The sequence below is a fragment of the Mesorhizobium sp. P2_E10 genome, from assembly GCF_056404235.1.
In genome coordinates this window covers 115,344-171,113 of record NZ_JBFUEK010000009.1, presented here as the reverse complement: position 1 = coordinate 171,113, position 55,770 = coordinate 115,344, and the positions used below count along the sequence as shown (strand labels likewise).

The window sequence follows — 55,770 nt, the reverse complement described above, 5'->3', positions numbered from 1 at the left end:
CAGCGTCAGCAGCACCTACCTCGTGCCGCACAAAAACTAAAAAGCCCGCCACCGTTGAGGCAGCGGGCGTAAAGTGTGACGAGGGGTTTGAATTCTCGTCGGAAGAAAGCATTAGCCGAAGCTCAAATTGCAGACAACTACCCCTTCCGGCCTATGCGACGTTATAGGGACACCAGCACTTCCTGAGACTTCATGTCGTCAGGCCACATGACCGTTTCGCCGTAGTCCTCCGGGCAATACCCCTTCGCGTCGTGTTGCTCTTCCAGGTCGCAATCATCTTGCTCGCGGTCATCTGTGCCGAGACGCGGAGGAGTCGGCCAAGCTTTCCTTCAAAGCCGAGTATTTGCATGTCGACCTGGGCAACCCCAGCTTCGATTCGGTAGATATTCCGTCTACCGATCGCATCCACTTCGCGCCGCTGCTTTGGCGTCACGGCATAGTCATGCTCGCAGCAAGGCGGATGGCAAGGGAGCACACACATTCGGCCTGCGCATGCACAAGGATCTCGCTTGGTCATAAGACGCGGAATAACGACGGCGGTTGGCCCTGTGTTGACCGCATCATCCCAGTGAAAAATCGGAATCGATTTTCGTTGGGATCATGCGCAAAATCAAAGGCCATGGCGTTTTGTGCACCCCCACGGGCGAACGGTGCTGTAGACGGATCAAACGATGCGCATATTGCTCGCTGAGGACAATCGCGAATTGTCGACATGGGTTGCCCGCCTGCTGCGGCGCGACAACTATGTGATCGATTGCGTCTTTCGCGGTGATGATGCCGATGCGGCGCTGGCCAGCCAGGACTACGCTTTGGTGATCCTCGATCTGGCGTTGCCGCATCTTGACGGCATCGAGGTGCTGCGCCGGTTGCGCGGCCGCGGCAGCACGACGCCGGTCATCATCCTCACCGCCAACGATGCCGTATCGAGCCGTGTCCGTGGCCTCGACAGCGGTGCCGACGACTATCTGGTCAAACCCTTCAACGTCGATGAATTCGAAGCGCGCGTCCGTGCGCAGCTCAGGCGCGGGCGGGCGAATTTCGATCCGATGGTGCGGTTCGGCAGGCTCGCCTTCGACACCCAAGGACGGACCTTCGTGCTCGGTGAAACACCACTACATCTGACGGCCAGGGAACACGCCGTGCTTGAAACGCTGATCATGCGCGCCGGCCGGCCCGTGCAGAAGACCGTGTTGGCCGAGAACATCTTCGGTTTCGACGACGAGACGAACCCGAATGCCCTGGAAATTTGCATCCACCGCGTCAGGAAGAAGCTCGAGGGCAGCGGCATGGCCATCACCACGCTTCGCGGTCTCGGCTACGCCCTCAGAATCGACGATGGCCAATAGACGATGGCCAACAGAAGCCTCCAGCGTGAACTGCTCGGCTGGCTGGTCGTGCCGCTGACTGCAGTCGTCTCGTTCAACGTGTGGACAACTTACAAAAACGCGGCGGAAACCGCCAATCTGATCACAGATCGAACCCTTCTGGCGTCGGCCCGGGTGATCGCGGAAAACATTCGCGAGAATGACGGTGTGCTGGAAGCGCCGATCCCACCGGCGGCGCTGGAAATGTTCGCCTCCGATCAACCCGACCGCGTCGTCTACCGCGTGACGACGCCGCGCGGCCAGGTCATTGCCGGCTATCCCGACGTCATCGCACCGCCAGGGGCGCCCGTTGATCTCAACCCGGTCTATTTCGAAACAACTTTTCGCGACCAGCCTGTCCACGCGGTCGCCATTGCCCAGCCTATCGTCAGCACGCTGAATCCGGGCAATGCGATGGTGGCTGTCGGTCAGACGCTGAGGGCGCACGACAAGCTCATGACCAGCCTATGGCTGAAGGCGCTGCGCGACCAGGTGCTGCTGGTCGCGGCTGCCGGTCTGCTCGGCGTTTTCGGGCTGCGCCGTGGCCTCGCGCCGATCCTGCGGCTTCGCAACGATGTGATGGAGCGCGATCCGACGGAGCTGAAGCCTTTCGCCGCCGACACCGTGCAAAGCGAATTGCGGCCGTTGGTCGAGGCTCTGAACGAGGCTTTCGACCGCATCCAGCGCCAGATGGCCACGCAGAGACGCTTTGTCGCCAACGCTGCGCACCAGCTGCGGACGCCGCTGGCGCTGTTGAAGACGCAAGTTGGTGTCGGCCTGCGCGAACGCGATATCGGTACCAAGGATGAAGTTCTGGCCGCGGTCGACAGGTCGGTCGATGGCATGGCGCGGCTGTCGAACCAGCTTCTTTCACTTGCCCGCGCCGAACAGGGCAGTGCGTCGCTGATGAAATCCGAAGTCGATTTCGGCGCCGTGGCCAGAGATGCCCTCGAGGGGCTGGCGCAGGCGGCATTGGCGCGCAACATCGATCTCGGCTTCGAGTCCGGGGAAGGTAGCCTGGTTGTGTGGGGACATCCGACCTTGCTGCGCGAGCTGGTCGTCAACCTGGTCGACAACGCCCTGCGCTACACGCCGCAAGGCGGCTCGGTCACGGTGGGGACTGGCTACGAAGCGGGCTGGGTCTTACTGCAGGTGGAGGACACCGGGCCCGGCATTGCTGGCGGCGACCGGGAAAAGGTGTTCGAGCGCTTTTTCCGCGGCTCCGAGGCCGGCAGTGAAGGCACCGGTCTGGGTCTTGCCATCGTGCGCGAAATCGTCTCCTCTCATGACGGCCAGATCGAACTCGCCAATCGCCGGCCGCCGCCCGGATTGAGTGCGCAGGTCAGGCTGCCAGCCCACCCGCCAGCTGAGACTTGATGCAGCTTACTGCGTCTCGTGCAAAGGCTGCGGCCGCCACTTCGCCAGCCGGTCCTCGACCAGCGTCATCAGATATTCCGCGCCGAGCGCCACCACCATGACGATGACAATGGCCGCATACATGCCGGCGGCGTCGAAGGATCCTTTGGCGATGTTGATCAGCAGGCCGATGCCGTAGCGCGAGCCGACGAATTCGCCGACGATGGCGCCGATGATGGCGAAGCCGAAGCTGACATGCAGGCTGGCGAAGATCCAGCTCATCGCCGACGGTACGATCACCGAACGGGTCAATTGCCAGTTGGAGGCACCAAGGATGCGGGCATTGGCGATCATCGCCCGGTCGGCTTCCCGCACACCCTGGAAGGCGTTGTGGAAGACGACGAAGAAAACCATGACGAAGGCCAGCGCCACTTTCGAAGCCAGGCCGAGACCCAGGATCATGATGAAGATCGGCGCCAGCACCACGCGAGGAATGGAGTTGATGACCTTGATGTAGATGGAGAAGATGTCGGCGGCCATGCGGTTGCGGCCGAGCGCCACGCCGATGATGATGCCGGCGACCGACCCGGTGACGAAGCCGATCGTGGCTTCCTCCATCGTGACGTAGAGATGGTACCAGAGCGGTCCTTCGGACGTCCCCTCCGTCGTCCATTCGTAGAGCCTTTCGGCGATCGTGCTGGGCATGGCGTAGAAGAACGGGTCGATCCAGGCGAGGCGGGCGGCGATCTCCCACAAGGCGAGGAAGACGACGAGGATGGCGACCCGCCAGAAGATTACCGTGCGGCGCCGGTGCGTCGCCGCCTTGGCGGCGGCGGCTTCGATTTCGGCATCCGAGGTTCCCGGCCTAAAGCTTCCGGTGCTGATGTCGATGGCTGCATCAGTCATAATGTTCTCCCTCAGGCAGCGGCACGTGCATAGCTGGTCTCGACCTCTTCCTTGAGGTCGGCCCAGATCGTGCGCGAATAATCGATGAAGCTCTGCTCGTAGCGGATATCGGCGACGATGCGCGGCCGCGGCAGATCGATGGTGTAGACCGACTTCACCGTCGCGGGACCGGCGGTCAGCACATAGACCTTGTCGGCCAGCGCGATCGCCTCCTCCAGATCGTGGGTGACGAAGACAACAGAGGCCTTGGCCTCGGACCAGAGGCGCAACAGCTCTTCATGCATGAGCACGCGCGTCTGCACGTCAAGGGCCGAAAACGGCTCGTCCATGAGAAGAATCTCGGGGCCGTTGATGAAGGTCTGGGCGAGCGCCACGCGCTTGCGCATGCCGCCCGAAAGCTGGTGCGGATAATGCTGCTCGAACCGCGACAGGCCGACGCGCGCCAACCAGTCGCGCGCCGCGGCTATGGCTGCCGATTTCGCCTTGCCGCGAAACAGCGGACCCGCCATGACGTTCTCGATCACCGTGCGCCAGGGAAACAGCGCGTCGCTCTGAAATACGAAGCCCATGCGCGGGTCTATTCCCTTGACGGTGGCGCCCATGACGCGAACCTCGCCGGCACTAGGACTTGCCAGTCCGGTGATCAGGTTGAGGGTCGTGGACTTTCCGCAACCTGTCGGGCCGACGACGGCTACGAACTCGCCACGCTCGACCGTTATGGTGAAGTCACGCAGTGCCGTCAGCGACTTGCCGGTGGGGGAGAGGAAGCGGCGGCTGACATTGATCAGCTCAATCGCCGGAACGTTTTTTTCGATAGCCATGGTCAAACACACTCCAAGGTCGGGCGACCGCCTGTAGCCAGGCGTCGCCAGACGTGAAAACGGACGGTGCTGGCGCGATCAATTCGCGCCGGCCAATCAGCTATTTGGCGTTTTTGACGAATTCCGTCGTGTACGTTTTGGAGAGGTCGATCTGCTTGCCCTGCAGTTCCTTCTTGAAGGCTGAAAGAACCGTCAGCACAGTCTCCGGACCGCCCTCGGGCATTATCCCGTCGGCAGTGAACATCGCCTTGCCGGCGTCCAGCGCCTTCACATAGCCGTCCTTGTCGCCGACATAGTAGTCCTTCGGCATCTTGTCGGCGATTTCGGCACCGCTATGGGTGTTGATGAACTTCAGTGTCTTGACGAAGGCATTGGCCAGTTCCTGCACCGTCTCCTTGTGCGCGTCGACCCAGTCCGTCTGCATATAGAGGGAGGCGGCCGGGTAGGTGCCGCCAAGCGCGGCTTTTGTGCCTTCCATGGTGCGCATGTCGACGAGAACGGCAGCTTCGCCGGTCTTCAGAAGCCGGGTGATTGTCGGTTCGGTGGTCATGCCTGCTTGGATCTTGTCCTGCTGCATGGCAGCGATGAAGGTGTTGCCGGCCCCAACCGGAACCGAGGTGAATTCGCCGAGCTTCAAGCCGTTCTTGACGGCAAGATATTCCGTCAGGAAGTTTGTCGAGGAGCCCAGACCGGTCACGCCCAGGCTCATGCCTTTGAAATCGGCAGGCGACTTGATCTCGGGATGCTTGGTCGAAACAAGCTCGACTTCGCCAGGCGCCTGGCTGAACTGGACGACGGATTCGACGAATTTGCCTTTCGCCTGCAGGTCGATGCTGTGGTCATAGAAACCGACCACACCTTGCACGGCCCCGGCCAGCATCTCGTTCTCCGCATCGACACCGGCTGGCTCGTTCAGCAGCTCGACATCGAGACCTTCGTCCTTGAAGTATCCGAGCGCTTCCGCCAATTTGGCGGGTAGGTAGATCTGCTTTTCGTAGCCGCCAACCATGATCGAGATCTTGTCATCGGCGCGAGCTGACGGCGCTGACAGGGCCATGGTGGCAAGGAGTCCGATTGTAGCGGCTGAATCAAGCAGTGTTCGCGTAAGCGACATGGCCTCTTCCCTTCGTTCGTTTCCCTCGTCCTCTCTTCTCTCGCTGCTTTGCAGTGATGCGGGGACGCCTGCCAATGTCTATGGCAGCAACCTTTCATCAACCTTTCAAGTCGACCCGGACCAGCTAGACTGAGAGCATGATCGCCGACTGGTGTAGTCAATGCGAATCCTTTGGGCCGGGCTTTGGATTTGCTGGCGTTGAGCCTGACAGGCGCTGCGGGCCTCGTTAATGCATGCTCAGCAGACGCCGCTATTCCGGTGGCTACGGATCTCGCGCGTGATGCCGATGTGCCTGCCTTTCCTTGTCGGCCTCGGCTGGGCGGCAGCGCTGCGCAGCGTGACTGTGACCGGCCGCATCGACGGCCATCTCGTCAAGCTCGACTTCGCCGATGGCCATGATGCATGCCGGCGACCTCCTGCAGGCCGCTCTTCCGCAAGACCCAGGCCACCCAGTCGCGAGAGGACGTGTCGCTTGGAAACGCCATGCTCGATCTTGCCCGAGCGAAGAGGCTCACCGCCAATGGGGCCCGTCGACGCAGGTGCTGGACAAGCAAGGCATATTCAACGCCTTTGCAGGAATCACGCTTACCGATTTGTAAGAACCCGGCAAATCCCCGGTATAGTTGACAAGGCAAAGTTGTCCCCGAACCGCTGCGGCTGATTATCCCCTCTAAACCGAAAGCCTGCTGTGTTCGAGAGAGGTGGCTTTTGCAGATGCTGCGTCGCAGTGATCCCCTTCGATCAAGCCGATGGATATGGATCGCCACGTCACTGGTGCTTCTCACCATTGTCTGTCTCGTGGCCGTCATGGCCGGACATGAGCCGGCTCCCGATGAGCGGTCGTATCTACTTTGGGTCTGGTGACAGCTTCGGCTTAGACGCCTTCTATCGCGTGCGCGCCAGCCGCACGCCCACCACAAGCCCGCCAGACGGAGTTTCTGAATGTTCCAAATCGATGCCGCCGTGACCGCCTGGATCAACACATGGGCCGGGCAGGCCCCCGGGCTCGACCTAGTCATGATCTGGGTTTCGACAGCAGGCGTGCCGCTTCTCGTGCTGGCTGTTGCCGTTCAGTGGTGGGTGCCGCGGGCGGATCGGGCGACACGTCACATTGTGGTGACAGCCGGCCTGTCCTTCCTTCTCGGTCTGGTCATCAATCAGCTCATTTTACTGTTTGTGCAAAGGGCCCGTCCCTACGATGCCCATGTCACCCATCTGATCATCGGCCCGACCGTCGATTTCTCGTTCCCGTCCGACCATTCCACGGCAAGCTTTGCCATCGCGGCGGTCTTTTTGATGTACGGTCTGCGTTGGCGCGGGGTCTTGTTTATGACGGCGGCGATGCTGATAGCGCTGTCGCGCATTTATCTCGGAACCCATTATGTCAGCGATGTCCTGGGTGGCGCGGCGACCGGCTTTCTGGCCGCGATCCTGATGCGCGCGGCCTATCGGGAAAACACCCGGCTCGACCGCTTGATCACCGGAGTGCTGTGAGGACCTGCAGGCAGGGCGCCTGCATGGTGTGCAGCGCTCGTCGGCAGGCATGAGCTACGTTGCCTGCCGACAAGTCCTCCACGTCCGGCCTTACTTGGCCGGCTGGACGCTCGACGCCGCCAGCTTGCCGGCCTTGGTCGAGTAAGTGACGACAACCTTTTCGCCGACCTTGAGCGTCTCGGCCTCGATTCCTTCCGGCAAGACGAACGTCTTGCCGTCGGAAAGCGTGATCGAGTCGCCACTCTTGTCGACACTGGCGATCGTGCCGGTGGCTGCCTTGGCGAAGCACCGGTCGAGGTTCCGAGGGCCAGTACCATTGCGGTAGCGATGACTGATTTCTTCATGTTCGTTTTCCCGTTTGGTTTCGTTGCCATGCCGAAAGGGGCCGTTGGGTCCGGAGCGGCAACGGTGACGATCCGGAGCGTCAGGCTTGTCGGATCATTTCTCTCATTCGAGAGAAGATGGGATCGAGTCTAGGCGGCAGAGTTTGCGACAGGATTGCCGCTACTTTACAAATAGGTAAGCCCGCCGCTGCGCACCCTGAGGTCAAGCCCGAGCGCAGACTTTTGGGTGACATCCCTTAGAAATCCCGCAAGTGCTCGGCGTCCTGTCCGGACGAAGGCCTGGCCGACAGGACCGCGGCGACGACCGAAGCGGCGACAAGGCCGAGCACGACACCAAGGTAGGCCCAGGGGATCGACAGCGCCTCGGGCGGCGGGTCGAACACGCCGGTCAGCAGCTTCACCAGCATCCACGCCGTCAGCAAGCCCGACAGAAGACCGAATGTGAAGCCACCGACGAGGATGAGGAGGCCTTCGCCCCACAGGAAGGCTGCCAATTGCCGGGGCTTGGCTCCGATGGCGCTCAGTATGGCGAAGGTCCTGCGGCGCTCGATGAACCCCAATGCCAGCATCAGGCCGGCGGCGGCAGCCGCCATGACGACAGAAAATCCCAGCTCGATCGTCGTCAATCCGCCGAGGTCGACCGCCGTCAGGCTCGAGCCGATTAGATGGGCGGCCTGGCCGATGTCGGCGATCTTCAGCGACGGATCGAAGGAGAGCGCCGAAGCGGCCTGTCGCGCGAGTACTGTCGGATCGGCCTTTGCCCGCATCAGCACATACTCGGACGTTTCCGATCCGGTCATGCGGGCGACATAGGCGGCGTTGGCGACCAGGAAGGAGTCCTTCGGCGCGGTCGGAAACTCACGCGCGACGCCGATGAACTTGAAGGCGATGGGATGATACTGATGGTCCGTTGCATCCATGAGCCGAAGATTGATCGTGTCGCCCTGCTGGAGCTGGAAGTCCTGCACGGTCTCTTCCGACACCAGAACACCGTCGGGTGTCAGGGTGAGCTGGTCGAGCATGCCGGCCGCGCCGGCGCCGCTGAAATAGGCGTCGGAAAGGCTGGTGGCGCGTTCGATGCGCCTGGGGTCGATGCCATAGAGATCCTGCAGATCGGCACCGACATAGGCGAAACGGTGCTGCATGGGTTCTGCCGCGGCTGCCTCTGGCAGTGAGGCCAGCGCCGCCAGATATGTCCCGGCCGGTCTGTCCGATGTGCCGAAGACGGTAACGTCGGAGCCGTTTGTCAACTCCGCATCGATGCGCGCCTGTGCGTTGTAGGTGGTGTTGAAGATCGCGGTCGACGTGGCGAAGGAGATCGCCAGCGCGGTCATCGCGATGCCGATGGTCAGGCGCCCCGATTGCCTCGACAGCGCGGCCGATACGACAGAAGCGAGGGGTCCGGCGGCCGGTGCAATGATTGCCCGAAGACCCCTGCCGTTGCGGGCGATGATGGCGCCTGACAGCCGCACGGTCAGCAGCGCCATGCCCAGCCAGAACAGCGCCGGCGCGATGAAAGCCTTGTAGTCCACAGCGGTTGCGGCGACGCCTTCCGGCGCAAGCACGATCTGGTATCCGGTGCTTGCCGACTGCCAGAAGAAGAGCCCGGCTGCCGCGAGCAAAAGGATGTCCAGCCACAGGCGCTGCCAGAGTGGCGTCGCCGTCCGGCTGACGGTGCGCCGCGCGGTACTGACAGTCGCCCAGCGCGCGTCACGCCAGGCGGGAAACAGAAAGGCGGCGAAACCGACGAGCAGCCCGAACAAGGCGACGAGAAGCAGTGTCGGACCACTCGTGCCCGCCGTTGCATGCTGGCCCGCGGCGATGCGGCCGAAGAGCAACGCCGCTGCAATGCCGAGCGCGGTACCGCCGACAGCGGCAATCGCGGCCTCGGCAGCCGACAGCGACAGGATCGTCTTTGTCGTGGCGCCGCGGACGCGCAACAGCGCCTGCTCCATGCGCCGGCGTTCCGCACCGGACGAAGTGACGGCAAATGTGAGCGCAATGGCCAGCGCAATGCCGGGCAGCCCGAGAAACAGGAACAGGACGGAGGCGTAAAGTGCGTCCTCGCGGACTGCTCCGAGGCGGGAGCCTAGATTATCGGCGACCAGAGCCTGTCCGACGACCCGGGCCTCGAGATTGCGCTGCGCACCGGTGACGACCGTATAGGCCGTGACCGGGTTGGGTGGCAGCGCCTCATGGGCAAGCCTGACATGCCATTGCAGCCTGGTGGTGTCGGGACGCATTTTCTGCTGCGGGTCGAACAATTGCTGCCAGTCCTGCTGCGGCAGCACGAGCACATTGTCGGGCGGCGCCTGCGGAGCAGCCTGAGGCGGCAGGCCCACCGCCTGGAACAGCGAATCGGCGTCGGGAAGGTCGATGACGCCGGCAACTTTCACCTCTGCCGGCGGCAGGCCGATCCGCTTGATCGATACCGTATCGCCTGGGCCGACATGAAGGTTGGCCGCCGTCTGCTGGGCAATGAGAACGCCGTCGGTGTTGCCGGAAAGCGGTCGGACTTCCGCCGGAAAGTCTTTCGCATAGAAGCTGTCGAAGGCGATGACCTGGCCCGGTCCGGTGGTCTGCGTCGTGCCGCCGGTCTGCGCTTCGAAACCGGCGACATTGGCGTAGCGGACCTGATGAACGGCCTTGACCGGCGCGGCTTCGGTCAGCGCCTTGCCGATCAGGTCGGGGTTGGCAGCGGAAATGACCTGAACCTGCCAGTCGATCGGCACGGCCGATATGGCGCGCGCCGTCATCAAGGTGCCGGCGTTGGCAAGAAAAAGCGCCATCGCCGCCAGCAGCGCCACGGTTAGCGCGACAGCTGCTGTGGCACCGGCGACGCGCAACAGTCGGCGGGTGAGAGCGCCGCGCATCCATAAGACCAGCATCATGCCGCCCCGCTTCTCGGTCGCCCCGCGATCAGCCGGCCGTGGTCCATCGTCCACCGCGTCGCCATCCGGGCGGCCACGGCTTCATCATGCGTCGCCACGACCAGGGCGATGTCCGTTCCCTCCAGTCGGTCCAGCACGGTATCGAAGAACAATTGCGCCGTAATGCTGTCGAGCTGCCCGGTCGGCTCGTCGGCTAGAACGAGTTTCGGTCCGATGGCCAGCGCCCGGGCCATCGCAATGCGCTGCGACTGGCCGCCGGACAATTCCTCCGGCAGTTTGTCGCCAAGCTCGCCGAGACCGAACGAACCCAGCAGCGCTGCCGCGGTTTCGTCCGCGGCGGCGCTTTCGCCGGCCAGCACCATGGGCAGGCCGACATTCTGGGCCGCCGTCAGGGCGGGAAACAGGCTGGGCGACTGGAACACAAATCCGATCTGACGCGGCCGCAGTTCCTCGAACGGGCCGAGCCCCGGCCATTCGATGGTGCCGCTCGTTGCCCTGTCCAGCCCGCCAAGAATATGCAGCAGCGTTGTCTTGCCGCTGCCGGAGGGCCCCACCAGGGCAATGCGCGCGCCCACCGCAATCTCGCAGTCGACATCGCGCAGAACGGTGATCCGGCCGCCGTTCCGGTCAGGAAAGTCGCGGCCAAGAGCTTTGCCGGCAACGAGCGTCCTATTCAACCGTCGATCCTCCCGTCTCTCAGACGGATGATCCGGTCTGCTCTTTGCGCCAGCGCTTTGCTGTGGGTTGCGAGCAGCGTCGCCAATCCGGCTTCGCGTCTGGCCTCGAACTGCTCGATCATCCGGGATTCGGTGTCGCGGTCGACCTCCGCGGTCGGCTCATCGGCAACCAGGATGGGCGGGTCGGCGGCCAGCGCCACGGCAAGACCGGCGCGCGCCGTCTCGCCACCCGAAAGCTCGGTTGGAAATGCATTTGCGCGATGCGAGAGGCTGACGCTTTCCAGCAGGGCGCCAATTCGTTTCTCGTCCGGCTTTCCCGCCAGCAGCATCTGCAAACGGACGTTCTGTTCGACACTCAGATGGCCAAACAAATTGCCGGACTGCAGGAGGATGCCGAAATTGGCGGCGCGAATGCGCGTTCGCTCGGCCTCCGATCGCCGGGTCAGGCGCTGGCCGGCCACCTCGACATGGCCGCCATCCGGCTCGTCCAGCCCGGTTACGCAGGCCAACAAAGTGGATTTGCCGCTGCCGGACGGCCCGGTCAGGGCGACGATCTCGCCGGCCGACAGCTGAAAACTTACACCGCGCAGTGCCGCCGTCTCGTCGTCGCCGATGTGATAAAACCGATAGAGTTCGTGCGCGTCCAGCGCGTGCATCTCACTTCCACCGCAACGAGCTGGACATCAACTGCCACTGGTCGACATTGTCGGCGCCCTTTGGCGCATAGAGTTCGAGCGTGACGAGCTTGCCGTCCTTGAAATAGAGGTAGCGCTCGTTCTCCAGGCGGACCTGCTTGTTGGTCACCGCATTAGGTTCGGAGTTGGACGTGTAGACGATGCGGATTGCCGGCCCCGCCGGCAGCTTGACTTGCTTGACCGCGGTAACCCGGATGGCTCGACCAGTGGATTGCAGCTTCGGAACATAGTCCGCCTTGGTGCCGTCGACGGTCGGCGCGGCGTCCGCCTTCGCCGCGGAGACAACCACACCGTCAAGCTTGTCGACGAAGCTGGCGCCGTCGGCACGATCCGACCGCGCCCAGCCCTCCGGTACCTTCATGGTGAAGCCCTGCGGCGAGGCATAGTCGATGAAGACCTGGGTATCGGGAATGTCGCCGGGGGGGTTCTTTTCCGCGGGAACGGCAGTTTCGGCAGCAACCGCCGGGAGGCTTGCGAAACCGGGAGCGAGTGCGCCAGCGGCGCCCAGACATGCGGCGACAGTAAGGATTCGGCTGATTTTTCGATGAGCTGACATCATTTGAGCGGCCTTTCGAGCTGAACGGCGAATGCTCCCACTATGACGCGTCAAGCTTACAGGCATGTCGCCTCATTCATACGGATCGGTAAACTTCTCATCGCCGTCGATGGCGCCGTCATGTCCCCGAAATGAGACCTGGGCGACCTTACGTTTCCGTAAGGTGACAAGGCGCATGACGCACGTTAGGTAGAATCCTTTGCCTCAGGACATGAAGACAACAATGCCACGCGTTGTGCAGTCTATTGGGTATGCGAGCCTGTTTTGGTGCTGGCTGCAATTGCCGTCCGCGGCCTCAGAGTTGCCGGCCCCGCTTGAGCTCGAAAACCTGACATGGACGGAGTTGCGCGACCGGATTGCCGCTGGAACGACCACCATCCTGATCCCAATTGGCGGCACGGAACAGAACGGCCCGGCGATGACCTTGGGCAAACACAATGTCCGAGTGCGATTTTTGGCCGAGAAAATTGCCGCGCAGCTCGGAAACGCCCTTGTTGCGCCGGTTGTGGCATATGTGCCGGAAGGCCGTATTGATCCTCCCTCCGGCCATATGAAATTCCCTGGAACGATCACGATTACCGACAAGGCATTCCAGACCTTGCTCGAGCAAGCAGCGCGCAGCTTCAAGCATCATGGCTTCAAGACCATCGTTCTACTCGGCGATCACGGCGGCTATCAGGCCTCAGAGGCCGCGGTTGCCAGGCGGTTGAACAGAGAATGGAAGGACAAGCCGGCGCGAGTTTTTGCGGATCTGGGCTTTTATAGAATTACCCAGGAAACCTACATTGAGAAATTGCTGAATGCGGGAGTGAACAAATCGGATATCGGCAGGCATGCCGGGCTCGCCGACACTTCGCTCGCTCTTGCCATTGATCCTTCGATGGTCCGACAAGAGCGTCTTGGCGGCAGCGCCAAATTCGGGCCGGTGGACGGAGTCTATGGAGGGGATCCAAGCCGCTCGTCTGCGGCGCTCGGCCAGCTTGGCGTCGATGCCATCGTCGAAGGGACCACTACTGCAATCCAGGCATTCGTCGCAAAGCTAAAATCCAGACGCGGTTGATCGAATGCATGGGCTGTCGTGGACCTTGCCAAGAAATTCTGGAAACGCCCGACGTCCGCATATGTACAGCGACTTGGTCAAGCCAAAATCGTCGAGCTTTCGACATCCGGCGCTTGTCCGGCCACACCACGCCCGGCACCCTGATGGTATCATGTCGCCTGGTTCATACGGAGCAGTAAGCTTGAAGGGCGATGCCTAGCCAGCCGACGATTTGGCAGCCGGAAAACCGACGACGACCGCCAGGCCGGGATGGCGGTCTTCCAGCGCAATGGATGCGCCGTGCAGATCGGCTATGGCGCGGACCAGGCTCAGGCCAAGGCCGCTGCCGGGCGTCGTGCGGCTGTTGTCCAGCCGGTAGAGCCGCTGGAACACCTTTTCGCGCTCCTCGGTGGGAATTCCGGGGCCGTCGTCGCCGACTTTCGCGAGAATGCGGTCATCCCCCGATGTCACCGACAATTCGATTTCCGTGCCCGCCGGGCAATGCCGCAAGGCATTTTCCACCAAATTGGCGAACATCTGCGTCAGCAATTCGCGATCGCCGTGGATTTGGCTGCCGTGCTCCAGCACCATCTTTACCGAAAGCGACTTGCCGTCATCCTCGGCGACGCCGGCATAGATTTCGGCAATGGTTTCGACGACGCCGCCGAGGTCCAGGTCGATGAAGCGCGCCTTGCGCGCCCCGGCCTCGATCTGGGCGATGCGCAGCAAGGCGTCGAACGTCTCGTTGATCTGAAGACCTTCCGCCCGCGCGTCCGCCAGTTCATCGGATACGGCCTCGCCCGAAGCGGTCTTGTCGGCGGCGCTTTCCAGAATCATCTGCAGGCGGTTGAGCGGCGTCTTCAGGTCATGGGCAATGTTGGCGCTGACCTGCTTCATGCCTTCGACCAGCGCCGACAACCGGTCGAGGGCTGCGTTGACCTGCGCGGAGACCCCGTCGATATCGTCGCCATTGCCAACCAGGGGGATGCGAGCCTCAAGCCGCCCATGCGAGACGTCGACCATGGTGGCGGCGATGCCGTCGAGGCGGCGCTGGACACGCGACGCCAGCAAGGCGCCGCCGGCCACCGCCAGACCGGCGATGATCAGGGTCGCCCAGCCGAAACTCATCAGGATGATGCTTTCCAGCTCCTCGGTTTCGGACAGGCTGAAGGCGACGGTCAGACTGTTTGCGCCAACCGAACCGGACCAGGCACGGTAGAGGGTGTCGGCTGGCACGCCCGGCAGCGTGGCGTCAAACATCGAGAAGCCGTCGGGAAGGTCTGCCGCGGTAAAGTTGCCGGCCAGATGGTTGCCGGTGGGACCGGTCAGCGAAAACAGCTGCTCCTTCTTGGTCGAGAGCGCGGCATGGCTGTCGACCGTGGCAACCAGGTCCTCCAGGTCGTTTTCGGCGTAAGTCGCCGCGACCACGGAATAGGTCTCCTTGATGGATTCATCGAGCCGTTCGGCAAGATCGGCGCTCATCAGCCGGTAGACGATGGCGCCCGACAGGACAAAGGCAAGCACGAACAGGAAGGCGAAGGTCAGGGCAAGCCGGAAAGGCGTGCTGCGCAGCAGGTTAAAGCGGCGCATGCAGGCTGTAGCCGGTGTTGCGGACGGTGTGAATGAGCTGGGTCTCGAAGGGCTTGTCGATCTTGGCCCTTAGCCGGCTGATATGGGTCTCGACGACGCTGGTCTTGGGATCGAAATGGAAGTCCCAGACGCGCTCCAGCAACATGGTGCGGGTGATGACCCGTCCTTCGCCGCGCATCAAGACCTCGAGCAGGCTGAATTCCCGCGGCTGCAGGTCGATCACATTCCCCTGCCTGGTGACACGGCGCATGATCAGGTCCATTTCGAGATCGGCGACCCGCAAGGCGGTCTTCTGCTCCTGCGCCGCCGGCCGGCGGCCAAGCGCGTTGATGCGGGCAAGCAGCTCGGAAAAGGCGAATGGCTTGACGAGATAATCGTCGCCGCCGGCCTCGAGGCCTTCGACCCGGTCGTCGACGCCGCCAACCGAGGTCAGGAAGATGGCCGGCGTGCGCACGCCGGCGGCGCGCACCGCCTTGATCATCGACAGGCCGTCGAGGCCAGGGATCATGCGATCGGCAATGATCACGTCATAGGCGTCGCGCGTGGCGGCAAACAGCGCGTCATGGCCGTTGCGCAGCAGGTCGCAAACATGCCCGGCTTCGCTCAATCCCTTGACGACATAGTCGGCCGTCCGCGGGTCGTCCTCAACAAGGAGAAGGCGCATCTCTGTTCCGGTCTGTTGCCGACATTTCGAGGTAGCAGGCTATCACCGGCAGCGACCCGTTCCTAGAATGGCGGCAGCCGCCGTGTCCTCTCCGCCACGCTCAGCCGACTTGCACCACGGCTGGCGCTCATTCCAACTCTTGCAGAATTGGGTCCGTCTCGTCGACGTCCCTCTTCAGCGTCATGTAGAGAACAAGGGCGGCGATGCAGCCAAGGAAGAGGAGGCTGGTGAAGGTGGTGCCGAAGCCGAGGCCGCCATATTCGACCGGTTGCGACAGCAGGTCGCCGAACGAGGCGCCAAGCGGCCGGGTCAGGATATAGGCGAGCCAGAAGGCAAGGATGCCGTCCAGCCTGAGGACATAATAGGCGAAGGCGATGAGCGCGATGACGCCGCCAAACAACAGGCCCGTGGTGAGGTAGCCGATGTCGAAACTTTCCGCCACCAGGTCGCCGGCCGCGGTGCCGAGCGAAAAAGTGAACAGGATCGCCAGCCAGTAGAAGATCTCGCGCCGGGTGGTGAAGATGGTGTGGATCGACAGCGTTCTTTCGCTGGCGTACCAAACCGAAAATGTCGCGGCGAGCGCGATGCTGAAGGCGATGGTCGTCGTTTCAAGCCGCACGCCGAAATTGTCGACGAGGTTGTCGGTGACCAGCGTGCCGACGATGCTGATCAGCACCACCGCCAGCCAGTAAGCCCACGGCACGTAGCGCTTCTGCGCGAACTGCAGGACGAGGGCGACAACCAGGATGCCGGCCATGATCAGCGATGTGACGGTGAGCCCGAGGCCGAGATTGACGGCGAGATAGTCGGCCGCCGTCTCGCCCATGGTCACCGCCATCAGCTTGATCAGCCAGAAATCGACGGTGACATCGGGAACCCGGTTGAGAGCAGGCGCGGCAGTTTGGGTGGCTGGCGGCAGCATGGCGGTGTCCCGTCGTTGCGGGCTTACTTGCCCAGGATTTTCATGGCCTGGGCGAAGAAGTCGTCGGCGCGCTTGTCGTCGTCGGCATTGCAGCGCTCGATGCCCTTGGTCTCCAACTCGGAAAGCTTCGCCTTGTCCGTATCGCTGAGTTTGGCGTCGGCTTCCGCGGCGCGCAGGGTTTTGAGCGTCTCTTCGCAAGGCGCCGGTGCGGCGGAGGCGGATGCAATAGGGGTGGCGATGGCAAGGGCTGCGAAGGCGAGAACCAGTCTGTTCATGGGGGTTTTCCTGTTGGGGCCGGTCCTCCGGCGATCAAGCGCCGGCCAGGCCGGCCGGCAACAGCGACCATAGGGACTCGACTTCACCGGCAGCTGTCTGGCAGCTTACATTTTCGTAAGAATGAAAGAACGTCTGAACCATCACCAGCCGCGGGCGGCATTAGATGATTGGGGAACCTGGTTCATACGAAGCCGTTGTGGACGGTAGATTGAGGTCCTGCGCTTTGAGCGAACCAGTCCCCGATACGGAGCGCCGGCGCCTTTGGGGGGCACCGAGCTCACCTGCCAGGTCGAACCAGCGATCCGTCCGCGCAAGCAGAAACAGACTTCTTGCGGGGGTACTTGTTGCATGCCTGGTTTTAGGCTTCGGGGTGCTTGCCGACGAAGTCCGGGAAGGCGAAACGACCAAATTTGACTTGACCATCATGTCGGCTCTTCGCGCAGCCGATCCGGCCTTCCCGATCGGTCCGCCATGGCTTCAGGAAGCGGCCAGGGATGTAACCTCGGTTGGCAGTGTGGTGTTTCTCGGCTTCGTGTTGCTGGCCGGGGTTGCCTATCTTCTTCTGATCCGCAAGCGGGGTCTCGCCGTCTGGATGGCGGTGGCGGTGATTGGCGGCGAACTGCTCGGCACGATACTCAAGCTGAGCTTCAACCGGCCCAGGCCAGAGATCCCCCATGTCACGCGAGTATTCACGGCAAGCTTCCCGAGTGGACATGCAATGCTTTCAGCGATTGCGTTCCTGACCGTGGGTGCACTTCTTTCGCATGCAAATCAGGAGCTGCGGCTCAAAGCGTATTTCATGTCGATCGCCGTGTTTCTGACGCTGGCCGTTGGGATAAGCCGGGTCTATCTCGCGGTCCATTATCCCACAGATGTCTTGGCCGGATGGTGCATTGGTTCTGGCTGGGCGATCCTGTGTTGGACAGTCGCGCTATGGTTTGAGGAACGGCCGAAACGGGGGCGGGAAACTTGAAGGTTCTGGCCCTCATCAACAAAAAAGCCGGCGCTGCGGCGCGTAAGAGCGACATAGAGAGCGCCGTACGCGATGGGTTCGCCGAACGTGGCGTTGAGGCGGATGTGCGATTAGTGGACGGGCGAGAGGTTGGAGAACTCGCTCAGCGCTTCGTTGACGAAAACAAGTCGAGGTCCGGCCGTGGATCAATATTGGTGGTCGGCGGTGGCGACGGCACCCTCAGCAGCGCGGCCTCGGCGCTGGCGGGGACTGATCTGGTGCTCGGTATCCTTCCACTGGGCACATTAAACCATTTTGCCAAGGATTTGGGTGTGCCGCTCGACCTCACAGCGGCGATCGATACAATCGCGACAGGCAAGCCTGTGGCAGTCGATGTCGCCGAGGTCAATGGCCGCGTCTTTCTCAACAACTCATCGATTGGGATCTATCCCTTTTTTGTTGCAAAGCGTTCAGCTGAGCAGCGGCGCCGCGGGTTCGGCAAGCTTGACGCCATCGGACCCGCTCTCATGAGAACGTTGAGATCCGCCTCGTGGCAGGCTGTCCACGTCGCTGCTCAGGGCACCCGCGAAAGACTGCGGACGCCCTGTGTGTTTGTTGGCAACAATTTCTACGACATCGCCGATCTTGGCCGCCGCCGCAGCCTGTCGTCAGAAGAGCTGTGCGTTTACGTCGTCAAGCAGCAGTCCTGGCTTGGCCTTGCATTGCTTCCGTTCAAAATCGCGTTCGGCATGATCGACTCAACCCGAGATCTTGAAACCTATCGAGCTAGGTCACTCCAAATCACATCGCATCGCCACGCCATGCTGGTTTCTTTGGACGGCGAAGCCATCAGTATGGATATGCCCCTGAACTTTCAGATTCGACCGGCGGCCTTGCAGGTCCTTGCACCTGCCGGGATGACCAGTACCGATGGTCGCGGCTGAAAGTGGAGAACGGCTGTGAGAACCCTCGTCCACCTTTCGGATTTGCACTTCGGAAGAACAGAAAGCCAGCTGGTGGAAGCGATTGCGACCGAGGTTCGCGCGGTCGACCCCGATTTGCTCGTCGTATCGGGGGATCTGACGCAGCGCGCCCGGAAAGACGAATTCCTGCAGGCGCGGGCCTTCCTGGATTCCCTTCCTGGCCCTCGCATCGTGGTGCCTGGCAATCATGATGTGCCGCTCTGGAATGTCCTCGCACGCGCATGGAAGCCTCTGTCGCGTTACAGGCGCTACATCGAGGCAAACACCGAGCCGTTCTATGCTGACAGCGAAGTTGCTGTCGTCGGGATCAACACGGCACGATCCCTGACCATCAAGGATGGCAGGATCAATGTCCGCCAACTCGAGGCTGCGACAGAGAAATTCTCCCATATGTCCGATGACATCACCCGGGTGGTGGTCACTCATCATCCCTTTGAAGGGCTCGATCTGGAAAGCGACGAAGGGATTGTTGGCCGCGCGGATATGGCGATGGACGCCTTCTCGCGCAGCGGCGTAGACATCGTATTGTCTGGCCACCAGCACCTTCACCGCACCGGTTCGAGCGCGCGGCGTTACGTTATCGACGGCTATGCGGCGCTGCTCATTCAAGCGGGAACGGCGGTTTCATCGCGGCTTCGCCACGCTGCAAATTCGTTTAACATCATTCGTATCGAGCGCCCTAGAATCTCCGTCGAATGTCGAGCCTGGCAGCCGTCGCGGCCCGGCTTCGAAATCTCAGCCAGTTATTCCTTTCGGCAGGGTCCAGCCGGGTGGGAAGCTGCTTGAAGTGATCAGGAACCGCGTCTTACCCGTCCGCAACGAAAATACCGGTTAATGTCGCCCCCCAACCCTAGGGTGGCGCGAACTTAAATCGGCGTCTGGTTGGTCAGACGCAGACATGGGCGATTTCGCTCCCGTCCCAGATCTAGGGCATCCCCGAAACGTGCCATGCTGCGCCTGGTTTGTAGCGTCGACAGAAGCCTCGAATGAAAGATTGGCCGCTATGGCTGCTGCCAGTGTTCCAACAGGGTCAATCCGTTACGCAAGCTGCCCAGAAAGGCGGCTCCGAGCAAGGTACCTACAATCGAGCCCTTGCCGCCCATGAGCGAGGCGCCACCGATAGCTGCAGCTGCGAATCGCTTCCCCCAAGAATTGTAATTGTTACGCTTTTGCAGCATCGCAGAGCCCGTCGGTCCAGCCCCCGGCTCGGTTTTTCGACCGAGACCCCCTACCCCTTGGGGTGTCACGCTGCTTCGAGGTAGCCGCTCAGCACATACTCATCCGCGATGTCGATGGCGGAGAGGATGGCGGCCCCGAATTGCTTTGCGAACCTCAACGTCTCTCGGGCCATGAACGCCCAGGCCCTCGATGAACGCAACCTGGCCAGCGCCGTCAGCCGCGGCTAGTATTTCTTGTCGGGTCATGATCATCGGGTGGTCATCCCAGATCGAGAAATCGGCCAGGCCGGTAATGCCGCCCGCAAAGCGCGGAGCGGAAATCAAATATGTAAGGGGATGCTTGGGGCGCGAGTCCGGTTCCGGCCTGGCCGGTCTTCATCGGCGCCAAAGCGGCGACGGTCTTACTGCCACACATATAGGCGCGAGGGGCACAAGACGCAGGTCTTTGATTTCCGAGAAATGCCCGTCTACTAAGTGTGCGGTACTCTTTGGGCGTCGTGCAACAGTCGCTCTAGCCTAACAATCGTATCGCGAACTAGATCATGAGCGCGGCTGCTCTCACCAAGGCACATGGCCGCCTCGCATTCGCTTAGCACGGCGACGGCCTGCTGAATCTCGCGCTTTAGATCATCAGTCTTTTCGCTCATCGGCGATCATAACCCCTCCCGGTCGTGGCAGCAAACTGTTCCGCGATTGCAATACCCGCTCGTTGTCATTATCGGCTTGAGATCCGGCCGCAGTTTCCAGAGCGACTGCCACGAGATCCGGCGCTTGGTGACTGTCTCTGCGCCGACTGTAATGGTGCGGGCTGTGATCACCGGCGTCTCCCATATGGTTAGGCACCAGGCCGTCGGTTCTTGACTTGATCCACGAGATCGACGCGCGTGCCGTTTATGTCGTGGATGAGGACAATCATCTTAGGGCCAAACGAACTTGATAGATCGATGCCGACGACTTTGCAGGTTTGCCGCTGTCGGGATGAATGCCATCGATTGGATTGGTAAGCGGAATCATTTCAATTTCCATGGGTGAGTCTCCTCGTTGAAAAGTGCGGCACCACGTAAATCTGCGGCACCTTTGATTTTCTACACACAGCAGCGTGCGGCACTGTACCCACAAGGGTTACAGGTGCCGCGCCGCAGTGTTTTGCGGCACTTGCGGCACCTATTTGCGGCACCGCATTTTCAAAGTGCCGCAGTCGGTTTTATGTGCGGTTTTGGATGCCGATATTGGTCAAGGATTTCGACCACTTCCAACTCGCCAGCATCGATCCACGCGGCAAGCATTTCCTTAACCTGCGCTTTGCCGTCCTTGGTCTTGATGTCGATACCGAGGATTTCCGCAACGAGCTTCCCGGCCCAGGTGTCAGCCTGAGCGCTGGCCTTGTAGTCGCTGTTTTCCAGCCGCACCTTGATACCGGCGAGCACGTCGGCAGGAACGTCCGCAACCAGTGCGACGCGGGCCGCCTCCGCCTTCTCTGCGATGGAATTCGCAGAAGGCCACCGCCATGGGCCGACAACGCCGATGCTGTCGCCCTCGCTTCTAAACTTACCGCCGTTGCCCAGGCTAACGGACTCGAAGCGACGCCACTGGCTGCGCGTCGACTTGGTCATGTTGACCTTACCGAGATCGACACGGAAGTACTCGCGTCGATCGTCGACGCCCGCCTTGATGGCCTCCGCATGAGTCATACCGTTGATCGTTCGAACGGAACGGGCCTTATCCTTTAGCGCGCCACCACCGCGGCCGGAGTCTGCGGTCACCTCATCAGCGCCTTTGACGACGTGGTGGATTACCTCGACGCAACAATCGCCTCGCTCTGCAACAAGCTGCCAGGCCTTCGCAACGCGCTGAATGGCGCTATTATCGTTCTCTGGAACCTCGTGCGTTGAGACGAACGGATCCACTATTACTACGTCAATCTGATTGGCTTTGATCTCGGCGACCATTGCGTTTACGAGCGGTGCGCAGACCTTAAAGTCGCGACCAACCTGGCGCATTATGACGAACTCATGGTCGCGCCCGGAATCGGTGAACAACCGTCCGTCGATCTGCTCGTTGCTGATTCCGAAGTGCTTGGCTGCGGCGGAGAAGCGGCGCTCGATCTCGTCGCGCGGATCTTCGACGTTAATATACCAAGAGCGAAGTTTCTTACCCAACGGACCATCCGGGTCAAGCAGTGGGCGGCCGGTCACCATGGCAAGAGTCTCGGAGACGGCATGAGCGGACTTTCCGCCACCACCAGCCCCAACGGTCGACGTCAGGTATTTGCGGATGTAGTGGTGCCCGAATAGCCATTGGCGTTCGGGTATGAGCGAGGGCTCGCGGAGTAGAAACGGGCTAGCCTTGATAGGCTTCGGCGCTTCGTTGTCGTTGTCCGCCTTGAGTGGATCCTTCGGCTTCGCCGCTTGCAGCACCCTTAACGGCTCGTCATCAATGATGGCGTCCATGACTAGATCAAGCGCCGCGCCGCACGGCTCTCCGTCTATCTGTCGAATAATTGGGGTGCCTTCGCGCCAAAGCGTGACCACGGATACGCCTTCAACATCGCCCAAAAATCGAGCGAAGCTATCCGTCAGAATGCCAAGCCGCGGAACGTCTTCCGGCTTCAGTTCTGTCCAATGGCCCGAAAACTTTTCGATAGTGTCGCGAGTGGTATTCTTCCAATCCGGCTCGCAGTCCGCAAACGGCACCAGCACCTTGTCGCCGTATAGCATGTCGGCATAGTCGGTCAGACAGTCCAAGGCGTGCTCTCGCGGATCAACGCCAATAAAGTCTATGGCAGGCTCGGCCTGGTCGCCGAAACCAGCCGGCAGTTCGAAGGGCGCAATTTCAGGAAGGGACATTGGCGACGACGCCTCCAAACTGGTCAAAGGCGGCATCCGCCATTTGGCGCGCGTACGCGCCTGTGAACCTGGCGAAGCGCTGTCCATGCTTCTGTGGGGCGAATACGAAGCGCCTGCCTTCCGGCGTTAGCGCCAACTTGAGGCCGAGCACCTCAAAGCCTTCAACAATCTCGGCATCGAAAATCGCGACGTCGCGATACCGCCCGCCGCCATGATGGACAGCAGGCCTACAGTTCTTGACTATCAAGGTGAGTGTTCCTGTTTTTTAGCAGTGGCCGCGGTTGGTTCCGCAGTGGTTTTTTATGCTGCCCTGACGGCAGATATGCGAGCCTGAATCCATTCGGTGATTTCGCTTCGTATGAACGCGATCCTGCGGTCACCAAGCGGAATGGCCGAAGGGAAGCGACCTTCAGCGCGGTATCGATTGACCATGGTTCGGCTAAGGCTGGTCATGCGGGCGGCATCGTTGAGCGATACCAAGGTGAGTGAATTGTCGTTTGCGGGTGTCATGTGTCCTCCTCGCGAACGGCCGAAATCCGAACGCGGTTCAAGTGTTGATTTGAAATCTGGGAGGTTATGTCACCGTCCGCTCTGGGATCGGCGGGATGCTGGTCTGGCCATCCTGCAGGCGGACTAAAAGGTCCACGCACACAGCGAAGGTTGCTGATAGCGCGTATATAAGTTTTTGCGGCCAAATCGGCAACGGTGGCACAGTTACTTGGTGCCGCTGGTACAATAGGCGGCCCAATCCTCCATGAGCGCACGCCGCTTTTCCAACGCATCGCCGCGCGCGTACGCTCGCTCGACCGCATCGCCGACAGCGTGAGCTAATGCCATCTCGGCAAGCTCGCGCGGATGGTCAGAGGCTTCTGTGGCCCAGTCCTTAAACGTCGAGCGCATGCCATGCGTGGTTACAACCTTTGGCTTTCCGTCAGCGCCAAGTTGTTTAGGGTCGACCCACCCTGCCCGTCCGGCTTCAAGCTCCAAAGCATGCATTCGCTTGATTGCAGCGGCCAAAGTCATGTCAGATAGTTTCCCGCCGCGCACGGCCGGAAAGACAAGATCAGTACCCTCAAATCGTGGCGTCGCCTTGAGCAATCTCACTGCGGCCTTTGATAGCGCAACGCGATGCTCTTTGCCCTCCTTCATGCGTTTGGCTGGAATGATCCAGAGCGCTCGCTCCAGATCTATTTCTGGCCACGAGGCGCCACGCGTCTCTCCGCTTCTGGCGGCAGTCAGCATTGTGAACTCGAGCGCTCTCGCGCCCATGCCATCGACGCCACGCAGTTTCTTGACGAACGAAGCAACGCCACTGTACGGCAGCGCAGGATGATTGTTGGTGTTGGTCAGAGCATCCGGCTTGTGAAGGACATGCTCCAGATTGCCCTTCCATGCAGCTGGGTTCTCCCCCGCGCGCAGTCCTTCGACCTTGGCAGAATCAAGCACGCGCTCAATGCGCTCGCGCAGCTTTTCTGCTGTTTCCTGCTTGACGCCCCACAGCGGTCGAAGGACCGATAAGACATGTTGTACACCGATCTCGGCTACAGCAGTCTTGCGGATCGGTCCTGCATGAGTGGTCATGGTGTTTCGCCATCCCGCCTCAGTCTTGGCGCCGCGCCACCGTCCGGCCTTGACCGCCGCGTCAATGAAGTCGTCCGCGTATTGCCCGAACGTCTTCACCTTAGCCTCAGCCTTGGCTGCCTCGATCGCCTCGACGCCGTGCCTATGCTCGATCGGGTCTACACCCTGTCGCACTAGCGCGCGAGCCGCCTCAGCCTTCTGCCGGGCTTCGGCCAGGCCGACAGTGTGCAGCGGTCCCAATCCCAACTCACGCCGCTTGCCGCCGAAACGATAGTCCAAGATCCAATATCGACCCTTACCCTTCGCCACCAGCCACAGCCCGCCACCGTCGCGAAGCTTGGTCGCTTTGCTGGCCCCAATAGACTTCACTGTCAGAACGTTCCTGGTATGGCTCCCCATATCACTTTCCCCACTTTTTCCCCGCTATTGGGGTAAGCGCTATAGGTAATCGTCATGGACGCTATGGGCAAGAGGAATGTGGCTATTCAACGACTTATCCGATGTCTGGTGGTCGCTATGGGATACAATGGATACGGAAATGTATCCGGCCCGGGGAGCCAAATCTTTTCAAGCACTTAGACAAAGTTTAGCATCCTTGAATTTTGGGTGCTTTTCGACTTTGGGCTACACCGTGGGCTACAACTGCGAGCCTGATCCGATTCTGGGCCGGCGTGGCAGTTTGATTTCCAAGGGTTCCCTGTCACACTCCGCTAGGTCCATGCGATATGGACGTGACATACAAGAGGCGTCGAGGTGACCATGCTTACCCGATCGATCGACGCGCAAGAACTGTACGTCCGCATCGGCCACCATATCGAGTCAATGCCTGCCGGGATGGAGGTATACAGCGCAGAGAAGGCGATATGGGCCAGCCAGGCTGTTGCCCTGGTCGAGGCGGTCGGCAACCTGATGGATATGGCTGCAGTCAGGGATGCTTCGGAATGGTATCGCAAGCACCCAGACATTTACGCGAACACCTTTTGGCTCCTCCTGCAGCGTGCGCTGGCGCGCGCCGAGCTGGCAGCACCTGCAGCATCTTCTGGGTCTTTCCTTGCTGTCGGCAGCGCAATGGACGCGATGACCGCTATCGGCAAGGTTTTGAAGGAGGCGAGGTCAAGGCTGCTCTTCGTGGACCCGTATCTGGATCATACTGTTTTGACTGACTTTGCCGCCATGGCGGCCGAAGGAGTCAAGATCGATCTGCTGGCTGATTCCTTTTCACCGAAGACGGTGGCGACACTCGCGCCGGCGGCACATCGATGGGGTGCCCAATATGGAGCCAGACGACCCATAGAGGCTCGCGCCACGGCGCCACGGTTATTGCATGATCGGCTTATCATCGTCGACGACGCCAAGGTCTGGAACGTCAGCCAGTCGTTCAAGAATCTCGCCGGCAGGTCGCCAGCGTCCATAACCGTAGCCCCGGCCGAGGTTACAACGCTCAAGATTTCCGCCTACGCCGACCTGTGGGCGGCTGCCACGCCGCTGTAACTGAAGCCCGCCGCCGTGAGGCAGCGGGCTAAATGGGTCGGCATTGGACCCGGTTCTATGTCGGGTAATGCAGAGGGAAAAACGTGCGAAAGGATAGTGATGAGACATACGTCCTTGACCTGTGCGACGAGCTTCTAGGTTGTCAGTCACAGCGTCAGGCCACCTTTGATTTTTTGCGCGGAGATCCTGGACGACTAGGAATGCGGCGATGTCTCCCGGTAGATGCGTTTTACGTCAACCACGCCCTAGTTATCGAGTATCGCGAACGGCAGCATAGCGAGGCGATAAGACATTTCGACAAGCCGGACCGAATGACAGTTAGCGGTGTGCACCGGGGCGAGCAGCGCCGGCTTTATGATAATAGACGGCGCGAGCTATTACCTGCGAACGGTCTGCTGCTAGTCGAAATTGACTGGACGTGTCTTGCTTCGACAAAGGCTGGCAGGCTTAGAAGAGATCGGAACCATGACAAATCGGCCTTGCGTGCCGCCCTCGAATTGGCCGGCGTCGAGTTCGTCGCCGAGAATGGCGGCGGGGCTGGGGTGAGGCTGCGGAAATGACCGACCCCATAGAAGAGCGAATCAAAAGTATTGCGAGTGAATTGCAGGGGATGCGCGGGAACCAGCGCGACATGCTCACTGACCTCGAAATGATGCGAAACCGAATCCCCGAAATCCAGCAATCTCAAAGGCATTTGGTCGGGCTCGTAGGTTGCGTCCTAGTCCTGTTAGTCATCATTCTGGTGAGAGGTTAACAGCGGCAGCAATCATGGCGACACGATTTCAATCATCTGAGAGCCGCAGCTTTTGGGCAGGCATCATCCTTTGGTCGATTCTAGATTTTGCGATCGTCCTGGCCATAGCGTCGATTTGGAACGATTGGCCGGCAGCATTGGTGGTAGCCGCAGCTGCCACTGTCGCAATTTGGTTGACTCAAATGGTGCTGGCCCTCCACGGCTTCGCTCGCTACATGGCTTACTTCTGGTTTTTTGAGAGGGAGAGCCGAACTAGGGCAACGGTTGATCAGCTTGTTCAGCTGAAAATGCCGGCTCCCAATGCGCTCTACAACGACGTCGACGAATATCTACAGTCGGCGGCAAACGATCCATCAACATCAAATGACGGCAGATTATTTGCTGGAGCTACGCTTGGTCTTTTGGAGGCCACAAGGAAGTTTGGTCCTAGAGGTGTCGCGATCTCGACTGCCATCGTGCTTGAAGAAAGTCTGCGTAGGTATAGCAGCCGAACGACGATGAACCGTGCTGACCAATGACCCGCGTGTGGCTGGCTGGCCCTAGCGCCGGTTCACCTTCGGCGTGATCTCCTCAACCCTGACCTTGTTGCCGATCTCCTCGTGCTTCCGCGATCACACCATAGGCTGACGCGATCCCGCGGTTCACAATACAACTACAAGCGGTTGATTCCTTTGGGATGTAGCCGCCATCAGAGGTCCGTCGCGTGGGGGCACGCGGCGGGCTGCTGGTGGCCGGCGGAGCCGGGGTGAGGTTGCGCAAGAATCGGGTTTTGACGGCGTGTCATCCACCGTATTGAACGCGCCGCTCGACCCGCGCCTGGTCGCCGATTTCCTTTGCCTTGGCCAGAGCCTGGTTTATGTCTGTCGTGGTCAAGACAGTCCGCCAGTGCGGCGCCTCAAAAACGCTCACGATGTAGGTTGTCACCGGCATCCCGGTCATGCGATCGCTCCCCTACCGCCACGCCCGCGTCATGGTTCCGCGAGTGCTCATGGGGCCATTAAAGCGGAACCAGCCGTTAGGTTCCGTGATCCCGGTCACGGACCGTCCTTTGCCCTGCCGTATGCGTTCGGCCGCGAATCAGGCGTGTAGATCGGCCCGACTTTCTTGCTTCCACACTTGGCGTATTTCAGCCTGGGAATGAGGTCATCCGCCATCGCCGGCGCCTCTGGACCGAAGCGGTCGCGGAGATTCAGCAGGTCGAGCTTCTGGCTATGGTTGCATGGCGCGTGATGACAGTGCGCCGTCACCGTCATCTTCTCGTCTATCAACCGTTGAAACGTCCAGCCCTTGCCCATGCCGCCGATATAGCGCCGAGTCGGTCAGTCAACCAAGCCGAGCAGCCGGAGGCGGCTTGCTGACCGCGCGGCTTCGTCAAGTTCCTGACGTTAGGTCAAGAATCAGATATCGCTTAAGTTGCGGCGGACTTGGTGAAATGGCCCCGGCGCATTCAACCCTGGCGCCGGGGCCTATTCGCTTAGCGCCGCTGGTCCGGCGTCACGGCATGGTTGGTGAAGGCGAGGTTCCGATCGCCGCGGCCGGCTTCCCGGCATGGCTGACAAAATAGCACCTTGATCAGATCCCAGTACATGCAGCCGTGATCTTCGCCGAGGCGGTCGACGAGCGCTTTGACGTCGAGCTTCACACTTCGATGGCAGGTCATGCAGTCGACCGAGAGACCCGTTCCGGCCTTGAGCTTCTTGCCGAGCGTGTCCTCGACAAATGGATATTTCATGATCATGGGAATGGCGATCTCCTGAAGGGGCTCGCCGCAACGAAGGATTATATTCCCAGGCGCTTCCTGCTTTGGCAAGACCTTACGCGATCACACCATATCCTTCCGAGGTAGATTAGCGGATTTGTATATGCGGCGAGCCCCAAATCAAGGGACCGCCAGGTCGGCGTCTGTTCAGGCAATTCTGCCCCCAAGGAGAGGACGCCGGCCGCGGCAAGCGGCGCCTTGTACTTGAAGCGGAGGTGAGAAAGCATGAGCAGCTTTGGCGTATTGGTCGTACTCGCTACGGCGGCCGTGGCGATCCTTTACCTGCTGTCATATGTCTCGATCACAATGTAGGGCAACAGCACGCAACAGAGACTCGCCAGCACGCGTTCCCGCCGGCCGCTCTCCTACGCCGCCGAAGCGTCCCGCGCGTCCTGGCGCCCGCCAGTGGACGCGCGTGCTCCACCTTTTGCTGCTTCCATCGTTCAGACTGATAAGCCCCAATCATATTAGCAAAGGTATATATATTAGCCAGCCGGACGCGCGCTCATCCTCAAGGCCGCTGCCGGTCAGGCCCAGCGGCCTTCCGCTGCCAGTCCCCCTCGCAACCAAGCCGCTGGGCCGCCCGCCATAAGTGCTTTCGAAAGTCGGCTTCCAGTCGCGGTTCCTGCGCTTGCGGCGTGGCCGTAGCAAAACGGCTCAAATTCGTGCGAACCGATCAAGCCCTAGACGTCGCCGCTGGCCTTCCGCGAAGACCAGAGCGAAAGATTCAATCTCGAACCATCGGGTTACTTCTTGGTCTTCCTCAACCACGCGGACGAACCACTCGCCGCAGGCCTCTACCACTTCCACACAAGGATGCACCTTGCCGTTCAGCGTCACGTCATCCATCGCAGCCGCTCCCTTAGAAGCAATGGGAAACGCCGATTTTTATATGACCGGCGCGGGTAGGCCTTCAATTAAAAAAGACATACCGGCAGATCCGGTAAGCAGGATGTGAACAAGCCCACATAGAGGTCACAAGGCCGCGCGTTTCCGCCACCCGCTGTCCCCTACAGCGCCGAAGCGAAAGCTATTGTGATCGACCTCTCTGCGAAAACAGCTCGGCAGTGATTTTGTCTCTGTCCCCACTATGCCTAGCGATCAAAGCGAGCGCTTCCTGGCGGCCAATGTTGCCGAGCTTCATGAGGTACGGAAGCTCAAACGTTCTCTTGTTGAAGCGCCATTCTGGCACGTACCGTGTTCGCGCTGTCGTTCCACCTTGAGGCATCATTTGGCTCCTCTCCCTATTCGATGATGCAGTCGCAAATTCCGTGCCTCTTGCTCCCCCGCGCTCGACGACATCTGGACTCTCGCGCTACGCGGTGTTTGCAAAGGATATGAGAAAGAAGGTTGGTGAAATCGTCTTCGGTCCAGAAGAGTTCGCCAAGTCCGATGGGACAGCCTGTAAAATCGGTGTCGGCATTGGTCTGGCCGTCGCTGGATAAAGAAAGGCCCGGAAGCCGAAGCCGCCGTCAATAGCGGGAGTGGCCAGCCGGTCGAGCGTGCAGCCCGTTTTTGTAAATCCGCTCTAGTACGTCACGAGCAGACTCGGCGCGCTCCCGTGTGCAGCCCATAAGTATTTTCCCGCCCAAGCTTGCGGGCTCGCTAGTGACGTCATCCCAAACCATCCAACCGCCAGTCGGTTCAAGAATGCAACTAAATCTACCCGGGCTTTCTTCCATCGCCCCATTCCCAACATGGGCGGAGCGTTTCATTATTTTAGCAGTCACGCAAGTAATGGCCAGCGAGGATCACTACCTCATTTGATCAAGGTTAATTTACGAAACAAAGGAAACCCTAGCGGTTCTTCGGTTTCGGTGTGATCTCCTTAATCTGCGCCTTACCTGACGTAAGGGGGCCGTTACCGGAAGCTCTCCCTTGCGGGAGGCGAAGCTTGCGTTCGCGCACAGGTTGCGCGATGCTGCCTCTTGGGCAAGGGGCAATCAATGGCAAGCAAGATCAATATCGAGAAACCGGCAATCGCCATCGACAAGTGGGAGGTAGCGATGAGTGAAGCAGTTGGCGGTGTCGCCCTACTCCTGTTCCCGACCGAAGGTGATGTTGTTCCGATTATACTTAGGCCCAGTCAGGCAACAAAGTTGGGCCACGATTTACAATCGCCCAAGTTCATACCCAAACCTACTGTCCAATAAGCCTCCAGTGGCCCTTGCATTTGGTACCTCTCTACATCGCCGCCCCGATGCTTGCCGGTGCCGTCTGGCGCTACAGGCAGCGCGACATACTTGCCGGCCATGCCCTTACTTCCGCGATCACACCATATGCAACTGCGGCCCGTCTGTTAGCCTATCTTGGCGGCGGACCCCATTTCCGCCCTGGCCGGCGCCCCCCACCTAAGCACCCCAACAAGCGCCCTTGCGGCGCCGGCCGTCTTCACCAGCGCTCGCTGCGGACCATCGTCCAAAAGGCTGTATTCCCACAACTCTAGCGAGAGCGGTACACTCACTACTCGGCGCGCTTCCCTCAAAGCGCCGTCGGTAAAGGCTCGGCGCCCCTCTTGTTTGTTCAGTGTCAAAGGAGGGCGCCGAGCCACAGACGTTCCATGGATCGCATGGAAGTAGCGGCTTAATTCACCGGCCCTGTTGGCCGCTTGCCTATCGCTCGCGCGTTGTTGCGAGTGCGATATAGTGTTTTTGCCAAGGACATGCGACGCAAGGTCGGCGAGTTAGTCCTAGGCGCGCCCGAATTTCTGCCGGTGCAATGAGACAATGCATAGCCACCACCATGAAGGCAGCCGCCTCTGGGTCGCGTCTGGCCTAGCTTTACTCCGCAGGTGTTTCTTCGGGCGGTGGCGTCAACACTGTGATGTCCATTCTGGCGATCTTCGATGCGGCGGCTCCTTGAGCGCTAGAACTCGTGTCGCCCGTTTCGGCAACCATTGCCTTGGCGCGATGTCCAACGCTGTCGGCGCTCTTGCCTGGCGCAAATCCTTCGCCTGTTTCTGGCTTCACCGCTTTCAGTTGAGTTTCCGGTATCTGCCGATGCTGACTTGCAATAACCGAAACCATCGTTTCCTCCTTTGGTGAGGATATCATGGTATCTGCTGTGGCTGTTGTGAGACTTACCACGCCGAAAACCTGCCATACCCGTGAGGCCGGGCGCGGCAAAGAGTTGCAAGTGAACTGATCGACCGATTAACTCAATTTGGTGATACTGCTTAGCTCTATTTGGTACTCACCACTGCTGGTCAACTTTGTTAGGCTCACGCCGTGGTTGCGGAATCCGGCAACGCGGTGCGCACGAGTTTTGCGCCTCGGATCGAAGCAAGGATCGCGCGTGGCCAGTGAGTCGTGGAGGTCCAGTCATGGATCGTGCCCAGAGGCCGAAGGCGGATTGCCGCAGCCCTGCATTCCCCCGCGGCAACCGACAATTCTCAACCGTGGCAGCCTTGTTTCATGGCGCCCGCGAGAGGTCACACTGCGCCACGATAAGCCTCATCCCGTTCTGCCTCATCCTGTTATTTGCTGTTTCAGCAAGAGGTCAGTCGGAGACTGACGACAAGCTCGTCCCTCAAGACACTGTCGAGGTAAATGTCTCGGGGTGGGATGCCTTGCGCGGCGGCGTTACGGAGGGCGCGGAGCTTAACCGTGCTTTTACGATCGATACAGCCGGGAAGCTGGATCTTCCAGCCATTGGACAAGTTCCCGCCGCAGGTCTGCGTGAGAGTGAATTGGCAAAGCTGATTACCGATCGCCTGCAGGCCAGAAGCGGGTTCGACGTGCGTCCGGTTACGACCGTCCAGCGCAGGCAATCGGCAGCGTCTTCGGGCCGCGCCAAAGTCGAGGGGCTCCCGCTGGCGGCGCTACCAGACATCAACGGTTCTCGCACAGCGCGCGAAGAACTCGATACGATGCGACGCGTCACAGCCGACGCAGGCGTACGGGCGCGTGCTGTTGTAGACGCAACGGCTCTTCAGGGACGAGCCCTTGAAGAGCAGAAGCAAAGAGCCGAACTGCTCGCGCGGGATCTGGCGATGGCGCAGCGCAAAGTCGAAAGCTTGCAGGCCAAAGCCGTTCTCGCTATCCGCGAAAAGGCCGCCGCACTCGGAGCGCACCAAGCTGCGGAGGTTTCGCTGTCTGGAGCGAGGCGCGCGCTTGACGAGGAGCGGCAGAAAGTTGAGCGCTTCGAACGCGATCTTGCCGCGGCGCACCAATCTCTCGATGCTCTGGAGGTAAGCGGAAAACTGGCTGCGGCTGCACAACTCGACAGCATTCAGCGCCGCGAGGTTGCCGAGGCCGCTGCAAAGCGAGCCGGCGAAGCGCTCGTATTGGAACGCGGGAGAGCAGATGCTCTCGCGCTCGATCTCAATGCTGCCAGCCAGGATCGTGACGCGGCAAAGGAGGAAGTCGACCGGCTTTCTGCTGCTTTGGAGCAACAGCGCGAAAGGGCCGTTGGCCTGGCCCGCGACCTCACTGCGGCGCGCAACGACATCGACATGCTGAAAGCTCGCGATGCGCCTCGCGCTCAGACCACCGAGCCCGCTCCCAAAGCACGCGCCAGTGATCGCGCAGGTACCGTTGCACTCGCAAGGAAGCAGGCTCGATCAACCCATGAACCTCAGGGGCGAGAAATCCGCAAAGTGGCGGTCCGCAAGTCATCGCAACCTGTTCGGCTGACGACGATTACGCTGCCCGCCACCTTGCTCCCGACGCGGGCGCCATTGCGCCCAGCACCAGGAATATGGTGATGCGCAAGTATCTGGCTTGCGCATTGACGATCGCAGTTGCGATCGGGCCTGCTTCTGCTCTTGACCTAGGTGTTGGAGGCAACGTCGGTGGTGTCGGGGTCAGCGCCGGTCTGGGCGTTGGCTCGAACGGCGCCTCCGTCGGCGTTGGCGCGAGCGTCGACGGAATCGGGGGGGCAAACGTTGGAGGGTCAGTCGGCACGGGATCGCTTGGCGCCAACGTTGGAGCCAGCACCAACCTCGGCGGTACGACAAGTGGTGGAGTGAGCACTGCGTTGGGGGGTACCACGGGGCCAGCCAGTGTCGGTGCCAGCAAGAAGACGGCCGCCCTGGTCGTGACCAAGGACGCGCCACACGCAATCGTCCTGCCACGCAGCCTCAGGCCTTCCAAAGGTGGTCGCGACATGTTCGGCCCGGGCACCACAGGTTATCCCATGCTACGGCTTCAGGTGCCGTTAACGGCGATACCTGGCACCCCGCCTGCCGTGGTTCGCGTCTGCCGCCAGGCGATCATGTCGGCTGCGACGCCACTTGGTGCCTTGCGTGTGCACGTAGTCAGCGCAGGGTCCCTGCGCCGACATCGTCGCGGCGCCCTCACCGCACCGATTGAGGTGCGCATAGACTATGCAAGGCAAGGCGGCATCGAGGTTCGGCAGGCACGGGTCGGATGTCGCCTCGATGCGGCGGGCACGGTCGTCGCGGTGAAATAGGTTTGATGAATCTGGCGTGTGCATCCTCAGCACGTTTGATCTCGCCCGGGCGCCATCCTCCGTCGCCGTCTTCTTCGCGCTGGCAGGCCGCGTGGTTGCGCTTTTCCGCAGCACGCCTGAAGAAACACAGCTGGCAACACTCACCCGAATTCCAGACGACTGTTGCGAGCAGGCCGGCCGCGCGCGAGCATCTGGCCCGTTGCCTGATCACTCTTTGCAGCGGCGGCATCGACCGTCCAGACATCAGGATGGCTCTGGACGGTATTGCAAAAGACAGGCGCGGCACCTCCGTAGGGGAATGGCCGGTGCGGCTTGCAGCCTTCGGGGACGAACATCGCACCGGCCACTGCGGTGGGCTTATGGGTTCCTCCCGCACCGCAAATTTACCGGCATATTAGCAACCACGCAATTAAGCCAATCGGTGGTCGCAGGCGTAGGGGGGTACCGTCCCCGTCCCGTTCCATCGGATGAAAGCTGCGTCCAGGCGCGCGCATGGCAAAGATGGATGGATGGCCACCGGGACAGCCATTAGCGGGGGAAAACGTTCGAACAGGGTTATGCTGCAGGGTTGCTAATATTAGGGTCTGCTTTAGCTGGCTCGCCCGCCCGAGCCGGTCAGGCCCGACGGTCAGTCGAATGCACCCCAACTTACTGTCGGGCCGCGGCTGTTTTGCTTGCCGTCAATGGCACCGGCTCAATGCAGTAGAACTCGCCGGGCGAAGACCCCAACCACCTCAAACCCGGCGAGCCTACACCTGATCGCAGTAGCGATCAGGGCCGGGATCAACCGGCGAAGCTTGCGGTGCAAGATGGATGCCGGCAATTCTCTCCCGAAATGGGACAGCACACATCTTCGCGTCGATCATCGATTGAAGGTCCAGCCCCGAGGCGCGGCTTGACCCATTGCGTCCGCTTCATGCCCTTCGCGCGGTGCCGGCGTGGTGCTGCACGCGTTTCCAGCGGCCTCGCGCATCGAGGCAAGCTTGGTCGACCAAGTGATAAATTGCCTTTGCCTCGCCCGGCAGTGCTTGGCGGGCGGCGGCATCCACGGTTATGAGCGTTGAATGCAGAACACTTTCGTCATCCGTGCGCCCATCCTGCTGTGGGCATGCCTGTCTTGCCTGCTCGGTCTGCAGTGCCTGGTCGACCTTGGCATGCTGGGCTTTCCCGATGGCTACATAACGCCATACGCGAAGGCGACCAGCGAACTGCTGCGCATTCTCGCCTGGGCATGCGTGGCGCAAAGTCTCTATTTCCTTTGCCGGGGGCTGTTCGGCAAACGGCTCGCGCCCGTCCTTCTCTTGCTGCAAGTCCTGATCGCTGCTGCATTGACTGTCGTACCGATCCTCATCGTGAAAAACTGCCCCCGCTCTCAAGCATGCAGCAGTGTCTATCAGGCGCTCACCAATACGATGATGGATGATGGCGCGGGCGGATGATGCTTTGGCGCAGCTTGCGCGCGCATCCTGGCTACGCGATGGTGAACCAGAACCTGGGAGGAACGATGCGAAAGATCATGGCATTGTCGCTGCTGTTCGCAGCCACGCTATCTGCAAACCCCGCTTGGGCGCTCGATGCCAGCGGCACCCCTGTGGTGGTGACCCCGCTTGCCTCGCGCACGGAGACCGCCTCCGGCCAGCCGATCACCTTGCCGCAGAAAAACGTCCAGGTCCTGGTTTCCACCTTTGACATCGCGCCGGGTGCGACCTTGCCGGTGCACAAGCATCCGTTTGCCCGCTATGCCTATGTCCTGGCCGGCACACTGAAAGTCACGGGTATCGAGAGCGGCAAGAGCAACACCTATCAGACCGGCGATTTCATCGTCGAGATGATCGGACAGTGGCATCAGGCCACCAATATCGGCACCGACCCGGTCAAGCTGCTGGTGATCGATCAGGTCGAAGCAGGCGCCAAGAACACGGTGTTGCGCCAGTAGCTTTCGGGAGCATCTTGCAGACCGGAATCGTGGGAAGGGAAATTCCGTGCGTAGGCAAAGTGGCTACGAGACGCTTCGACGCTTGTCCGCCGTTGTCCTTCTTGCGAGCAGCATCGCGCTATCAGAAGGTACGGCGGTTGCATCGTCGAAAAGCCCTCCGAAATACGACCACATCGTTGTCGTCATCATGGAGAACCATTCCTTTGATCAAATTTTCCAGACAAAGGAAGCCGCCTATTTGAAGAAGCTGGCAAAGGGAGGCGCTCTGTTTGACAACTCCTATGGGGTTGCCCACCCCAGCCAGCCCAATTATTTCGCGCTCTTTAGCGGCTCGACACAAGGCGTCCACGACGATGGCTTGCATAGCTTCGCAGCGCCGAACCTAGCCGCCCGTCTTCATGCCCACGGCAAGACATTTGCCGGCTATGTCGAAGCCGGATCCCCGCGAAAACACAATCCTTGGGAATCGTTTGTGGACGCAAAGGGCTTTGGCAAACCTTTGGCCGGTTTTCCCCGCGACTACACGAAACTGCCGTCGGTCAGTTTCGTGATCCCCAATCTCACAAATGATATGCATGACGGCACGATAAGCCAGGCGGATGTCTGGCTGCAAAGCCACCTTGGCGGCTACGCCAATTGGTCAAGGGCACACAACAGCCTGTTCATAGTGACGTTCGATGAGGATGACTACAGCACCAGAAACCGCATTTTTACTGTAATGTATGGGTCTGGAATTGAACCGGGGCGCTACTCCGAGAAGATCGACCACTATACGGTATTGCGAACCATAGAATACATCGAAGCCATAGCTCCGCTTGGCACCAGCGCAGCCAGACAGGTGATCGGCAGGGTTTGGCGGCGGCGCTAGGTCGGGCGTCAAGCGGGCGTTTGCGCAACGACTTGGTGGTCCGAGGTTTGCAAAACGAGCGCGTGGTAGTCGACCGCTGCCAATTGCCTGACGCCATCCAGCACCATGCTGCCGGCGACGTAGACGATGACCGCCAGACCAAGCCAGCCGATCCAGCGGTATCTGGCCAGCAGCGCCGCCACCAGCGTCGAGGCAACCGCCATCAGGACCACCGATAGGATGAGGCCAAAGATCAGCGCATCCATGTCGTCGCTGGCCGCGCCCGCCACGGCGAGCACATTGTCCAGCGACATCGAAACGTCGGCGACGATGATCTGGATGATTGCCGTCCGCAACGCCTTGGCCGGCCGCCCTGCCGCTGCCGCAGGAGCGGCGCCGTCGTCGCTGTCCCCGGCGGAGCGCAATTCGCCGAACATGTTCCAGCACACCCAGAACAGCAGCAGGCCACCGACAAGCATGATCCCAGAGATTTCCAGCAGCTCCACAGCCACCACGGCAAAAACGATGCGGATCACCGCCGCCGCGGCAATGCCTGATATGATCGCCTTCTGGCGCAGCTCCTTCGCCAGGCCGGCGGCCGCCATGCCGATCACCACGACATTATCGCCCGACAGAACGAGATTGATGGTGATGACTTCCAGATAGGCCTCGATCGTCGCCGGGTCGATCTGGAAGGGCATTCAACAAGCTCCGTGGAAGCGGGCGGACTGACCAGACGAGCGATTGACCACTATGGTTTGAGTGAGTCGTTCAAAGCCTACAATGGCGAAAAGATGCTCCCTACCATCTGGTGCTGATGGCGCCGGTGTCAAAGACAGGGCCGGCCTCGGCGTAGGTCCAGCCTACTATCCGGCTTTCGCAGCTATCGGCCCGATGCTACCGCTTGGGCGACTGGAATCAGCAATGGATTGGCCCCTTTGACCCCCGACAACAACGCTCGCTTGCCGCTGATCGAAATCTGCGTCGAAGGCATCGATGGCCTGCTGGCCGCGCAAGCCGCCGGCGCCGATCGGGTCGAACTCTGCGCCAGCCTGGTCGAAGGCGGCATCACGCCGAGCCTCGGCACGGTGCGCGCAGCACTTGAGCGCGCGACCATCCCCTTCCATGTCATCGTGCGGCCACGCGGCGGCGATTTTCTCTATGGCGAGGCGGAATATCGTTCGATGCTCGCCGATGTCAGTGCGCTCAGAGACCTCGGCGTGGCCGGCGTCGTCGTCGGCTGCCTGAACGCCGACGGCAGCATCGACGAGGAGCGCATGAGCGAACTGGTGCGTGCGGCCGGCCCCCTGAACGTTACTTGCCACCGCGCCTTCGACATGACGCGCGACCCGGCCGAGGCGCTTGAAGCGCTGGTCCGCTGCAAGGTGGGCCGCGTGCTGACCAGCGGCCAGCGCGACACCGCACTGGAAGGGGCTGCGCTGCTGGCGGATCTGGTCCGCCAGGCCGGCGACCGCATCATCATCCTCGGCTGCGGTGCGCTTGACCCCGAAAACATCGCCAAGGTGCTGGAAAAAACCGGGCTGACGGAGATGCATTTCGCCGCACTCTCGGACGTGCCGAGCGCGATGGCCTACCGCAACCCGCAAGTCGGCATGGGTGGCACCGACCTCGACCGCGAATACCGCACCACGGTCACCGACCAGGCGCTGGTGGCAGCGACGATCGCGGCGGTGAGGGCATGACAGCCGCCGCCGTTCCGGTCATCAGCCGCGTCTCGGCAGAAGACGAACCGGCAATCCTCGCGCTCAACAACGAGCATGCGGCCGAACTGTCGTGGCTGGAGCCGGAGCGGCTGTCCTTCCTGCTCGGCGAGGCATTTTACGCCCGCCGCATCGGGGCGCTCGAAGCCTTCATCATGACCTTCGACCAGGATGCAAACTACGACAGTCCGAACTTCCTCTGGTTCCGTGAGCGCTACCAGCGCTTCGTCTATGTCGACCGCGTCGTCGTCGCCGGTGCGGCGCGGGGCCGCGGCCATGCCCGCCTTCTGTATGGCGAACTGTTCGTGGAGGCCGCCCGCGCGGGCCACACCATCGTCACTTGCGAGGTCAACGCCGAACCGCCCAATCCGGCCTCGGATGCATTTCACGCCGCGCTCGGCTTTGTCGAAGTCGGCGACGCGGTCATCCACGGCGGCAAAAAGGCGGTGCGCTACTATGTCAGGCAGATCCCTGGCTGAGGCGGCGGCGGCACTGGTCACGCAAGGAAGCTATGGCTAAAATAAGCGTTTCCGCCAGCCAGGGCGAAACACCATGCCGAGCAACGTCTTTCGCTTCGACGAGAGCTGGGACATTCCGGGGGCAACGCCGCAAGAGGTTTGGGACGTGCTGTCCGACGCCGAGCTGCTGCCGCTCTGGTGGGGCGATGTCTACAAAGAGGTCGTGCCGCTCGACAAGAAGGGCAAGGGCGTTGTCGGTTCAAGAGCCAAAGCCCGGGCGCGCGGCGCCCTGCCCTATGAATTGAATTTCATCGTAGAGGCGGTCGAAATGGATCCCGGCAAACTCGTCGGGGTCAAGACGATCGGTGATTTCGACGGGTTGTGGCGGGCAGAATTGTCGCCGTCGGGCACGGGCACCCATGTCAAGCTGACCTGGCAGGTGACGGTCGAAAGGCCGATCCTGAAGTTCCTGGCGCCGCTGCTGCGGCCCGCCTTCGCCTGGAACCATCGGTGGACTACGCCGCGCGGGGAAGCCGGCCTGCGCCGTTATCTGGCTTGGCGCAAAGGCAAGGCCGTGTAGCACCGGTCATGCCTGCGCAACTCCATGAAAAAGGGCCGCGAAGGCCCCTTTTCTATTCTCCTTCGCAAACACTCAGGCGTTGGTCGCAGCCACCGCGCGCTTGGCCATCACCGCGATCAGATTGGCGCGATATTCGGCCGAGGCGTGGATATCGGTCATCAAATTCTTCGCCGAAACCTTCACGCCTTCCAGCGCCGAAGCCGCGAAGTTCTTGGCCAATACCGCCTCGATCTCCTTCGAGCGGAAGACGCCGTCATCGCCGGCGCCAGTGACGGCAACGCTGACCCCGTCCTTGCCCTTGGCCACGAAGACGCCGACGATCGCATAGCGCGATGCCGGATTGCGGAACTTTTCGTAAGCCGCCTTGGCAGGCGCGGTGAAGCTCACCGCGGTGACGATCTCGCCTTCTTTCAGCGCCGTCTCGAACAGGCCCTTGAAGAATTTGTCGGCCGCGATCGCGCGCTTGTTGGTGACGATGGTGGCTCCCAGCGCCAAGAGTGCTGCCGGATAGTCGGCCGCCGGATCATTGTTGGCGATCGAGCCGCCGATCGTGCCCTTGTGGCGTACCGCCGGATCGCCGATCAGCGACGCCATATGAGCGAGTGCCGGGCAGGCCTTGCGCAGCTTCTCGTCGTTGGCGACATCGAAGTGGGTGGTGGCGGCGCCGATGGTGATGGTCTTGCCCGACACTTTGACGCCTTGCAGCTCCTTGATCCGCGACAGGTCGACGAGATCGGAGGGTGCGGCAAGCCGCGTCTTCATGGCGGGGATCAGCGTCATGCCGCCCGACAACAGCTTGGCATCGCCCGTCTTGATCAGCTTTGCGGCTTCAGTGACCGAGGCGGCCCGGTGGTAATTGACTGCGTACATTTGGCTTTCTCCCTTAGGGGAAAGAGCGAATAGGGAGTAGCGAGTAGCGAATAGGAACCATCCTCTCGCACCGCCCTTTCTTCCCTATTCGCTACTCCCTATTCACTATTCGCTTTTCAATGCTTTGCGGTGCGGATCGCAGCCCACACAGTGGACGGCGATGCTGGCATGGCAAGATCGTTGGTGCCGATGGCGTCGGTGATGGCGTTGATCACCGCCGGCGGCGAACCGATGGCGCCGGCCTCGCCGCAGCCCTTGATGCCGAGCGGATTGCCCGGGCACGGCGTGTTCGAGGTCGAGACCTTGAACGACGGCAGGTCGCCCGCGCGCGGCATCGTATAGTCCATATAACTCGCCGTCAGCAGTTGCCCGCTGGCGTCATAGTGGGCGCCTTCGAGCAAGGCCTGGCCGACCCCTTGCGCGATGCCGCCATGCACCTGGCCCTCGACGATCATCGGATTGATGATGTTGCCGAAATCGTCGGCGGCGACGAACTGGATGATTTCGGTCGTGCCGGTTTCCGGATCGACCTCGACTTCGCAGATGTAGCAGCCGGCCGGGAAGGTGAAGTTCGACGGATCGTAGAACGCCGTCTCCTTCAGCCCGGGCTCCATACCGCCCGGCAGATTGTGGGCGGTGTAGGCGGCGAGCGCCATCTGGAACCATGGCACGGTCTTGTCGGTGCCGGCGACCTTCAGCGCGCCGTTTTCGATGATGATGTCGCCCTCGTCTGCCTCGAGCAGGTGGGCGGCGATCTTCTTGGCCTTGGCTTCGACCTTGTCGAGCGCCTTGACGATGGCCGACATGCCGACGGCGCCCGAGCGCGAACCATAGGTGCCCATGCCCATCTGCACCTTGTCGGTGTCGCCATGGACGATCGAGACACTGTCGAGCGGCACGCCGAAGCGCTCATTGACCAGCTGGGCAAAAGTCGTCTCATGGCCCTGGCCATGGCTGTGCGAGCCGGTCAGCACCTCGATCGTGCCGACGGCGTTGACCCGCACTTCGGCCGATTCCCACAGGCCGACACCGGCGCCGAGCGAGCCCACCGCCGCCGACGGCGCGATGCCGCAAGCCTCGATGTAGCAGCTCATGCCGATGCCGCGCAGCAGGCCCTTCTTGGCGGCCGCCGCCTTGCGCTTGGCAAAGCCGGCATAGTCGGAAGCCTTCATCGCCGCGTCGAGCGAGGCGGCATAGTCGCCGGCGTCATAGCACATGATGACCGGCGTCTGGTGCGGGAACGCGGTGATGAAATTCTTGCGGCGCAAGTCGGCCGGCGAAACGCCGAACTGGCGCGCCGCCGTCTCCATCAGCCGTTCCATGACGAAGGTCGCCTCCGGCCGCCCTGCCCCGCGATAGGCATCGACCGGGGCCGTGTTGGTGTAGATCGCCTTCACGTTGGCGTGGATCGCCGGGATATTGTACTGGCCCGACAGCAGCGTCGCGTAGAGATAGGTCGGCGTCGCCGACGAAAACAGCGACATGTAGGCGCCGAGATTGGCTTTGGTCTCGACCTTGAGACCGAGGATCTTGTGGTCCTTGTCAAAAGCCATTTCGGCGTGGGTGTGATGGTCGCGGCCATGCGCGTCGGTGAGGAAACTCTCGGTGCGGTCGGCCACCCATTTGACCGGCACGCCGGTCTTCTTCGAGGCCCACAGGCAGACGATCTCTTCGGGATAGATGTAGATCTTTGAGCCAAAGCCGCCACCGACATCGGGCGCAATGACGCGCAGCTTGTTTTCCGGAGCGACATTGTAGAAGGCGCTCATCACCAGCCGCGCGACATGCGGGTTCTGCGAGGTCGTCCAGCAGGTGTAGTGATCCTCGGCCTTGTCGTAGTGGCCGAGCGCAGCGCGCGGCTCCATGGCGTTGGGAACCAGCCGATTGTTGACGATGTCCATCTTCACGACATGGGCAGCCTTCTTGAAGGCGGCCGCGGTGTCGTCGGCATTGCCGATGTCCCAGTCGAAGATCAGATTGTTGTCGGCTTCCGGGTGGATCTGCGGCGCGCCCTTGTCCATCGCCTTGGAGGCATCGACGACGGCCTTCAGTTCCTTGTAGGTGATCTCGACGGCCTCGGCGGCGTCGCGTGCCTGGCCCTTGGTTTCCGCCACCACGATGACGATCGCGTCGCCGACATAGCGCACCTTGTCGAAGGCCAGCGGCGACCATGCGCCCATCTTCATCGGCGAGCCGTCCTTGGAGTGGATCATCCAGCCGCAGATGAGGTTGCCGATGCCGTCGGCCTTGAGCTCCTTCCCTGTGAGGACACCGATCACGCCAGGCATGGCTTGCGCCTTCTTGACGTCGATCTTCTTGATCTGCGCATGCGCGTACGGGCTGCGCACGAAGGCCGCATGCTTCATGCCTGGAACCACCATGTCGTCGACATAACGGCCGGCGCCGGTGATGAACCTTTTGTCTTCCTTGCGCACGACCCGAGCGCCAATACCTTCAATGCCCATCGCAGAAATTCCTCCCAGAATAGCGAGTAGTGAGTAGCCAATAGCGAGCAGGTGAATGGTGGTGAGTTGGAGCTCGGTCAGAGAAAGCCGACTACTCGCTACTCACTATTCGCTACTCGCTTCATCCCTCACGCAGCTTGTTTCGCCTTGCCCTTCGACGCCTTCGACATCGTCTTCGATGCCGCGAGGATCGCCTTCACGATGTTGTGGTAGCCGGTGCAGCGGCAGATGTTACCTTCCAGCTCGGCGCGTACCGTCGCCTCGTCGAGGCCTTCGGGATGGCGGGCGATCATATCGGTTGCCGTCATGATCATGCCTGGCGTGCAGAAGCCGCATTGCAGGCCGTGATGTTCCTTGAATGCCGCCTGCACCGGATGCAGGTCGGCGCCGTTGGCCAGCCCTTCGATGGTCACGATGCTCGACCCGGAGGCTTGCACGGCGAGCATCGAGCAGGACTTCACCGCCTTGCCGTCGACATGAACGACGCAGGTGCCGCACTGCGACGTGTCGCAGCCGACATGGGTCCCGGTGAGGCCGAGATTCTCTCTCAGGAAATGCACCAGAAGTGTGCGGCCCTCGGCAACACCGCTAATCCGCTTTCCGTTCACCATCAACGATATTTCAGACATGAAACCTCCCTGGGTACTACCTTGGTCGTTTGGCCGCCGGGTGGTGCCTGGGCGCTCCGGCTTTCGCTATTGCTACACCGCATAACGCGCGGGAAAAAGGCTACGAATTCCGAGGTTGCGAGCATGCAGTTCGTCCGAAATTCCGCATATTGTACTTTCGGTCACGCCGAATAGGCCTGGCCCATTGCCAAAGCCTCGCTTGAAGACAACAATCCCTTTCGACGCCCGCGCGCCCGATGCGCACAAAAAAGGCGTCGGAGGGAAACGCAGGAGAAAGCAGCTGGCCAGTTCACGCAGGAGCTACGCATCCGGCCTGTCGGCGCTCACCACGGACGAGCCCGACGCGGATGCTTTTGCCCGGGCGATAGCGGCCGAAGCTTTACTCATCGATGCCGGCTTCGCGCTCATCTTTTTCTCCCAGAGCCTCGTCGATGCAACGGCCTTGTCGGAAGCGCTGAAGGCCCACGCGCCGGCGCTTGCCTATGCCGGTTGCTCGACTGCTGGCGAAATCACCCCGCAAGGCCTGGAGGAAGGCCATATCCTTGCCTTGCTGCTCCCCTCCTCATCATTTTCGGTGGCCAGCACCATGGTCGATAATCTCTCCTCGTCGGGGATGGACAGGATCACCGGCGAAGTCGGGGCACTAAGGCGCCTGCTGCGTGGCCGCGTCGCGCACGAACCGGCCAAAAGCACGTTTGCGCTCTGCTTCATCGACGGCCTGTCCTATGCCGAGGAGGCGGTGACCTCGGCCATCCATTGGGGGCTCGACGACATTCCGCTGATTGGCGGATCGGCGGGCGATGATCTGAAATTCGAGACGACGCGGCTGATCTCGAACGGCAAGGTCACCTCGGACAGCGCCATCATCGTGCTGATATCAACGGAAATTCCTTTCCACGTCTTCAAGACCGACAATTTCGTTCCGACCGACGAAAAGCTGGTGGTGACGGCGTCCGACCCCGATCACCGCATCGTGCGCGAATTCAACGCCATCAATGCCGCCGAGGAATATGCCGCCTCGGTCGGTATCATGCCGCAGACGCTGACGCCGCTGAGTTTCGCCTCGCATCCGGTGGTGGTGAAGGTGGGTGGCGAATATTACTGCCGCTCGATCCAGAAGATGCACCCGGACGGCTCGCTGTCGTTCTTCTGCGCCATCGACGACGGCGTGGTGCTGTCGATTGCCCAGCCGAAAGACATGGTGGAATCGACGCGCGCTGCACTGAGAGACGTCGAGCAGCGGCTGGGCGGCATCGACATGATCCTCGGTTTCGATTGCGTGCTGCGCCGGCTCGACGCCCGCAACCGCCAGGTCTTTCGCGACATTTCGGAGCTCTACCGGGTCAACAATGTCATCGGCTTTGGCACCTATGGCGAACAGTACCGCTCGATGCATTTGAACCAGACCTTTACCGGCATTGCCTTCGGCGAACGCCAGGCGGCGGAATAGGATCTTTTCCATGCCGCTCAGGGACATCAATGACCTCGAGAAGCTGAAGAAGATCAATGCCGCACTGGTCAGCCGGGTCGAGCGCTCGATGGACCAGCAGGGCAACGCCTTCTCGCTGTTTCAGACAGCGATTTCGCTGGAAAACCGGGTGCGCACGCGCACCGAGGAACTGCATTCGACCTTGCGCCGGCTCGAACAGTCCAATATCGACCTCAGCGCCGCCAAGGAAAACGCCGAGCTGGCGAACCTCTCCAAGACCAGGTTCCTGGCGGCGGCCAGTCACGACGTGCTGCAGCCGCTGAACGCGGCGCATCTGTCCGTCTCGGCGCTGGCCGAGGTGCAGACCAGCGACGAAGGCAGAAAGCTGGTCCGCCAGGTCGAGCGGTCGCTGGAGACGATGGAAGACCTGCTGCGCACGCTGCTGGACATTTCCAAGCTCGATGCCGGCGTGGTGCAGCCCGACATTGGCGATGTCAATCTGGAGACGCTGTTTTCGTCGCTGCGTTCGGATTTCCTCCCCGTGGCCAAGATGAAGGGCCTGACGCTGAAATTTCGCCCGGTCAGCACCGTCGTGCGTTCCGACCGCACCTTGCTGCGCCGCATTCTGCAGAACATCCTGTCCAACGCGCTGCACTATACCCGCTCCGGCGGCGTCCTTATCGGCACCAGGCATCGCGGCGACACCATCCGTATCGACGTCGCCGACACCGGCTGCGGCATTCCCGACGACCAGCGCGAGACGGTGTTCGAGGAATTCCAGCGCGGCACCATGTCGACCGATGCCGGGCTTGCCGGCGGCGGGCTGGGGCTGGGCCTGGCCATCGTGCGGCGCATGGCCGCCGCACTCGGCCATCCCGTGACCTTCTCATCCAAGGTCGGACGCGGCACGATTTTCCACATCGACGTCCCGGTCGGCATAGGGGCGACGGCCGACGCCATCGCCAGCGCCGCCGACATGGAACGGCCGCGCGGCTATGGCCTGTTCGGCACCAAGGTGCTGCTGGTCGAGAACGACGCCGACGTGTTGCAGGCGATGACCTTCCTGCTCGAGCGCTGGCAATGCCTGGTGCGCGCCGCCACCTCGACCGACGACGCGCTCAGCCTGCTTGGCGATACCGACTGGGTGCCCGACATCGTCATTGCCGACCAGCATCTCGACGGCGGCGATCTCGGCACCGCCACCATCGCCGAGGTCCGCGATTATGTCGGCCGCGCCGTGCCGGCGCTGATCGTCACCGCCGACAGTTCCGAAGCCGTTGTGAAAGCCGCCCGCGCTGCCGGCATCGAGCTGATGCGCAAGCCGCTGAAGCCGGCGCAATTGCGGGCACTATTGGCGCATTTGCTGGCTTAGGATTTCCTTCTCCCCGTCACTATACGGGGAGAAGGTGGCGGCAGCCGGATGAGGGGCAGCGCCGGCGTTCGCAATCTTCTTCGGTGGCGAGAAAGAAAACTGTGCACTGTCACCGGAATTCGATTAGAGTTAAAGTGCGCGGCAAGGCGTCTTGTGGAGGATATGCTGTTGTCGAATAAATTATATATTGGATAACTGGAAATATAGACAAATGAGCGGCGAATACTTCGGGAATAAGGAAAAAATTATAAAAGGTATTACGCTGTTGGCATTTATTTTTTCCGGTATATCTGTCATACTATCTTTTATTGTTATCGTATTTATAAGAACAAAAAGGTTATACGTTCCAAATTCAAATTTTATAGCCTCGATAGATCATGTTAGAGGTGAGGTCATATATCTTATTTTTTTAATATTTATTTTTATCATGAGTGGTATGGCTTATTTTAGGTACGATTCCGATAATCAAAAAATGTTAAACGAGGGGCAGTCGCGAGAAGTTGTCCTATTCATAAGGAAATGCCATGCAATTTTCTTTGTATTATTTTGTGTTTTATTGCTCTATCATATCAGAGGATTAAAAGTATTCTAGATATTGTCAGAAATTGATCGAAGTATTGATAGGGCATGTGACGGGGCACTTACTGTCGCGTCGCCCCCTCAAAACCCAGCCTGATCCCGAAAGAGCTCCGCATTGTCGAGCTTCGACACTTCGATCACCGCCTGCGTCCGGCTATACACATTGAGCTTGCGCAGGATTTCGGAGACATGTGCCTTGACCGTCGTCTCGCCGACCTGCAGTTCATAGGCGATCTGCTTGTTGAGCAGGCCCTGGCGCAGCATCTGCAGCACCCTGAGTTGCTGCGGCGTCAGCTTGGCCAGGCGCTGCACCATGTCGGCACGGTCGGTGCTGTCGGCGTCCGGCGGCTGGCCCTCATAGGTTTCCGGTACATAGATCGCGCCCTCCATCACCGAACGGATGGCGGCGGCCAGGTCGCTCTTGCGCGCCGATTTCGGGATGAAGCCGGCCGCACCGTAGGACAGCGCCTCGGAAATGATTTTTGGCTCTTCGTGACCCGAAACGATGACCACCGGCAGGCGCGGATAGCGGGTCCTCAGCTGCAGCAGTCCATCAAAGCCATGCACGTCAGGCATGCTGAGGTCGAGCAGCGCCAGGTCGAACGGCTTGGCGTCAGCCAGAAGGTCGAGCGCCTCGGTGATCGAGCGCGCTTCCACCGTGTCGACTTCGGGATAGGCCATCTGCACCGCGCTGTGCAGCGCCTCGCGAAACAGCGGATGGTCGTCGATGATGAGAAACCGGGCGCGATCGTGGACTGTGGTCATGGCGTTCGTTTTGCTTTCTCCCTGGCCGACAATAGACCCGCGACCATGGCCAGCTTATTGGCAAATAGTCTATCGCCATCTTTTGCCAACCGGTGATGTCCGGCTTTCTCAACCACCATGCCTTGCCCGGCCGTCCAAATCGGTCGAATGTGCCGGCGCAAACCCCGAGCAAAGACAGTGCATGACAGCCTACGTCCTTCCCTTGCCCGCAACACCTTCCGTGGCCGTCGCCGGCTCGGCGGAGCGTTTTGCGGTGCGCCGCATCTTCTGCGTCGGTCGCAACTACGCCGCGCATGCCCGCGAACTCGGCAATGACGAGCGCGATCCGCCCTTCTTCTTCACCAAGCCGAGCGACGCGGTGGTCGATTCCGGCACCGCGATCCCCTATCCGCCGCTGACCAAGAACCTGCACCACGAGATCGAACTGGTTGTCGCGATCGGCAAGGCCGGCTTCCGCATTGCGCGTGACCGGGCGCTGGATCATGTCTGGGGTTACGGCGTTGGCGTCGACCTCACACGCCGCGACCTGCAGGATGAAGCCAAGAAAGCGGCGCGGCCGTGGGACTGGTCCAAAGCCTTCGACCGTTCCGCCCCTTGCGGTCCGCTGGTTCCAGCATCGAAGTCCGGGCATCCTGAAAAAGGCCGCATCTGGCTCGCCGTCGACGGCAAGATGAGACAGGACGGCAACCTCGCCGAGCTGATCTGGCCGATAGCAGACATCGTCTCGATCTGCAGCGAGGCGGTGGAACTGCAGCCCGGCGACCTGATCTTCACCGGCACGCCGGCCGGCGTCGGCGTGGTTGGGCCGGGCCAGACGATCACCGGCGGCGTCGATGGCATCGGCGCAATCGAACTGACCATCGGTCAGCCGAGGGAGTGATCCGATGAGCGACCTCGTCCTCCACAATTACTACCGCTCCTCCACCTCCTACCGCGTGCGGATCGCGCTGGAGATGAAGGGCCTGACCTATGACTACGTGCCGCATCATCTGCGCCATGGCGAGCATCTCGAGCCCACCTATCTCTCGGTCAACCCGCAAGGGCTGGTGCCGGCGCTGATCCTGGAGGGCGGCACGCTGCTGACGCAGTCGCTGGCGATCATCGAGTATCTCGACGAGACGACGCCCGACCCGCCGCTGCTGCCCAGGGATGCGCTTGGCCGTGCCCGCGTCAGGATGCTGGCGCAGATGATCGCCTGCGATATCCACCCGGTGAACAATCTGCGTGTGCTGACCTCGCTGCGCAATTTGTTCGGCGCCAGCGACCAGGATGTCGTCAACTGGTTCCGGCACTGGGTGAACGAAGGTTTCCAGCCGCTTGAAAAGATTCTGGCTTCGTCGCCGCAGACAAAAACATTCTGCAATGGCGACACGCCCGGCCTGGCCGACATCTGCCTGGTTGCCCAGATCGCCAGCAACGCCCGCTTCGGCGTCGACCTGACGCCATACCCCACGATATCGCGTATCCACGCCGCCTGCATGGCGCTGCCAGCCTTCCAGAAGGCGGCGCCAGAGAAGCAGATCGATGCCGAATAGGCGATTGGGATAAAAGCATGAGGAACTGCCGATGAAAGCCGTCGTCTTCGAAAAGTTCGGCGAAGCGCCGACGATCCAGACCGTTGCCGATCCGAAGCCGGCGCCGGAAGGCGTCGTCATCAAGGTCGAGGCGACTGGGCTGTGCCGCAGCGACTGGCATGGGTGGATGGGTCATGACGCCGATATCACGCTGCCGCATGTGCCGGGCCATGAACTGGCCGGCATCGTGGTCGCCGTCGGCAAGCGGGTCACCCGCTGGAAGGCCGGCGAGCGCGTCACCGTGCCGTTCGCCGTCGGCTGCGGCCGCTGCTTCGAATGCACTTCCGGCAACCATCAGGTCTGCGAGCACCAGTCGCAGCCCGGCTTCAACAGCTGGGGCTCGTTCGCCGAATATGTCGCCATCGACCATGCCGACACCAATCTCGTGCGCTTGCCCGACGAGATGGAATTCGCCACCGCCGCCAGCCTCGGCTGCCGCTTCGTCACCTCGTTTCGCGCCATCGTCGACCAGGGCCGCGTGAAACCCGGAGAATGGGTGGCCGTGCATGGCTGCGGCGGCGTCGGCCTGTCGGCGATCATGATCGCCAGCGCCATGGGCGCCAACGTCATCGCCATCGACCTCACCGACGAAAAACTCGACTTCGCCAGCAAGATCGGCGCTGTCGCCACCATCAATGCGTCCAAGACGCCGAACGTGGTCAAGGCGGTCAAGCAGATCACCAATGGCGGCGCGCATATGTCGATGGATGCGCTCGGCCACCCCACCACCTCGTTCAACTCGATTGCGAATTTGCGCCGGCGAGGCCGCCACGTGCAGGTCGGCCTGATGCTGGGCGAGCACGCCCGCCCGCAAGTGCCGATGGACAAGGTGATCGCCTTCGAGCTCGAAATCCTCGGCAGCCATGGCATGCAGGCCTATCGCTATCCCGCGATGATGGAGATGATCCGCAGCGGCAAGCTGAAGCCCGAACTGCTGGTCGGCAAGAAGATCAGCCTCGACGAAGCGCCCGCGGCCTTGATGGCGATGGGCGGTTTCGAGGGCATCGGCATTGGGGTTGTGACCAAGTTCTAGCGCCACCTTCAGCGGGACGACGCACAGATCTCCCGCACGCAGTCGCGCAGCCAGCGCTGCGCCGGATCGGCATCGAGGCGCGGATGCCAGAGCATGGAGATGGTGACCTCCGGCGTCACCACGGGCAGCGCAAAACTGTGCATGCCGGCACGAGCCCCTTCCGTGTGCCGCTCGGGGACGCTGGCGATCAGGTCGGATGCGCGCGCCATGGCGAGCGTGGCCGAGAAGCCGGAGACCATGCACACGACTGTCCGCTGCAGCCCAAGCCGGCTCAAGGCCTCGTCGATCGGCCCTCTTTCGCGGCCACGCCGTGAAACATTGATGTGCCGGCCGGCCGCATAGCGCTCCGCTGTCACGATGCCTTCGCTCAGCGGATGGCCGCTTCGCACGGCGCCGATGAAGCGATCGCGAAACAGCGCCTGGATGCGCACTTCAGGCCCGGTTTCCCCGGCGACGCCAATCTCCAGATCGACCGCCGCCTGGCGCAGCGACATGACATCCTTGTCGGACTTGGGCGCGAAACGCAGCCGCACGTGAGGCGCGTCGGCTTCGATGCGGGCGACAAGGCGTGGGCCAAACTCCTCGACGAAGCTTTCGTTGGTGCGAAGCGTAAAAGTGCGGTCCAGACCTGGGAGGTCAAGCAGCCTGGCTGGGCGCAGCAGCACTTCCGCATCCTGAACGACACGGCCCGCTTGCTGGCGCAATTCCAGCGCGCGCGGCGTCGGCACCAGGCCGCGACCGGCGCGGACCAGCAGCGGATCGCCTGTCGTCTCGCGCAACCGCGCCAGCGTCCGGCTCATCGCCGAGGGGCTAAGCCTTAGCCGTTCGGCGGCGCGCGCCACGCTGCCTTCGGTCAGCAGGATATCCAGGGCGACGAGCAGGTTGAGATCAGGCGATGACATCAGCCGACCCTAGCACAGATCGGCAATGATGTGGCGTTTCATGCATGAATAAGATGCAAATGCTGCGCGTTCCGCCACATCACCTAGGAGATTAGATCTCTGAAAGCCCTGGTTTCGGGATCTGACGGAAAGGAAGTCACATGACAGTTGCTGAGCAAAATCTGCGGGCATCCGCGCCTGGAAAAATCCAATCGGCGGGATGGGCGCTGGCAAGCCTGGCGCTTTGCACATTGTTGTCGTCGCTCGGCACCAGCATCGCCAGTGTCGGGCTTCCCTCCCTGATGCAGGCGTTCGGCGCGTCGTTCCAGTCCGTGCAATGGGTGGTCCTTGCCTATCTGCTCGCCATCACCACCTTGATCGTCAGCGCCGGGCGGCTCGCCGACATTTTCGGCCGCCGGCCGCTGCTGCTTGGCGGCATCGCTTTGTTCACATCGGCCTCGGTGCTATGCGGCCTGGCGCCAACCCTTTGGCTGTTGATCGCCGCGCGGGCCGCCCAAGGGCTTGGTGCGGCCATGATGATGGCCCTGACATTGGCCTTCGTCGCCGAAACCGTCGCCAGGGAAAGGACCGGCAGCGCCATGGGCCTGCTCGGCGCCATGTCGGCGATCGGCACCACACTCGGCCCCTCGCTTGGCGGCCTGCTGATCGCCGGCCTCGGCTGGCGCGCGATCTTCCTCGTCAATGTGCCGCTCGGTCTGCTAGCCTTTGCCCTGGCCTGGCGCGCTCTGCCGGCAGCAAACAAGGCAGCGGGAGCAGGCCAAGGTTTCGACGGGATCGGCATGGTCTTGCTCGCCCTGACGCTGGCCGCCTATGCACTGGCCATGACGCTTGGCCGCGGCAGTTTTGGCGCCCTCAATGTCGGCCTGCTGATCGCGGCTGGCGTCGGTGTCGTTCTGTTCGTGTTTGCGCAGACAAAGGTCGAGAACCCTTTGATCCAGCCGGCAAAATTCCGCGACCCTACGTTGAATGCAAGCCTCGCCATGAACCTCGTCGTCGCCACCGTGATGATGGCGACGCTGGTGGTTGCCCCATTCTATTTGTCGCGCGGGCTCGGGCTGGACGCCGCCAGGGTCGGGCTGGTGCTTTCGACCGGTCCGCTTGTCTCATCCCTGTCGGCGCTGCTGGCAGGACGGCTGGTCGATCGTTTCGGCGCCCATCGGATGATGATTGCCGGCCTGTTCAGTCTCACCGCTGGCACCTTCCTCCTGTCGTTGGCCTGGATGGAACTGGGCATTGCCAGCTATATCATGCCGGTCGCTGTCACCTGTGTTGGCTACGCCTTGTTCCAGACCGCCAACAATGCAGCCGTCATGACCGGTGTCGGTGCTGGCGAGCGTGGCGTCGTCTCCGGCCTGCTCAACCTGTCGCGCAATCTCGGCCTCATCACCGGCGCATCGGTGATGGGCGCTGTGTTCGCGGTCGCTACGGGCCAAGGCGGTGCGGACACGACGATCCTATCGCCGGCCGCGGCCGCGCAGGGAATGCGGGCCACTTTCGAAGCGGCAAGCGGTCTGGTGCTGGTAGCGCTGATCCTGGCAGTTCTTTCGGCCCGTTTTGCTAGCCGGATACCTAGCACATCCGCCGCACAACAGTCTTGACGCGCGCCATTCGGGGTATGTTGAGATTCAGGTCAGGCCGCGCCGAAAATGGCTGATACCGAGAACCGGAGCGGAGCGTACTTTTCGTACGTGAGCACCGGAAGCGCAGGAAGTCGCCATTTGCAGGCCGGCATCACCTGAATATCGATATACCCTCAGGCGCCTGCGCGCTTGCGGCGCTCATAAAGCATGACCAGCGTTTCGGCGGTCAGCGCCGGCCTCGGCTCGCCTTCGATCTCGACGGTGTTTGCGGCCTTCATCAGATACTGGCCGGGCCCCCTGTCATCCACCGAAAGCAGCGTGGTGCGCAGCCTGATGCGCTTGCCGACCCTGACCGGCGACAGGAAACGCACCTTGTCAAAACCGTAGTTGAAGGCGGCCTGGGTGTTTTCGGGCACGATGCCCATGCCGAGCGCAAGCGCGCCGATGATCGACAGTGTCAGATAGCCATGCGCAATCGTGGTGCGAAACGGGCTTTGCCGCTTCGCCCGCTCCGGATCGACATGGATCCATTGATGGTCGCCCGTGCATTCGGCAAACTGGTCGATGCGGTGCTGATCGACCGTCGTCCACTCGGACACGCCAAGCTCCTGCCCGGCCATTGTCCGCAGCTGTTCAAAGGTCGGCGGCGTTTTAGGCCGTATTTCCGTCATTCCTGCTTTCCCGATCACTTCGCCTGCCTCCGGACCACGAACCGACAGCCTCTGTCAATTCGCCGCGTGCAAATCCGTTCCGCCGTTTCGGGCTGGATGGCGCTTTGGCTAGCGGCCGCGCCGGAAGCGGTCAGACTGCGCCAAGAGAAGACGGCGCACGCTGCAGAAATCACTTCTTGTCGTAGCCGGCGCGGATCTCCTCCATCGCTTCCTTGATCCGGTTGCGCAGGATTTCGACAGATTCTGTGCCGGAACTCTTGACCAGTTCGGCGACCTCGCCGGCATTCTTCAACGCTGCCTCGAAGGATTTTCGGGCGAATGCCGCCTGGTTGGTCATGAACTCCTGCGGATTGCCTGGCGCTCTGTAGCTCTGCGCCATATCGGTGATTTCGCGCAGCGTGTCCTGCAGCATCTCGCGCTGCCTGGACAATAGCGAGGACGCCCCGGCGGCGCCCGCTTTGGCTGATTTTTCAAGCGCTTCGAGGTTCTTGCGATGATGACTGAGGATCGCCTCGACATCGACATTGGGCACCTTCAGGTCGCGGCCGAACCGGCTGAACATGTCCATGAAGGAGTCAGTCTCAGGTTGTTTTGCCAATGTCGTTCTCTCCCCTGTGCCGCAGATGCTGGGCACCCGCAGGGCAGAATAGCACTCGCGTGCCGCGTGTCCATTCGGACGCGCAGTAGAATCAGCTGTCGCGAAGGAGCCCGGGGATCGCTGTACGCTAGTTGGCGAGAAACAACCGCTCGACAACATAGAGCACGACGCCGGCAAGACCGCCGATGACCATGCCGTTGAACCGGATATATTGCAGGTCCCGGCCGATGTTCATTTCGATCAGCCTTGTCAGCTGGGCAAGGTCCCAGCGCTTGACCTGGTCGGCGATGAACTTCGACACGCCGCTCTTCTGGCTCTCGACGAAGGACGACAGCGCCACGACAAAGCCCTGGTTCATGTCGGCCCTGATCTGCGGATCGTGGGCCAAATGGCGGCCGACTTCGACGAACATGTTGGTGAGATGGCTGCGGATCATCGAATTTGGCGCCTTGGCATCCTGTTCGATGAACAGGCGCATGCTCTCCCACATGTCGCCGGCCAGCGCCTTCAGCTCCGGTCGGGCAAGGAAATCCCGCTTCAGCTTCTCGGCGCGCTTGGCATACTGCTTGGATGTCCTCAGCTTTTCGATGAAGGCCTGGGCGAAGTGGTCGAATTCGGCCCGCAACGGGTGATCGGGATCGGCCCGCACCTCGTCGAGCAACGAACCGGCGGAAGCGACGATCTTCTTCAACAGATAGGCGTCGGCTCTGAACAGGTTGAACAGTGACGGCAGTTCCTCACGGATCTTTTCGCGCATCGTCGCCAGCGCCTGCCCGTCGCTGAGGAACCGGCCGATCACCTTGGTGAACTCGTCGAACAGTTTTTGGTGGCGGCGGTCGTCGGTCAGGGCCGACAGCAGTTCGGCGGCCAGCGGCGCCAGCGGCACCTTTTCGATCTGCTCCAGCATGCGGCTGGTGACGAAGCCGCGCAGGCCGGATTGCTCGACGGCCGCCAGCGTCTGCGGCACCAGCCGGCCGACGAAATGCGACAGGCCGGCGGCCCGCTCATGGTCCGACAGCCAGTCGGCGACGAGCGCCGAAAAGTCGACCTCGGCGAGCTTTTCGCGCACCGGTTCCGGTGCCAGGAAATTGACCTCGATGAAACGGCCGAGATTATCGGCAATGCGGCTCTGATTCTCCGGGATGATGGCGGTGTGCGGGATCGGCAGCCCGAGTGGCCGTTTGAACAGCGCCACCACCGCATACCAGTCGGCCAGCCCGCCGATCGTCGCCGCCTCGGCGAAGGCGGCGACAAAACCCAGCCAGGGGTGGCGGCCCTCGAACGACTTGGCCACGGCAAAGATGAGGACGCAAAGCACGAGCGCGGCGGTGGCGACGAATTTGGTGCGCCTGAGCGCAGACAGCTTGGCGTACGTATCCGCGTCCGACTGGATGCGCGCGAGAGCCTGGACTGATCGTGACATGGATATGCGTTTCCTGGTCGATCTTTCGATCTTATCTAGTATCGCGCTTGCCGGAATGCCCGCCGCCGAAGAAGCCGGTTCACGGTCTGCGCGATGGCGCACATAAAGTTGACGGGTGTATTCATCTATTATGCGGTGCCAGTCTGGAATTGTTCCAAGGTATGGGCCATATTGGGCTCAAGCTACTGCTTCGTGAGGATAAAATGCGGCTGACCCGCCAGACCAACTATGCCATGCGCATCCTGATGTATTGCGCCGCCAACACCGAACGGTTGAGCCGCATTCCCGAGATCGCAGCCGCCTATTCGGTGTCGGAGCTGTTTCTGTTCAAGATCCTGCAGCCTCTGGTCGAACACGGCATGGTCGAGACGGTGCGTGGCAGGAATGGCGGTGTCAGGCTTGGCCGCCCCGCCGAGCAGATCAGCCTTTTCGATGTGGTGCGGGTGACGGAAGAGAGCTTCGCCATGGCCGAATGCTTCGAGAACGACGCCGCCGAATGCCCGCTGATCGACAGCTGCGCGCTGAATTCGGCGCTGCGCGAAGCGCTCAACGCCTTCTTCGCCGTGCTGTCGCGCTACACAATCGCCGATATGGTGGCGGCGCGCCCGAATGTGCGCCACCTCCTCGGCATCGACATGCTGGAGCGTCGAGCGCCCGCCGCCTGACTACGCCG

The 55,770-nt window shown here is 61.3% G+C and carries 57 protein-coding genes and 1 pseudogene (2 of these 58 running past the window's edge); 25 read left to right on the top strand and 33 right to left on the bottom strand.

Going from position 1 to position 55,770, the window contains the following annotated elements; genetic code table 11:
- The 3 genes from AC1D0N_RS23120 to AC1D0N_RS23110 all read left to right on the top strand — a co-directional run.
- Positions 1-40, top strand: the final stretch of a protein-coding gene (locus AC1D0N_RS23120; RefSeq protein ID WP_477247992.1) for a hypothetical protein. Its footprint begins 335 nt before the window's first position; only the last 40 of its 375 coding nucleotides appear in the window; its start codon lies beyond the left edge, outside the window; it ends in the stop codon at positions 38-40.
- Positions 41-671: 631 nt separating this feature from the next.
- The gene (locus tag AC1D0N_RS23115) at positions 672-1,346 is read left to right on the top strand and encodes a response regulator (RefSeq protein ID WP_477247990.1); all 675 of its coding nucleotides are present in this window, start codon (positions 672-674) and stop codon (positions 1,344-1,346) included.
- A gap of 3 nt (positions 1,347-1,349) precedes the next feature.
- A complete protein-coding gene (locus AC1D0N_RS23110) occupies positions 1,350-2,741 on the top strand; it encodes a sensor histidine kinase (RefSeq protein ID WP_477247988.1) in 1,392 nt (463 codons plus the stop codon).
- A gap of 6 nt (positions 2,742-2,747) precedes the next feature.
- On the opposite strand, the gene AC1D0N_RS23105 is transcribed toward AC1D0N_RS23110, so the two are convergent.
- The 4 genes from AC1D0N_RS23105 to AC1D0N_RS23090 form a co-directional block, all read right to left on the bottom strand.
- Positions 2,748-3,626, bottom strand: a complete 879-nt coding sequence (locus AC1D0N_RS23105; protein WP_477247986.1) for an ABC transporter permease — start codon at positions 3,624-3,626, stop codon at positions 2,748-2,750.
- An 11-nt stretch (positions 3,627-3,637) separates the two neighbouring features.
- Complete coding sequence (locus AC1D0N_RS23100; RefSeq protein WP_477247984.1) at positions 3,638-4,447, bottom strand: ABC transporter ATP-binding protein; 810 nt, start codon at positions 4,445-4,447, stop codon at positions 3,638-3,640.
- A 100-nt stretch (positions 4,448-4,547) separates the two neighbouring features.
- Positions 4,548-5,504 carry an ABC transporter substrate-binding protein gene (locus AC1D0N_RS23095; RefSeq protein WP_477248061.1) on the bottom strand — a complete coding sequence of 319 codons (957 nt, stop codon included), beginning with the start codon at positions 5,502-5,504 and terminating at the stop codon, positions 4,548-4,550.
- A 319-nt stretch (positions 5,505-5,823) separates the two neighbouring features.
- Entirely contained in the window at positions 5,824-5,958 is a 135-nt protein-coding gene (locus tag AC1D0N_RS23090; protein ID WP_477247982.1) for a hypothetical protein, read from the bottom strand.
- A 545-nt stretch (positions 5,959-6,503) separates the two neighbouring features.
- Between AC1D0N_RS23090 and AC1D0N_RS23085 the strand changes: the two genes are divergently transcribed.
- Positions 6,504-7,055: a phosphatase PAP2 family protein gene (locus AC1D0N_RS23085; protein WP_477247980.1), complete on the top strand. Its 552-nt coding sequence runs from the start codon at positions 6,504-6,506 to the stop codon at positions 7,053-7,055.
- 90 nt (positions 7,056-7,145) lie between these two features.
- Here AC1D0N_RS23085 and AC1D0N_RS23080 read toward each other — a convergent pair whose 3' ends face one another.
- From AC1D0N_RS23080 to AC1D0N_RS23060, 5 genes are all read right to left on the bottom strand, one after another.
- Entirely contained in the window at positions 7,146-7,286 is a 141-nt protein-coding gene (locus AC1D0N_RS23080) for a DUF1344 domain-containing protein (RefSeq protein ID WP_477248059.1), read from the bottom strand.
- A gap of 349 nt (positions 7,287-7,635) precedes the next feature.
- Positions 7,636-10,290 (bottom strand): ABC transporter permease, encoded by a 2,655-nt coding sequence (locus AC1D0N_RS23075; RefSeq protein WP_477247978.1) that lies wholly within the window; start codon positions 10,288-10,290, stop codon positions 7,636-7,638.
- On the bottom strand, positions 10,287-10,967 hold the full coding sequence (locus AC1D0N_RS23070; protein ID WP_477247976.1) for an ABC transporter ATP-binding protein: 681 nt from the start codon (positions 10,965-10,967) through the stop codon (positions 10,287-10,289). Before AC1D0N_RS23070 ends, AC1D0N_RS23075 begins: the two co-directional genes overlap by 4 nt.
- Entirely contained in the window at positions 10,964-11,623 is a 660-nt protein-coding gene (locus AC1D0N_RS23065; protein ID WP_477247974.1) for an ABC transporter ATP-binding protein, read from the bottom strand. The genes AC1D0N_RS23070 and AC1D0N_RS23065 overlap by 4 nt, the downstream gene beginning before the upstream one ends.
- A gap of 1 nt (position 11,624) precedes the next feature.
- Positions 11,625-12,221 (bottom strand): hypothetical protein, encoded by a 597-nt coding sequence (locus AC1D0N_RS23060; protein WP_477247972.1) that lies wholly within the window; start codon positions 12,219-12,221, stop codon positions 11,625-11,627.
- 220 nt (positions 12,222-12,441) lie between these two features.
- Between AC1D0N_RS23060 and AC1D0N_RS23055 the strand changes: the two genes are divergently transcribed.
- Positions 12,442-13,278, top strand: coding sequence for a creatininase family protein (locus AC1D0N_RS23055; protein WP_477247970.1), 837 nt, complete (start codon positions 12,442-12,444; stop codon positions 13,276-13,278).
- Positions 13,279-13,473: 195 nt separating this feature from the next.
- Here the strand turns inward: AC1D0N_RS23055 and AC1D0N_RS23050 are convergent, their stop codons facing one another.
- The 4 genes from AC1D0N_RS23050 to AC1D0N_RS23035 all read right to left on the bottom strand — a co-directional run bounded on the left by AC1D0N_RS23050 (position 13,474) and on the right by AC1D0N_RS23035 (position 16,708).
- Positions 13,474-14,847: a sensor histidine kinase gene (locus AC1D0N_RS23050; RefSeq protein ID WP_477247968.1), complete on the bottom strand. Its 1,374-nt coding sequence runs from the start codon at positions 14,845-14,847 to the stop codon at positions 13,474-13,476.
- Complete coding sequence (locus AC1D0N_RS23045; RefSeq protein ID WP_477247966.1) at positions 14,834-15,511, bottom strand: winged helix-turn-helix domain-containing protein; 678 nt, start codon at positions 15,509-15,511, stop codon at positions 14,834-14,836. Before AC1D0N_RS23045 ends, AC1D0N_RS23050 begins: the two co-directional genes overlap by 14 nt.
- A 127-nt stretch (positions 15,512-15,638) precedes the next feature.
- A complete protein-coding gene (locus AC1D0N_RS23040) occupies positions 15,639-16,433 on the bottom strand; it encodes a COG4705 family protein (protein WP_477247964.1) in 795 nt (264 codons plus the stop codon).
- Between the two features lie 23 nt (positions 16,434-16,456).
- Positions 16,457-16,708 carry a hypothetical protein gene (locus AC1D0N_RS23035; protein WP_477247962.1) on the bottom strand — a complete coding sequence of 84 codons (252 nt, stop codon included), beginning with the start codon at positions 16,706-16,708 and terminating at the stop codon, positions 16,457-16,459.
- Between the two features lie 371 nt (positions 16,709-17,079).
- On the opposite strand from AC1D0N_RS23035, the gene AC1D0N_RS23030 reads away from it, so the two are divergent.
- From AC1D0N_RS23030 to AC1D0N_RS23020, 3 genes are read left to right on the top strand one after another with little or no spacing between them, the layout of a single operon-like run.
- Entirely contained in the window at positions 17,080-17,682 is a 603-nt protein-coding gene (locus AC1D0N_RS23030) for a phosphatase PAP2 family protein (protein ID WP_477247960.1), read from the top strand.
- Positions 17,679-18,605 carry a diacylglycerol/lipid kinase family protein gene (locus AC1D0N_RS23025; protein WP_477247958.1) on the top strand — a complete coding sequence of 309 codons (927 nt, stop codon included), beginning with the start codon at positions 17,679-17,681 and terminating at the stop codon, positions 18,603-18,605. The genes AC1D0N_RS23030 and AC1D0N_RS23025 overlap by 4 nt, the downstream gene beginning before the upstream one ends.
- 15 nt (positions 18,606-18,620) lie before the next feature.
- Positions 18,621-19,430, top strand: coding sequence for a metallophosphoesterase family protein (locus tag AC1D0N_RS23020; protein WP_477247956.1), 810 nt, complete (start codon positions 18,621-18,623; stop codon positions 19,428-19,430).
- 236 nt (positions 19,431-19,666) lie between these two features.
- Here the strand turns inward: AC1D0N_RS23020 and AC1D0N_RS23015 are convergent.
- The 5 genes and pseudogenes from AC1D0N_RS23015 to AC1D0N_RS22995 all read right to left on the bottom strand — a co-directional run.
- Positions 19,667-19,777: pseudogene (locus tag AC1D0N_RS23015) on the bottom strand (ribose ABC transporter permease); the annotation flags it as partial.
- A gap of 1,229 nt (positions 19,778-21,006) precedes the next feature.
- Positions 21,007-22,668: an AAA family ATPase gene (locus AC1D0N_RS23010; protein WP_477247954.1), complete on the bottom strand. Its 1,662-nt coding sequence runs from the start codon at positions 22,666-22,668 to the stop codon at positions 21,007-21,009.
- The gene (locus tag AC1D0N_RS23005; RefSeq protein WP_477247952.1) at positions 22,655-22,915 is read right to left on the bottom strand and encodes a hypothetical protein; all 261 of its coding nucleotides are present in this window, start codon (positions 22,913-22,915) and stop codon (positions 22,655-22,657) included. Before AC1D0N_RS23005 ends, AC1D0N_RS23010 begins: the two co-directional genes overlap by 14 nt.
- A gap of 53 nt (positions 22,916-22,968) precedes the next feature.
- Positions 22,969-23,178: a helix-turn-helix transcriptional regulator gene (locus AC1D0N_RS23000; protein WP_477247950.1), complete on the bottom strand. Its 210-nt coding sequence runs from the start codon at positions 23,176-23,178 to the stop codon at positions 22,969-22,971.
- Positions 23,179-23,382: 204 nt separating this feature from the next.
- Positions 23,383-24,648: a tyrosine-type recombinase/integrase gene (locus AC1D0N_RS22995; RefSeq protein WP_477247949.1), complete on the bottom strand. Its 1,266-nt coding sequence runs from the start codon at positions 24,646-24,648 to the stop codon at positions 23,383-23,385.
- A gap of 354 nt (positions 24,649-25,002) precedes the next feature.
- On the opposite strand from AC1D0N_RS22995, the gene AC1D0N_RS22990 reads away from it, so the two are divergent.
- Both AC1D0N_RS22990 and AC1D0N_RS22985 read left to right on the top strand, forming a co-directional pair.
- On the top strand, positions 25,003-25,740 hold the full coding sequence (locus AC1D0N_RS22990) for a phosphatidylserine/phosphatidylglycerophosphate/cardiolipin synthase family protein (RefSeq protein ID WP_477247947.1): 738 nt from the start codon (positions 25,003-25,005) through the stop codon (positions 25,738-25,740).
- Positions 25,741-26,508: 768 nt separating this feature from the next.
- Complete coding sequence (locus AC1D0N_RS22985) at positions 26,509-27,012, top strand: hypothetical protein (RefSeq protein ID WP_477247945.1); 504 nt, start codon at positions 26,509-26,511, stop codon at positions 27,010-27,012.
- A gap of 262 nt (positions 27,013-27,274) precedes the next feature.
- Here AC1D0N_RS22985 and AC1D0N_RS22980 read toward each other — a convergent pair whose 3' ends face one another.
- From AC1D0N_RS22980 to AC1D0N_RS22965, 4 genes are all read right to left on the bottom strand, one after another.
- Positions 27,275-27,433 carry a hypothetical protein gene (locus tag AC1D0N_RS22980; protein WP_477247943.1) on the bottom strand — a complete coding sequence of 53 codons (159 nt, stop codon included), beginning with the start codon at positions 27,431-27,433 and terminating at the stop codon, positions 27,275-27,277.
- A 95-nt stretch (positions 27,434-27,528) separates the two neighbouring features.
- Positions 27,529-27,789: a hypothetical protein gene (locus tag AC1D0N_RS22975; RefSeq protein ID WP_477247941.1), complete on the bottom strand. Its 261-nt coding sequence runs from the start codon at positions 27,787-27,789 to the stop codon at positions 27,529-27,531.
- Positions 27,790-27,968: 179 nt separating this feature from the next.
- Positions 27,969-28,232, bottom strand: a complete 264-nt coding sequence (locus tag AC1D0N_RS22970; protein ID WP_477247939.1) for a hypothetical protein — start codon at positions 28,230-28,232, stop codon at positions 27,969-27,971.
- A gap of 678 nt (positions 28,233-28,910) precedes the next feature.
- Positions 28,911-29,102, bottom strand: coding sequence for a hypothetical protein (locus AC1D0N_RS22965; RefSeq protein WP_477247937.1), 192 nt, complete (start codon positions 29,100-29,102; stop codon positions 28,911-28,913).
- Positions 29,103-30,199: 1,097 nt separating this feature from the next.
- Here AC1D0N_RS22965 and AC1D0N_RS22960 point away from each other — a divergent pair.
- Positions 30,200-30,406, top strand: coding sequence for a hypothetical protein (locus AC1D0N_RS22960; RefSeq protein ID WP_477247935.1), 207 nt, complete (start codon positions 30,200-30,202; stop codon positions 30,404-30,406).
- 627 nt (positions 30,407-31,033) lie between these two features.
- Here the strand turns inward: AC1D0N_RS22960 and AC1D0N_RS22955 are convergent.
- The gene (locus AC1D0N_RS22955; RefSeq protein ID WP_477247933.1) at positions 31,034-31,279 is read right to left on the bottom strand and encodes a hypothetical protein; all 246 of its coding nucleotides are present in this window, start codon (positions 31,277-31,279) and stop codon (positions 31,034-31,036) included.
- A 371-nt stretch (positions 31,280-31,650) separates the two neighbouring features.
- Between AC1D0N_RS22955 and AC1D0N_RS22950 the strand changes: the two genes are divergently transcribed.
- The 4 genes from AC1D0N_RS22950 (at position 31,651) to AC1D0N_RS22935 (ending at position 36,469) form a co-directional block, all read left to right on the top strand.
- Positions 31,651-32,958: a polysaccharide biosynthesis/export family protein gene (locus tag AC1D0N_RS22950; protein ID WP_477247931.1), complete on the top strand. Its 1,308-nt coding sequence runs from the start codon at positions 31,651-31,653 to the stop codon at positions 32,956-32,958.
- Positions 32,959-34,729: 1,771 nt separating this feature from the next.
- The gene (locus AC1D0N_RS22945) at positions 34,730-35,104 is read left to right on the top strand and encodes a hypothetical protein (protein WP_477247929.1); all 375 of its coding nucleotides are present in this window, start codon (positions 34,730-34,732) and stop codon (positions 35,102-35,104) included.
- A 65-nt stretch (positions 35,105-35,169) separates the two neighbouring features.
- The gene (locus AC1D0N_RS22940; protein WP_477247927.1) at positions 35,170-35,601 is read left to right on the top strand and encodes a cupin domain-containing protein; all 432 of its coding nucleotides are present in this window, start codon (positions 35,170-35,172) and stop codon (positions 35,599-35,601) included.
- A gap of 82 nt (positions 35,602-35,683) precedes the next feature.
- Entirely contained in the window at positions 35,684-36,469 is a 786-nt protein-coding gene (locus tag AC1D0N_RS22935; protein WP_477247925.1) for an alkaline phosphatase family protein, read from the top strand.
- An 8-nt stretch (positions 36,470-36,477) separates the two neighbouring features.
- Here AC1D0N_RS22935 and AC1D0N_RS22930 read toward each other — a convergent pair whose 3' ends face one another.
- On the bottom strand, positions 36,478-37,149 hold the full coding sequence (locus AC1D0N_RS22930; RefSeq protein ID WP_477247924.1) for a YjbE family putative metal transport protein: 672 nt from the start codon (positions 37,147-37,149) through the stop codon (positions 36,478-36,480).
- 237 nt (positions 37,150-37,386) lie between these two features.
- Between AC1D0N_RS22930 and AC1D0N_RS22925 the strand changes: the two genes are divergently transcribed.
- The 3 genes from AC1D0N_RS22925 (at position 37,387) to AC1D0N_RS22915 (ending at position 39,207) form a co-directional block, all read left to right on the top strand.
- Positions 37,387-38,151 (top strand): copper homeostasis protein CutC, encoded by a 765-nt coding sequence (locus tag AC1D0N_RS22925; protein WP_477247922.1) that lies wholly within the window; start codon positions 37,387-37,389, stop codon positions 38,149-38,151.
- Positions 38,148-38,648 carry a GNAT family N-acetyltransferase gene (locus AC1D0N_RS22920; RefSeq protein ID WP_477247920.1) on the top strand — a complete coding sequence of 167 codons (501 nt, stop codon included), beginning with the start codon at positions 38,148-38,150 and terminating at the stop codon, positions 38,646-38,648. Before AC1D0N_RS22925 ends, AC1D0N_RS22920 begins: the two co-directional genes overlap by 4 nt.
- Positions 38,649-38,721: 73 nt before the next feature.
- On the top strand, positions 38,722-39,207 hold the full coding sequence (locus tag AC1D0N_RS22915; RefSeq protein WP_477247918.1) for an SRPBCC family protein: 486 nt from the start codon (positions 38,722-38,724) through the stop codon (positions 39,205-39,207).
- 72 nt (positions 39,208-39,279) lie between these two features.
- Here the strand turns inward: AC1D0N_RS22915 and AC1D0N_RS22910 are convergent, their stop codons facing one another.
- The 3 genes from AC1D0N_RS22910 to AC1D0N_RS22900 form a co-directional block, all read right to left on the bottom strand.
- On the bottom strand, positions 39,280-40,077 hold the full coding sequence (locus AC1D0N_RS22910) for an FAD binding domain-containing protein (RefSeq protein ID WP_477247916.1): 798 nt from the start codon (positions 40,075-40,077) through the stop codon (positions 39,280-39,282).
- Between the two features lie 116 nt (positions 40,078-40,193).
- Positions 40,194-42,542: a xanthine dehydrogenase family protein molybdopterin-binding subunit gene (locus AC1D0N_RS22905; RefSeq protein WP_477247914.1), complete on the bottom strand. Its 2,349-nt coding sequence runs from the start codon at positions 42,540-42,542 to the stop codon at positions 40,194-40,196.
- 128 nt (positions 42,543-42,670) lie between these two features.
- Positions 42,671-43,171 carry a (2Fe-2S)-binding protein gene (locus AC1D0N_RS22900; RefSeq protein ID WP_477247912.1) on the bottom strand — a complete coding sequence of 167 codons (501 nt, stop codon included), beginning with the start codon at positions 43,169-43,171 and terminating at the stop codon, positions 42,671-42,673.
- 199 nt (positions 43,172-43,370) lie between these two features.
- Here AC1D0N_RS22900 and AC1D0N_RS22895 point away from each other — a divergent pair, with 199 nt between their 5' ends.
- Together AC1D0N_RS22895 and AC1D0N_RS22890 are read left to right on the top strand one after the other, a co-directional pair.
- Positions 43,371-44,621, top strand: a complete 1,251-nt coding sequence (locus AC1D0N_RS22895) for an FIST N-terminal domain-containing protein (protein WP_477247910.1) — start codon at positions 43,371-43,373, stop codon at positions 44,619-44,621.
- Between the two features lie 10 nt (positions 44,622-44,631).
- Positions 44,632-45,972, top strand: coding sequence for an ATP-binding response regulator (locus AC1D0N_RS22890; RefSeq protein WP_477247908.1), 1,341 nt, complete (start codon positions 44,632-44,634; stop codon positions 45,970-45,972).
- Positions 45,973-46,632: 660 nt separating this feature from the next.
- Here the strand turns inward: AC1D0N_RS22890 and AC1D0N_RS22885 are convergent.
- Positions 46,633-47,316: a response regulator gene (locus tag AC1D0N_RS22885; RefSeq protein ID WP_477247906.1), complete on the bottom strand. Its 684-nt coding sequence runs from the start codon at positions 47,314-47,316 to the stop codon at positions 46,633-46,635.
- A 181-nt stretch (positions 47,317-47,497) separates the two neighbouring features.
- On the opposite strand from AC1D0N_RS22885, the gene AC1D0N_RS22880 reads away from it, so the two are divergent.
- From AC1D0N_RS22880 to AC1D0N_RS22870, 3 genes are read left to right on the top strand one after another with little or no spacing between them, the layout of a single operon-like run.
- Positions 47,498-48,196 (top strand): fumarylacetoacetate hydrolase family protein, encoded by a 699-nt coding sequence (locus AC1D0N_RS22880; RefSeq protein WP_477247904.1) that lies wholly within the window; start codon positions 47,498-47,500, stop codon positions 48,194-48,196.
- 4 nt (positions 48,197-48,200) lie between these two features.
- The gene (gene maiA, locus AC1D0N_RS22875) at positions 48,201-48,851 is read left to right on the top strand and encodes a maleylacetoacetate isomerase (RefSeq protein ID WP_477247903.1); all 651 of its coding nucleotides are present in this window, start codon (positions 48,201-48,203) and stop codon (positions 48,849-48,851) included.
- Between the two features lie 31 nt (positions 48,852-48,882).
- A complete protein-coding gene (locus tag AC1D0N_RS22870; RefSeq protein WP_477247901.1) occupies positions 48,883-49,923 on the top strand; it encodes a zinc-dependent alcohol dehydrogenase family protein in 1,041 nt (346 codons plus the stop codon).
- An 8-nt stretch (positions 49,924-49,931) separates the two neighbouring features.
- Here AC1D0N_RS22870 and AC1D0N_RS22865 read toward each other — a convergent pair whose 3' ends face one another.
- The gene (locus AC1D0N_RS22865; RefSeq protein ID WP_477247899.1) at positions 49,932-50,825 is read right to left on the bottom strand and encodes a LysR family transcriptional regulator; all 894 of its coding nucleotides are present in this window, start codon (positions 50,823-50,825) and stop codon (positions 49,932-49,934) included.
- A 140-nt stretch (positions 50,826-50,965) separates the two neighbouring features.
- On the opposite strand from AC1D0N_RS22865, the gene AC1D0N_RS22860 reads away from it, so the two are divergent.
- A complete protein-coding gene (locus tag AC1D0N_RS22860) occupies positions 50,966-52,423 on the top strand; it encodes an MFS transporter (protein WP_477247897.1) in 1,458 nt (485 codons plus the stop codon).
- A gap of 155 nt (positions 52,424-52,578) precedes the next feature.
- Here AC1D0N_RS22860 and AC1D0N_RS22855 read toward each other — a convergent pair whose 3' ends face one another.
- The 3 genes from AC1D0N_RS22855 to AC1D0N_RS22845 form a co-directional block, all read right to left on the bottom strand.
- Positions 52,579-53,076, bottom strand: a complete 498-nt coding sequence (locus AC1D0N_RS22855) for a MaoC family dehydratase (RefSeq protein WP_477247895.1) — start codon at positions 53,074-53,076, stop codon at positions 52,579-52,581.
- A gap of 169 nt (positions 53,077-53,245) precedes the next feature.
- A complete protein-coding gene (locus AC1D0N_RS22850; RefSeq protein WP_477247893.1) occupies positions 53,246-53,674 on the bottom strand; it encodes a phasin family protein in 429 nt (142 codons plus the stop codon).
- 127 nt (positions 53,675-53,801) lie between these two features.
- Entirely contained in the window at positions 53,802-55,097 is a 1,296-nt protein-coding gene (locus AC1D0N_RS22845) for a DUF445 domain-containing protein (RefSeq protein WP_477247892.1), read from the bottom strand.
- Between the two features lie 203 nt (positions 55,098-55,300).
- Between AC1D0N_RS22845 and rirA the strand changes: the two genes are divergently transcribed.
- Entirely contained in the window at positions 55,301-55,762 is a 462-nt protein-coding gene (rirA, locus tag AC1D0N_RS22840; protein WP_477247890.1) for an iron-responsive transcriptional regulator RirA, read from the top strand.
- On the opposite strand, the gene AC1D0N_RS22835 is transcribed toward rirA, so the two are convergent.
- Positions 55,763-55,770, bottom strand: the final stretch of a protein-coding gene (locus AC1D0N_RS22835; protein WP_477247889.1) for a heme ABC transporter ATP-binding protein. 781 nt of this gene lie beyond the right edge of the window; only the last 8 of its 789 coding nucleotides appear in the window; the start codon falls outside the window, past its right edge; it ends in the stop codon at positions 55,763-55,765.

Coding starts and splice junctions, on each gene's coding strand:
- AC1D0N_RS23115 (WP_477247990.1), top strand. CDS start 672: ATGCGCATATTGCTCGCTGAGGACAATCGCGAATTGTCGACATGGGTT.
- AC1D0N_RS23110 (WP_477247988.1), top strand. CDS start 1,350: ATGGCCAACAGAAGCCTCCAGCGTGAACTGCTCGGCTGGCTGGTCGTG.
- AC1D0N_RS23105 (WP_477247986.1), bottom strand. CDS start 3,626: ATGACTGATGCAGCCATCGACATCAGCACCGGAAGCTTTAGGCCGGGA.
- AC1D0N_RS23100 (WP_477247984.1), bottom strand. CDS start 4,447: ATGGCTATCGAAAAAAACGTTCCGGCGATTGAGCTGATCAATGTCAGC.
- AC1D0N_RS23095 (WP_477248061.1), bottom strand. CDS start 5,504: ATGGCCCTGTCAGCGCCGTCAGCTCGCGCCGATGACAAGATCTCGATC.
- AC1D0N_RS23090 (WP_477247982.1), bottom strand. CDS start 5,958: ATGGCCATCGGCGAAGTCGAGCTTGACGAGATGGCCGTCGATGCGGCC.
- AC1D0N_RS23085 (WP_477247980.1), top strand. CDS start 6,504: ATGTTCCAAATCGATGCCGCCGTGACCGCCTGGATCAACACATGGGCC.
- AC1D0N_RS23075 (WP_477247978.1), bottom strand. CDS start 10,290: ATGATGCTGGTCTTATGGATGCGCGGCGCTCTCACCCGCCGACTGTTG.
- AC1D0N_RS23065 (WP_477247974.1), bottom strand. CDS start 11,623: ATGCACGCGCTGGACGCGCACGAACTCTATCGGTTTTATCACATCGGC.
- AC1D0N_RS23060 (WP_477247972.1), bottom strand. CDS start 12,221: ATGATGTCAGCTCATCGAAAAATCAGCCGAATCCTTACTGTCGCCGCA.
- AC1D0N_RS23055 (WP_477247970.1), top strand. CDS start 12,442: ATGCCACGCGTTGTGCAGTCTATTGGGTATGCGAGCCTGTTTTGGTGC.
- AC1D0N_RS23050 (WP_477247968.1), bottom strand. CDS start 14,847: ATGCGCCGCTTTAACCTGCTGCGCAGCACGCCTTTCCGGCTTGCCCTG.
- AC1D0N_RS23045 (WP_477247966.1), bottom strand. CDS start 15,511: ATGCGCCTTCTCCTTGTTGAGGACGACCCGCGGACGGCCGACTATGTC.
- AC1D0N_RS23040 (WP_477247964.1), bottom strand. CDS start 16,433: ATGCTGCCGCCAGCCACCCAAACTGCCGCGCCTGCTCTCAACCGGGTT.
- AC1D0N_RS23035 (WP_477247962.1), bottom strand. CDS start 16,708: ATGAACAGACTGGTTCTCGCCTTCGCAGCCCTTGCCATCGCCACCCCT.
- AC1D0N_RS23010 (WP_477247954.1), bottom strand. CDS start 22,668: ATGTCCCTTCCTGAAATTGCGCCCTTCGAACTGCCGGCTGGTTTCGGC.
- AC1D0N_RS23000 (WP_477247950.1), bottom strand. CDS start 23,178: ATGACACCCGCAAACGACAATTCACTCACCTTGGTATCGCTCAACGAT.
- AC1D0N_RS22995 (WP_477247949.1), bottom strand. CDS start 24,648: ATGGGGAGCCATACCAGGAACGTTCTGACAGTGAAGTCTATTGGGGCC.
- AC1D0N_RS22985 (WP_477247945.1), top strand. CDS start 26,509: ATGGCGACACGATTTCAATCATCTGAGAGCCGCAGCTTTTGGGCAGGC.
- AC1D0N_RS22980 (WP_477247943.1), bottom strand. CDS start 27,433: ATGACCGGGATGCCGGTGACAACCTACATCGTGAGCGTTTTTGAGGCG.
- AC1D0N_RS22975 (WP_477247941.1), bottom strand. CDS start 27,789: ATGGGCAAGGGCTGGACGTTTCAACGGTTGATAGACGAGAAGATGACG.
- AC1D0N_RS22970 (WP_477247939.1), bottom strand. CDS start 28,232: ATGATCATGAAATATCCATTTGTCGAGGACACGCTCGGCAAGAAGCTC.
- AC1D0N_RS22965 (WP_477247937.1), bottom strand. CDS start 29,102: ATGGATGACGTGACGCTGAACGGCAAGGTGCATCCTTGTGTGGAAGTG.
- AC1D0N_RS22960 (WP_477247935.1), top strand. CDS start 30,200: ATGGCAAGCAAGATCAATATCGAGAAACCGGCAATCGCCATCGACAAG.
- AC1D0N_RS22955 (WP_477247933.1), bottom strand. CDS start 31,279: ATGGTTTCGGTTATTGCAAGTCAGCATCGGCAGATACCGGAAACTCAA.
- AC1D0N_RS22945 (WP_477247929.1), top strand. CDS start 34,730: ATGCAGAACACTTTCGTCATCCGTGCGCCCATCCTGCTGTGGGCATGC.
- AC1D0N_RS22940 (WP_477247927.1), top strand. CDS start 35,170: ATGCGAAAGATCATGGCATTGTCGCTGCTGTTCGCAGCCACGCTATCT.
- AC1D0N_RS22930 (WP_477247924.1), bottom strand. CDS start 37,149: ATGCCCTTCCAGATCGACCCGGCGACGATCGAGGCCTATCTGGAAGTC.
- AC1D0N_RS22920 (WP_477247920.1), top strand. CDS start 38,148: ATGACAGCCGCCGCCGTTCCGGTCATCAGCCGCGTCTCGGCAGAAGAC.
- AC1D0N_RS22915 (WP_477247918.1), top strand. CDS start 38,722: ATGCCGAGCAACGTCTTTCGCTTCGACGAGAGCTGGGACATTCCGGGG.
- AC1D0N_RS22910 (WP_477247916.1), bottom strand. CDS start 40,077: ATGTACGCAGTCAATTACCACCGGGCCGCCTCGGTCACTGAAGCCGCA.
- AC1D0N_RS22905 (WP_477247914.1), bottom strand. CDS start 42,542: ATGGGCATTGAAGGTATTGGCGCTCGGGTCGTGCGCAAGGAAGACAAA.
- AC1D0N_RS22900 (WP_477247912.1), bottom strand. CDS start 43,171: ATGTCTGAAATATCGTTGATGGTGAACGGAAAGCGGATTAGCGGTGTT.
- AC1D0N_RS22890 (WP_477247908.1), top strand. CDS start 44,632: ATGCCGCTCAGGGACATCAATGACCTCGAGAAGCTGAAGAAGATCAAT.
- AC1D0N_RS22885 (WP_477247906.1), bottom strand. CDS start 47,316: ATGACCACAGTCCACGATCGCGCCCGGTTTCTCATCATCGACGACCAT.
- AC1D0N_RS22880 (WP_477247904.1), top strand. CDS start 47,498: ATGACAGCCTACGTCCTTCCCTTGCCCGCAACACCTTCCGTGGCCGTC.
- maiA (WP_477247903.1), top strand. CDS start 48,201: ATGAGCGACCTCGTCCTCCACAATTACTACCGCTCCTCCACCTCCTAC.
- AC1D0N_RS22870 (WP_477247901.1), top strand. CDS start 48,883: ATGAAAGCCGTCGTCTTCGAAAAGTTCGGCGAAGCGCCGACGATCCAG.
- AC1D0N_RS22865 (WP_477247899.1), bottom strand. CDS start 50,825: ATGTCATCGCCTGATCTCAACCTGCTCGTCGCCCTGGATATCCTGCTG.
- AC1D0N_RS22860 (WP_477247897.1), top strand. CDS start 50,966: ATGACAGTTGCTGAGCAAAATCTGCGGGCATCCGCGCCTGGAAAAATC.
- AC1D0N_RS22855 (WP_477247895.1), bottom strand. CDS start 53,076: ATGACGGAAATACGGCCTAAAACGCCGCCGACCTTTGAACAGCTGCGG.
- AC1D0N_RS22845 (WP_477247892.1), bottom strand. CDS start 55,097: ATGTCACGATCAGTCCAGGCTCTCGCGCGCATCCAGTCGGACGCGGAT.
- rirA (WP_477247890.1), top strand. CDS start 55,301: ATGCGGCTGACCCGCCAGACCAACTATGCCATGCGCATCCTGATGTAT.